This is a genomic window from Streptomyces sp. NBC_01775, from assembly GCF_035917675.1.
Classification (GTDB): Bacteria; Actinomycetota; Actinomycetes; order Streptomycetales; family Streptomycetaceae; genus Streptomyces.
On the sequence record NZ_CP109104.1, the window covers coordinates 2,153,993 to 2,210,224 of the forward strand.

The following is a 56,232-nucleotide window of genomic DNA, read 5'->3' on the forward strand; positions in this document are numbered from 1 at the left end:
GCCTCCTTGCCGTCCAGGTGAGCCGGGCGAGGGCTGCCGAATCCGGGCAGCCGCAGGGTCGTGGCGGGGCGGTCGATCCGCCCCCGGAGATCGTTCCAGAGGGAGGGCGTCTCGGGTATTCCATGGATGAACACAACGGTCATGACCGCTCCTGACGAGGCGAAGTGGATTAGTTATCCATTTCACCGTAGCACCCACCTGATAGGTTATCCACATAGGTATGCGAAGGGAGGGATCATGAGGTCGGATGCCGCACGCAACAGGCAGAGGATCTTCGATGAGGCTCGCGGCGCCGTCATCGGCGGGGAGACTGCGCTCACCCTCAACGAGCTCGCGCGCAGGGCGGGCGTGGGGGTCGGGACGGTTTATCGGGTCTTTCCCACGCAGCGGGCCATGCGGGAGTCCGTCCTGGAAGAAGCGGTCCGAGAGCTCATCGATGCGGCGGCCGTAGCGGGCGGATATCCCGAGCCCGCCAACGCACTCGTCGACTTCCTCCGCACGGCGCTGCTGACCGCTCTGGCGCGACCGGGCCTCACCGACGTTCTGATCACCGGGTCCGACGAGACTGAGTCCCTGCACCGGGCCAAGGGAGAGCTGGTCGAGGTCACCTCCGACCTGCTCGCACGCATCCGCCCTGTCCCTGCCCTCACCGGCGAAAACCTGCTCAAGCTCCTGTGCGGCCTGATCCACGCCGTCAGCGAGCACCCGGCGGAGCGGCAGGGGACTGCGATCGACAACTACCTCGACATCCTCCGGGCCGGCCTCGCACCCGCCCCCTGACGACCGGGCTCTGGGTGCGGGCGAGACCCGGACTCGGATGCTGTGCCGGAGGCTGCATCGTGCCGCTCGTCATGCAGCCCTCCTTGACCGGCCCGCTGCGGTGTCGCGTACGTCCGGGGCCGTGTCGCGGTCAGGCGTCTTCGTCGATCATTTCGATCAGCTCGATGGCCGACCCACGTGGGCGCAGGCCGAGGGCGCGCACCAGCTGGCACATAGCGTCACTTAATGTCAATATGGCACTGAGTGAATGTGATGGTGAAAGGGGGGCGAAAAGATGACTGACGACGTGGCATCGACCGAACGCAGCCGTGGAGGGATGAGTGAGCAGCGGCGCCGTCGCGTACGTCTGGAGATCTCGCGGGAGGCGGCACGCCTGTTCTGGGCGCAGGGCGTCGACGGCACGAGCGGTGACCAGATCGCGGAGGCGGTGGGTCTGTCGACCCGCACCATCTGGCGTCATTTCCGTAGCAAGGAGAGCTGCGCGGAGCCGATCGTCGCGCATAGCGTGGAGTGGGAACTGGCCACTCTGCGCAGTTGGCCGCCGCACCGCTCTCTGGAGGAGCATTTCGCCACGGAGGCGAAGCGGTTGGTCGGCGAGATCAGCCCGTCGGAGCAGGCCGATGCCGGGCTGGGCGTCAAGATGATTCGCTTGGCCGAGACCGAACCGGCCCTGCGCACGGCCTGGCTGATGGCCTGCGACCAGGTGGAACACGAACTGGCCGGGGTCATCGCGACTCGCCTCGGAGTCACGCCCGACGCCCTTGAGGTACGTCTGCACGCCGCAGCCACCTCGGCCGCCCTGCGAGTCATCAACGAGTACGTCGGAGCCGGCCTTCTGGACGGCACCGATCCGCGGAAGCTCGGTGACGAGAGTTTCACCTTCATCGCGGACGCTGTCCGCTCGGCCACCGGGGGCGCCGTGGGCGACCCGGTCCACACCGACACGGAGCCCGCCGGGCCGGACGAGTGCGCCGCCGATCGACAAGAGTAAGCGGTGCCCCCTGAGCGGCACACTCCGATGGACTCAGCCACAGAGGCAGGAGGGGACCCGGCCGCTGCTGCACGCACCGTGTACGCCGCGCAACCGCCGATCTCCCAGGGCACGACAACGCCGTAGCGCCCATATGAACTCTGTGGCCCCAGGGCGCCATTTCGGCCAGTCCGACGAAGACCCCTGCTCTCCATCCCGGATACAGCGGCCGGTGGCGCCTGACCCTGCCCGGCGCCCTGGACCCGGGGAGCGCTTCTCCCCCGGCGACGAACAGGACCTTCGACAAGCCCTACCTTCCCAGTTCAGAGGCGCTCCCCGGCTATCTGATCACCCGTCGGACGGCCCCCTTGGTGAAAGCCCGAGGTCAACGTGGCCAATGTCCGACGACCCGATGCCGTTCCCCCGGCGGGACCGTCGGCACCCCGGGATGCTCCGGTTCCACGCCTCACACGGGCCTGGAACCGGCGTCGGCACTCCCGCTGGGGAGCGGCGTGGCGGCGAAGACGCAGTCCGGGTCGACCGCAGACTTCACGGCGAGCAAACGCTCGGTGTTCGGCCCGTAGGACTCCGCAACCTGGTCGGGAGTCTCCGGCCCCAGGAAGTTCACGTAGCCGCCCGGCAACGAAAACGGCTCAAGCGCCGCGTGCAGCTCTTCCAGCCAGCGCAGGTGCGGGGACCTACCATCGCCGGCTCCGGCGTTGCCCTTGCTTCCGCCCTGCCACAATGAGATCAGCTCGACCATCAGGTGCGGTTCGCGTCGGCTGAAAGCCGTCGAGCCGAGGGGTAGGCGGGCGGCGGCACCATGGAACTGATGCCACACGATCGCGGAAAACGGTGAGGTGAACTCCCGTGCAGCCCGGGCTAGGACGGTCGTCATGGAGCCGGAGATGCTCCGGACGGTGCGCGTGCGAATTGCGCCCATCCGCCCGGGTGGGAACATGGCGTCCGTCGCGGCCAACGCTGCGGAACGGGCGACCGGTCCAACCTCGGCCAGCACGGGTGTACCGAGTCTGGCCAGGGCACGCACCGGCCCGTTCTCGGCGTCCCCCACCTCGATGTCCCCCGACCAGGTCGGCGCGACGTACACCGTCGGCTTCCCGTCCGGGCCGGGAAGGAACCCCACGTCCACCGTCAGCTCATCCGGGCAGTCCTGAAGGATCCCACCGAGGTTGGCGAGAATGTCGGCGCTCTGGACGGTCGGGTACAGGATGGTTCCCGACACTACTGTCGGCACGGGGTGTAGACGGATCCGCGCCGAGGTCACGACACCGAAGTTGCCGCCGCCGCCGCGCAGCGCCCAGAAGAGGTCCGGATGATGTTCGGCATCGGTGACCACTCGTGAACCGTCGGCCAGGACGACTTCGGCGCCGAGCAGGTTGTCGGCTGCGAGCCCGAACTGCCCGATCAGGGGGCCGTATCCGCCGCCGAGCGTGAGGCCGACCATGCCGACGGCGCCTGCCGTTCCGGTGACGGCCGTCAGGCCCGCCCGCTCGGCGGCGGATACGACGTCGGACGAGAGCGCCCCGCCACCCACCGTCGCGAAACGGCGGCCGACGTCGACCTGAACTCCCCGCATGTCGGTCAAATCGAGAACCAGCCCGCCGGGACGGAACGCCCGCCCCCAGAAGTCGTGACCTCCGCCGCGCACCGAGAGCGGCACCCCGTGGCTGCGCGATGCGCGTACCCCGGCCTGCACGTCAGTGGTGGTCGCGCACCGCACGACGACAGAAGGACGGACATCGACCGCTGCGTTGAACAACGCCACTGCTTTCGCGTACTCCGGTCCGTTGGTGAGCACACGGCCCGCAGGGATTCTGGACCGCAACTCAGCCAGCAAGGCAGTGCTGACTGCGTAGCGGGCATCTGCATGGGCATGGGTCTGCATTGTCACTCCTGGGTGTCGCTCACGAGTGCGGCCGTCGACGGCGACGGCATGGAGCCGGAGACCGGCGCGGTCAACGAAGTTCGGTAGCGTTCCGCCCCGGTCGGGGCTGGGTGGACTCGTCCACGATCACGTGGGTCCGGTGCAAAACGTCGAGCTGCGCCGGGTTGTACAGCTCACGCAGGACCGTCTCCATGGTCTCTCGAACGAATTCCTTCCCCTTCGGGCCGTCCGTGTACAGGTCGGGCAGGTCCGGGTGGTCCTGCCGCAGCCGACGCAGGTAGGGCACCATCCGCTCCACGAGGTCTTTGCGGATGTGCTCGCCGGCGTCAGCGGACAGTTCGTCGAACTCCCGATTGATCGGGTGAGCAGGCAGATTGCGCACCAGCGCACCGTATGCCTGCAGCTGCTCCCCGTTCATCAACCGGGTCATGACCAGCAGGAGCGAGCGGTCGGTCTCGGACAGGGCCGTTGCTGCGCCGGGCGTGAGTTCCGCAGGCAGGTCGGCCGGGGCGCGTTGCTCGATCATTGTCGCGAGTTCGAGCCGGGCCCGCTGCAGCCGCTCGATGGTCGCGGCCAGCTCCGCGTCGAGCGTGCGCAGTGCCCGCCCGGGGTGCTCACCCTCATCCACCGTCTCCGCGATCTGGTTCAGCGAGAACCCGAGATCGACCAGACGCTTGACCCGCAGCAGGCGGACCAGGTGCGGCACGCCGTACTGCTTGTAGCCATTGGCGCGGCGCTCGGGCTCCGCCAGCAGCCCGACCTCGTGGTAGTGCCGCACCGCCCGCAGGCTGGTGCCGGCAAGCTCGGCGATCTCCCGGGTACTCCAGCTCATGGTTCTCAGCCAACACTGTGCCGCTACGGCACAGTCAAGTCCTGTCCCTGGCTCTCACGATCGGCATCGCGACCTGGCCCGGTGCTGTTCGGCTTCCGGCTCGCGGCAGCTGGGCCAGTGCGCGGTCGCGCGAGTTCCGGTTCACACTCCGGGACCGAAGTCCCGTGCCTGTTCATAACCGAGTTCCAGCAGGGCGGCACGGAGCTTTGCTGCTGCTTCAGCCAAAGCTGACTGATCCTCCTCCTGCTTGGCCTTGCTGAAATCAAAGTCGGACATGTCCCAGACCGGCGCGACATGTATATGCAAATGCGGCACCTCAAAGCCTGCGATGACGAGGCCGGCGCGCGGAGCGTTCCAAGCCCGCTGCACCCCTTGCCCCACGGCCCGGGCTACCTCGAAGCAACGCGCCAGAAGGGTCCCGTCGGCGTCCGTCCACCGGTCGACCTCACGCCGCGGCACCACCAGGGTGTGGCCAGGCCGCAACGGAGCGATGGACAGAAAAGCGACGATTTCCGGATCCTGCCAGACGAAGCGTCCGGGTAGCTCGCCGGAGATAATGCGTGAGAATACAGTAGTCATACGTGAAATTGTCCTCAGAGACGTCTGGCCGCGGACGGCGAATCGGGCAACGACGGCCAGAGATGCGCCCACGGCCGCGCTCGCTCCAGCTGGGCGGCCAGTGCCAGCAGCTCGGGCTCCGAACCCGGCCGCCCGACGAACTGGATGCCGAGCGGCAGCCCGCTCAACGTCCGGTAGAGCGGCACCGACGACGCCGGGCGCCCGGTCACGTTCGCCAGCTGGGTGAAGGGCGCGGGCTCGAGGTTCGCGGCGGCCAGTTTCCCGACGAGGTTCATCCGGCCCAGCACACCGCCGATCCGGGCAGCCAGCAGCCCCCGTGCGGCGAGCCGGACCGGTAGGGCGAGATCGAACTCGCCGATCGGCCACGCCGGCCGGGCCGTGGTCGGGGTGAGCAGCATGTCGTAGCGCTCGTGGAACGCGGCCAGCGCCCGGGTGTGCTGGTGCCAGCGGGACTGCGTGGCCAGATACTCCGGCGCCGAAAGGCTCCGGCCGATCGCAGCCATGATCCGGGTCTCGATCTCGAAGTCGTCCTCGGCACAGCCGGTGAACTCCCGTGCGGCGGTGACCTCGGCGGCGACCATCGCGTACCAGGTCGTGAGGAAGTCGGTGGCCAGGCGCTGCCCGTCGATGGCCGGGGCGGATTCCTCCACGACGTGTCCGAGTCCGGTGAGCAGCTCCCCCGCGTCCCGAACCGCGGCAGCGGCCTGCGGATCAACCGGTCCGCCGAGCGAGGACACCGTGGTCAGCCCGATCCGCAGCGGGCGCGGGTCGTCGACGACGGCGTCGGCGTACGGACGCTCCGCCGGAGCCACCCGGTACGGGCCCTCCGGTGCGGAGCCGGCCAGCACGTCGAGCATCGCGGCGGAGTCACGGACCGTGCGCGACAGCACGCCCTGCACCGCGGCGCCGTGGAAGACCTCGTCGACGTCCGGCCCGGACGGGACGACGCCACGCCCCGGCTTGAGCCCGAACAGCCCACAGGCCGCAGCCGGGATCCGGATGGAGCCCCCGCCGTCGTTCCCGCCCGCGACCGGGACGACTCCGGCCGCGACGGCCGCCGCGGACCCGCCGGAGCTGCCACCGGGAGTCCGCGACGGGTCCCAGGGGTTGCGGGTCGGGCCCCCCGCGACCGGCTCGGTTATCGCGCGGGCGCCGAATTCGGGGGTCGCGGTCCGGCCGAACACGACCAGACCGGCGTCGAGCCAACGCTGTACCACCGTGGACGTCTCCGGGCGCGCGAAGCGTGCCAGCGATCGATTCCCACTGCCGGTCGGAACCCCGGCGAGATGCTGGCCCAAGTCTTTGATCAGGAACGGGACGCCGGCGAACGGCCCGGACAGCGGGCCGCGAGCGCGGACACGGGCGTCGTCGTCGAGTCGGTGGCGGATCGCGTTGATCGTCGGTTCGACGGCATCGGCACGGGCAATCGCCGCCTGGAGCAGTTCAACCGGGCTCACCGCTCCGGACTTCACCAGCTCGGCCAGCCCGACGGCGTCGTGCTCCCGGTACTCATCCCAAGTGATACCCATACGAGTGCTCCCATCAGAGCGATAAGGGGCCCGGTCCGAGGCACGTCCAACGTCACGACGCCTCGGCCATCGGCGTCCCGGCCACGACCTCGCGCAGGTCTCGGTCGGCCGGTCACGACCGCGTCGGACACCGCGTAGCGATGTTGATCAGCCATGGTCTGAGTCAACACTGTGCCGCGACGGCACACTCAAGCTCATGGATAGCGGGATCACACCACGCCGAGTTCTGGGCGCAGCACCGGACGCGGGCACGCGGTGAAGGTCGGGCTGACCGGAGGCAGAAGGGGTGTCCGGCCGCCGGGCCGGCCGGCGTAGGCCCGTCCGCCTTCTTGCTATGCCGAGTTGACGTCGTCAGTGCGCTGCGGCTGACGCGCGCCATTTCGCGCGGTCTGGCCTTCCCGACCCCGACCTGGCGCCTGACCCTCACCGTCGTCCGCGACGTACTCGCGCAGGTCCTCGGACATCGGCGTCCGACGACCCGCACCCGCGCCACCTCGACGGCCGCGACCTCTACGGAAAGTCGGCGGCGAACTGAGCGAGGCGGCTGGCGCGGGACGGGTCGACAGCGAGCGCCGAACCGCCGTACGGACCGTGACCTGATGACGAGCGACTCGCTGGGCGGGGGTTTCACCGCGATGTAACTCAGGTCACGTCGCGCGAGGCGGCTTCGTTCATCACTTGATGCCTAAGTGTCAGTTAGTGACGAATTTTTGGTCCCCAGGCCAACCCGGAGGAGCTGATCACCATGCAGACCACAAGTCCCCAGCCTCACCATGACGACATCACGCATCGATGGTCGGTATTCCGGGGGGCAACCAGTCTCCCGGCACGCCGGGGCGGTTCACAACGACGGGTGCCTCCGCGACGGCGTCGCCGAGGCACCCGTTTACCGTTGGTGCTCCGGGCCCACAGATCTGCGTCGCCAGCGGAAGCTGTCCACCTCGTCACTTCCATACAGCCGCCACTCGCTGTGCGCGCAGATCCGCCCGACGACTGCTCACGGAGCAGGGATCGCCGGGAGCAGCAGGTACGACTTCACATCGGGAACCGAAGTGCAGGGTGTGTCGGTGCACTTCGAAAGCTGACCCGGTGCTCGACTCCGAAGACGGACCCCCGGTCCGTGTGGATGAAGGGGCCAACGCCCGGCGTCGGGTACATCGCGTTCTCGATTTCCGTGCCTTGGTTGCTGTAGTCGCGACCACCGATGCCCAACTCGAGGACGTAGCCGGCCGGGACCACGATGCTCGTCGGCCAGATCTCGATGTCGACGTCGACGGGCTCGCCGGGGACGAGCACTTCAAGCGTGCCATGACTCTCTGGGAGAAGTGACCGTGAACGAACCGGAGGCGCTCGTTGCCTTCATCATTAGCCAGAGAGCCGAGCACAACATCCCCTACCGCGTCTCCTGCCGAGTGCTCCAGGTAAGCGAGGCGTGGTTCTACAAGTGGCGCCGACGCCCCGCTGAGCCGACGAAGCGCGAGGTCAGACGCACAGAGCTGGAAGAGCGGGTCACATACTTCTTCCGCCTCTCGGGCGAGACCTACGGTTCGCCGAGGATCACTCTGGACCTGTGGGCAGAGGGCTGGAAGATATCGGTGAACACGGTCGCGGAGATCATGGCCGACCTTGGCCTGCAAGGCCGCAAGCCCCCGCGCCGGGGGAAGTCGCTGACCCGGCAGGGCAAGCGGAAAGCGGCTCCTGACCTGATGCATCGACGTTTCGACGCCGTCGCGCCCGACCTGCTCCGGTACGGCGACATGACCGAGATCGAGACCGGCGAGGGCAAGATCTATCTGGCCACGGTCATCGTCGCGTTCTCGCGCCGCTGCCTCGGCTACGCCATGGGCGCCCACCACGACGCGGCCCTGGTCGGGGCATCGTTGCAGATGACGGCCGCGACCCAGGGCGGCGGGACGGACGGCACGATCTTTCACAGCGACAGGGGCAGTGAGTACACGTCCGAGGCGTACAACACTCTCTGTGACCACCTGGGCGTGGTGCAGTCCATGGGACGGGTGGGATCGGCGCTGGACAACGCCGCCGCGGAGTCGTTCAACTCGCTGATCAAGGTCGAGTACATCCACCGCCGCCGGTTCGCGACCCGCACCGAGGCCCGGCTGAAGGCCGCCACCTGGATCACCGGGTTCTACAACCCGCGCCGAAGGCACAGCGCGGCCGGCGGGCTGCCGCCGGAGGAGTTCGAACAGAACATCAGCGAAGCACGCAAACGGCACGGCCAGAAATATCAGGCCGCATAACCAACGTCTCTACGCAACCAGGGGGATTGACAAAAGCGGACTGCCCTATCGGCGCAGCGTCAACTCGCCACGCTCGTAGATCCATCCCCACTGAGGAGGGTGCGCAGCCGGCGAGCTACGTCGGTGGTGCTGTGCCCGTCCCACACGGGCGCCGTCTCTACCTCGGGCACGTCACCGAACAACGACCAGCTATTGGCTCGGTAATGATTGCTGACCTGCCCCGTGGGGAGCTGGGCCATGACTATGAACCAGCCGCCCCCGAAGCATGGTTCACCGTCGTGGTGCTTCCATGAGCGGACGACGGGATACCTGGCGGCCAGCCACGCCCGGACTGCGTGTGCGTGGTAGAGCAGCCTGAATTCGTACAGCTCGTCGAAGGTGTGGAACCCGTCGGAGATGCTGCCGGTGTCGGTCATTATTGGCTCCAGATTGTGTAGAGCCCGCGGCGCGGGCTTCGCCGCTAACACGCGGCGGGTATTGCCCACCTTGCCGGGCACCTCGACAGCCTGGCCAGGCTGAAATGATCAGCCCCGGAAGGTAACTCAGGCCAGACTTGATTGCAAGCGTTGTCTGCCGAGAGCCGCTCGAGTGAGGCCCCGGGACAGCGGCGGCAGACTCAGGGACCGCTCGCAGATCGGGTTCTTGTGTACTGCGCTGACAGCAGGGACGCCGACATCGTTAGCTGCGGCGCCGACAAAGTGTCCGCATCGCTGATGGAGGGGCAACCGCTCGTCCGAGGGGCCAACAGCCCTCTGGCCCGTCTCAGGAGCCTGTTGGTCCGCGCGCCGCAATCCATGCCGCTGAGCAGGGACAACTGTGCCTGGGCCGAGCATGTCGCGCTGCACGGTAGAATCGACCCTTTCCGGGTCGAGCGGGAACGCGTCGCCGCTCTCGGCGCGACGCAGGTCCCTATCCGCCGAGCCCGCGTGACGACGGCGAGGCTCGACGAAGCCGCCAACCGCAGCCCCGTCGATCGAGGTGGTGAGCTGGTGCAAGACGTAGAGGATGTGTTGGTGATGAGCAGCGGCAAGCCTCGTCGGCCGGACGTCACGACGGTCGAGATCATCGGTGGTCCGGAAGCGCTCGAGGTCGGCCTTGGCAGCTATGACGCCCGGTGGGCGGAGGTCTACCTGCATCACCGGCGTCGGATCCTTGACGCGTTGGCGGCAGTGGACGTCGATGTCGAGCACATTGGATCGACTTCGGTTCCAGGGCTTGCCGCCAAACCGATTGTTGACATCGTCGTCGCGGTGGCCGACATCACAGCAGAGGAGGACTACCTCGACTGGCTGTTGGCCGCAGGTTACGAACTGCGGGTTCGCGAGCCAGGACATCGGCTCGTGCGTACGCCGACACGCGACGTTCACGTGCACGTATATGAACGAGGGGACGCAGCGGTGCATGAGTACCTTCTCTTCCGTGACCACTTGCGCACCAATGCAGACGATCGCGCCCTGTACGAGAGTGTCAAACGAGCTCTGCTCAGCCAGCAGTGGAACGACATGAACGACTACGCCGACGCCAAGAACGACGTCATCTTCGCGATCAAGACTCGAGCCGGGGCAGCTCGCCAATGACGCGGATGGTGTCACGGGTTTGTGATCTGTGAATCTGTTCGACTGGCGACGCCTACGTCACCGGCGCAGAACAGTCACATCCGCAAAGACCTCGTGGAGCGGATGATGCCCTACCTGCGTCGGCTGCGGCAGGACCACCCGGACCTGCCCGACCTGTACACGGACGGCCCGAAGGGGAGCTGCTGCCCGCCAAGCGCACCTGACCGACGCCCTCTCCGCTCCCCGTCCGTGCCGGACGGGCCACGCGGCCCGTCCGGCACACGCGTCCGCACCGCGGAGGACCACGGCCAATTCGGGCGTCGATTCTTATGGGCCACCGACGCCCGCACCGTCGCCGCGAGCGCAAGGCCCAGCACTTCCTGGCCTTCGTCGGCATGGCCGCAGCCCTCGTCGGTTACCGCCGCCCCACCAACTGAACGACGTCTGAGTGGCGTTGTCCCATGGATGAATGACGCGGTGAACCCATGCAGGTGAGCAATCGCGTCGGACCTGGGACGAGCGAGCAACGGCGCTGCCGGATCCGGTTGGAGATCTCTCGAGAGGCGTCGCGTCTCTTCTGGGAGCAGGGCGTTGCCGCGACCAGCGGCGGCCAGATCGGCGAAGCAGCGGGCCTGTCGACGCGCACCGTCTGGCGCCACTTCCGGAGCAAGGAGAGCTGCGCCGAACCGATCATCTTGCATGGCGTCGAATGGGAGGTGGCTGCCCTGCGACGCTGGAAACCCGAACTCTCCCTCGATGGCCATCTCGCCGACGAGATGAGCAGGCATGCCCGCGACGCCGACAGGGCGGAGCGCGCCGACGACGCGCTCGCGATGAAGATGATCGCGCTCAGCAACAAAGAGCCCGCGCTCCGCATGGCCTGGCTAATGGCCTGTGACCAGGTGGAACGCGAACTGGCCGGGAGCATCGCCGGTCGACTTGACCTGCCGGCCGACGACATCAGGGTGCAGGTGTACGCGGCGGCCGCCTCGGGCGCCCTACGGATCGTCAACGAGACGATCGGCGATGCCCTGCTCGGCGGTGCCGATGTGCGGCAATTCGCACACGCGCACCGGCTCCTGGCCCAGGCGGTTCGCAGCGCCACAGGAGGCGCCGTGGGGGACACGACTACGACCTGAGGTCCGTACGCGACGACACCGTCAGGTCGCAATAATCACTGTCAATTAGGTGTCACGCTCGGCGTTCTGTCTGATCCGGCCGCCCCGCGCTGTTCGCGCGGTGTGACGCAGGCCCGGCCCGGTGGCAGGTGGATCCACCCGCACCGGATCGGATGCCGCCCTCGTTTGTGGCCCTTCGGTGCATCGCCGTCAGGTGGCGATCTGTGCCCATGAGTACGCCGCCTGTTCTCCTTGATTGGAAGAGTCAGTGGCTAGCGAAGTTTCCCCTGAGAAGAGGCAGGAAGCGGTGACGATGCCGCCCCGGCAGGTGCTTCAGGCGGTTTCCGGGCTGGTGGCCGGTTTGTTCGTCGCCCATCCTCGCCGGAACCGTGGTGGCCAACGCGCTGCCCCGGATCACCGCCGAGCTGGGGGCGAGCCAATCTCGTACACCTGGGTGATCATCGCGGAGCTGCTGTCCATGACGGCCACCGTTCCGTTGTGGGGCAAGCTGTCCGACCTCTACAGCAAGAAGCTGCTCCTCCAGACATCGCCGGCCTGTTCGTGGTCGGCTCACTCGTGGCCGGATTCTCCCAAGGTGCCGGCATGCTGATCTTCAGCCGGGTGGCGCAGGGCGTGGGGGCAGGCGGACTCACGGCACTGACGCAGGTCGTGATGGCGGCCGTCATCCCCCCGCGGAAGCTGGGCAGGTACTCCGGCGTCTTCGGCGCCGTCATCGGATCCCACACGCCCTTCATTCTGTTGAGCGTCTACATGGCCGTCCTGGGGACCGGCGTCGGCATGCTGACGCAGAACCTGGTCCTCGCCGCGCAGAACGACGTGCCCGCCAACACCTTGGGCAGCGCGACTTCCGTCCTGTCCTTCTCGCGCAACATGGGCGGGACCGTGGGCACCAGCGTCCTCGGGGCGGTCCTCGCCCACCGCGTCGCCACCGAACTGTCCGCCGGCCGCGCGACGGCAGGCGACACGCCGGGAGGCGGAGCCGGGCACGGTGTCCCCGACGCGACGACCCTGCCCGCCCCCTTGCGAGCGCTCGTGGAGAACGCCTACGGCACCGCCACCGCCGAACTCTTCCTCTGGGCCACCCCGTTCGCCCTGCTGGCACTGATCGTCGTCCTGTTCATCGAAGAGAAGCCGCTCAAGACGACCACCAGCACGGAGCGACTCGCCGAGGAGAGCGCCATCGCCGCCGACGGCCGCGCCCTCCCGACCCCCGCCGACACCCCCCGTGCCGACGCCGCCGAGGGGTCAACCAGGGGCGGTGGAGGAGCCCCCCGGCCAGGGGTCGGTTCCGTCCGGTCCGGGCGGCGGCCGTGACGAACGAGGCCGGAACAGCAGGGTGGCCGGGACGGTGGATCGTCCCGGGCACCCTTCGTGATCGGCTGGCTGGGCGGGCGATCACCGGTATTGGGCCTAGACGGACAAGTCCGATGTATTCAGTGGTCGAATGCGACGAGCGACCGCGTGCTCGGGGCGCCGGTCTTGTGGTTGCGCCAGATAGCGGCGGCCATGGCGAGGATGCGCCGGGCGACACGGACGGCGACCCCCTCGAAGGTCCGTCCGCCGTGCTGCCCCAGGTCCAATTGCCCCTTGAGGGTGTCGTTCATGGACTCGATCAGCTGCCGCACCGACTTGAGCAGGCCCTCGCCCTTGCGCTTCTTCTCCGGTCGGCGACCAGGTCTTCATCGACGTCGAGCATGGCCTGGAGCACTTCGCGTTCGTCGAGTTTCGGGTTCGCCAGCGCCCACAGGATCGGCATCCCGGTCGGCGTGCGTCCGGCGCGTAAGACCGGAGGAGCCGCGAGGAGACGGCGGTTCAAGGAGTGGACAGGGGCTCGGCGACGATGGCCGTCGAGCCCCTGTCGGCCTCAGTGGAATACCCGCTCCACGAACGCGTCGAGGTTGCCGCGCAGGCGCTCGATCTGCTGCTCGACAGTGAGGTACTCCTCCATGCGCCCGCCCGGTGCCGCCTTCTTCCTGCCCCGTACGTACAACGAGCAGTCCAGGTCGGCGCAGATGTAGAGGCCCACCGAGTTGCCTCTGCGGCCGGCCGGGCCTGCCTTGGGGGCGGTCATGAGGGAGACGCCGCTGCCGGGATGCGTGGTCAGGCACAGCGAGCACAGGCTGCGGTGCAGGAAGCCGCGGTTGCCGGAAGCGGAGCGCAGGGACAGGCCGACGAGTTCATCGGCGCGTTCGACGACGAGATACCTGCGATCGGGCGCGGACAGATCGAACCAGCCCAGGAAGTCCAGGTCGTCCCAGTGGTCGAGGTCCGCCAGGTTCTTGGGCAGGGGGAGGCGTTTGGCCTCGCCCTTCGAGCAGTTGACGAACGAGGTACGGATGTCGTGCTCGGTCAGGGGTTTCATGGAGGATCCTTCGAGGGGGCAGGTGGACGGTGGCGGGACACGACCCCGGCTCGCTAGGCCGGTGCGTCATTTCCGGCGGGCTTCGGCGTCTTGTGCCGTACGGTGAGGCCCGCTACCAGGGCGGCGAGCAGCAGGACGCCCGCCGAGCACCAGTAGGCGACGGAGAAGCCGTGCACCATGCCTTCGTTGAGGGTCGCGCCGCTGTGGCCCGGATCGTGCACGTGCGAGTGGACGTAACGGCTGGTGGCGCCGGTGGCGATGGTGTTGAGCAGTACGGTGCCCAGCGAAGCGCCCATCTGCTGAACGGTGTTGAGGACAGCCGAGGCCACACCGGCGTCCTGCGCGGGCACGCCGGCGGTGGCCGTCGCGTAGACCGGCATGAAGGTCAGGCCCATGCCCAGACCGAGCAGCAGCAGGGCGGGCAGCACGTGCGGGACGTACTGCGCATGCACGGTCAGCCTGCTGAGCAGCACCATGCCGACGGCGGCCAGCACCATGCCGGACGACATCAAGGTGCGCGGCGCCGTCCGTGGCAGCAGGCGGGCCGCGATCTGGGTCGCGCCGATGACGATACCGGCCGAAATCGGCACGAAGGCCAGGCCCGTCCGCACCGGCGGGTAGCCGAGGACGACCTGCAGGTAGTACGTCAGGAACAGGAAGACGCCGAACATGCCGATGGTGGCCAAGCCCATCGTCGCGAGCGATCCGGCCCGGACACGGTCCTTGACAATGCGCAGCGGCAGCATCGGGCTCGCCGCGCGGCTCTGCCACCACACGAAGGCGGCGAGCAAGATCACGCCGGCCACGAGCAGCGTGAGCACCGACGGGCTGGTCCAGCCGCGAGGTTCGGCCTCGCTGAAGCCGTACACGAGGGCGACGAGCCCGCCGCAGCCCAGCAGCGCGCCCGGCACGTCCAGGTGCCCGCCCCGGCGGCGGGAGCGGTCGCGCAGGAAGGCCGGTGCGCCGAGCAGGGCGGCCAGCGCGATGGGCACGTTGACGTACAGGGACCAGCGCCAGTTCAGGTACTCGGTCAGCAGACCGCCCACGATCAGCCCGACCGCGCTGCCGCCGCCGGCCAGCGCACCGTAGACCCCGAACGCCCTGGCCCGCTCCTTGGGGTCGGTGAACGTCGTCGTCAGCAGCGACAGGGCCGAGGGCGCCAGGACCGCCGCGAACGCACCTTGCAGGGCCCGCGCCGCGAACAGCATCCCGGAACCGGCCGCCGCGCCGCCCAGCGCGGAGGCCGCGGCGAACCCGGCCAGGCCGATGACGAAGGTGCGCTTGCGGCCCACCAGATCGGCGATCCGGCCGCCGAGCAGCAGCAGCCCGCCGAAGGCCAGCGTGTAGGCGGTGATCACCCACTGCCGGTCGGCGTCCGACATGCCGAGAGCGCGCTGGGCGGAGGGCAGCGCGATGTTCACGATGGTGCCGTCAAGGATCACCATCAGCTGGGCGAGGGCGATGACGGCCAGCGCCCACCAGCGCTTCGGATCCGGTGCCGGTGCCGGAGTCGCGGCGGGAACCTCGCGGTCCGGGGAACGGTCGGTGGCCGTGGAAGGGGCGGACGGGAGGGATTCCCCTCCGGGACGTTTGTTGCTCATGGCGATCACGCACGTTTCGTGTCGAAGTGCTGTCGAGACAGCCGGCCAGGGACGGTCGCAGTGGTGACGACGGGCCGGTGTACGCAGCACGGGGACACGGCATGGCGATGGGGCAGCGGGAACCGCGGACAGCACCCGGGGCCTGCCTCACCAGCTGCGTGTCACTCACGCCGGCGCTCTTGCTGGTCGTGAGGCGGAGAGTGCCGAGATCACGGTGACCAGCAAAAGAAGGGCCCGTCTTCGGGCACGCGCCCCCGCAGCCCGCGCGGCGACGAACCGCGCAGGCCAGAACATCTCGTGCCGCGGCATCTCAGGAAGATGCCGAAGACAAGAAACAAGAAGGGGGAAGAGTTACCGCGCGCCGCAGAGGAGGGAGGGCACACGGCCGGAGGCAACTATGGCCGCAACGCATTCAGCACGGTCCATGTCTCTCGCCTCCTTCCGGGCAGGGCACGCGGTGCGTGTCGACGCCGAGCGCGCCGAGCGGGGCGGCAGAGAACCTGCCGCGCGAAATCCCGGACAGGATATCCCATCGACGCCACCGCGCGACCGGAATTGCCGACCGCCCGCGCACACGGAAGGGGTTTGCTTGGGGGTGGAAGTCCCTGGGGGAGGAGGTGGTGCCAACCCCGAGCCGGGAGTACGCGCGGGAAGCCGTTGACGATGTCTGACAGCTGTTGGTGCAGCCCCGACACGTATGCGGCCTGACAGCCGCGGGGCTTGATGTCCAGCACGACCCAGGTGCCGAGTAGTCCTGCTGCTCTCGCTCGACCAGAGCGCGGCGTTTCCTCTGGGTCGACGTCGTCAGACAGGACGTCGACGACCTCGACGTCAGCTTCCGTGGGCTCGGGAGCGATCCTGTGGGCGCTGGCGAACCGAAACTCGACGAACGCGAAGTGCTCCAGGCCATGCTCGACGTCGATGAAGGCCTGGTCGCCGACCGGAGAAGAAGCGCAAGGGCGAGGGCCTGCTCAAGTCGGTGCGGCAGCTGATCGAGTCCATGAACGACACCCTCAAGGGGCAATTGGACCTGGAGCAGCACGGCGGACGGACCTTCGAGGGTGTCGCCGTCCGTGTCGCCCGGCGCATCCTCGCCATGGCCGCCGCTATCTGGCGCAACCACAAGACCGGCGCCCCGAGCACGCGGTCGCTCGTCGCATTCGGCCACTGAATACATCGGACTTGTCCGTCTAGGCCCACGAGTTGAGCGCCGGGCACTCCGTGTGCCGCTTCTCCTGGTCGGCCTGGCCCGGCAGCGCTTGTCGCCATCCGGCGACTGCCGGAGGTACGAAGATGTTTGTACGCGTCGAACGACTTGCCGTTCATGTCCACTGCTCCTGTGGGACCACGACTGCTTCGCGCTCCAGTTGATCGCGCCCTTCGCATCGGTCTGCTCGCCGGGTTCGCCGAAGTCGGGACAGCCGGTGGAACGGCCGAACCCGTGCGTATAAACCATCACGAAGGCGTAGCCCTGCCCTTGTCGAACAGGTCGGTGCCCCTCATGAAGTTCTGGAAGCGCTTGGACGGACCGGTGCGCTCCCAGCCTTCGGGCCCGAGCTCCCCGGAGTACCCCAGTACGAGAGTGCGAGCTCGTCGACAGGCTGACCGACGCTTTCTTGCCGTTGGGCAGCTCTACCGGAAGCAGGGTGTCGGGGACTCCGCGCCCGACGCGGTTGCGACCGTGCTGGCCAGCGGGCGAACGGGCCCCACCCAGAGCCTGCGGCCCGAACGGCAGGAGACGGACCGGGCTGTTGGTGAGACAACGGGGAGCGGCCACCCTGCGCAGCGCGCCAGGGTGGCCGCCTCTTCTGCGCCTTGCGAAGCGGTCAGCGCACCCAGACGGTGTACTCGGCGCGACCACCCGGACCGTCGCACCACACCTCGTCATACCCGTTGTGCTGGGCGTTCGGCAGCTCCTCAGCCTCGCACTGCCTCTTCGAGTCATACGTCATACCGCCAGCCACGTGCCAGCCGCTGCCGGGTGGGGGGACGGCGACTGCGCTGGTGGCGGTCAGCGGGACTGCTATCGCTGCGGCGCCGACGGCGAGGCCGACGGTGATGCGGGAACGCCACGACTTCATGAGCTCTCCTTCTGTTGGCTGCACTGTCCCTAGGTAAAGCACCCGGGATCCGTGCGTGGTGCCTCTGCGGCTTGCGGCGTGTCTTGATCGACACGCCGCTCACGGAATGACACTGAGCGCCAGTTTGGCATTTAGTGACTTCAATGGCCATCCTCGGTGGAGTGGCCTGAGTCACAGCAGAGTGTCTGCGCTGACGCCGTGGCAGCAGACCTTGACCGCACTCGAGAGAGTCCACGGGCCACAAGAAGGCGGTAAGGGTTGGTAGGTGATCTGCCGTCACCTGAACGGATGGGGCTGGGGCACCCCAGCCGGTCGCTCGCTCGACTGAACACCGTGAGCAAGGACTGCTCGATGTGCGGGTCTGTCCAACGTGAAGTCCATGGTGCAGGGCCTCGCCGCCGCCTGCGAACTGCAGGCCGGTCTCCAGTGGGAAGCGACCTACGACGGGCTGCGGGTCGCCGAGGTCAAGGGCAACGGCGGTGGTCACGATCGGCTATCCGGGCAGGACCATCGCCGACGTGCGCCGCGTACCTCGAAGGCCGGGCACGGCTACCCAGGCCCGCGAGCACGGCATCAGCCGTGGCGCCGTGCGCACCGCTGTGGTCGACCTCATGCCCGACCACAGCGCGGCCGACCACCAGGCCACATCTGCCACGGGCAGTCGTCACCCTCGATACGCCGGGCAAGTTCACCGAATTCCTCCGCGTGACCGAACTGGACGACGCCGAGTGGACCACTCCACCGCCGCTCCCGCCGTGCACTGCCAAGCCGTTTGACGGCCCCCAGGGCGCCCCGACCGTCCCGGGTGCAGCCAAGGCCCGCCGGGAGTACGAGATGGACGGTTGCGGTTCCGGTGACGTCGGCCAGACGGCCAGGAAAGCTCGCTGCGGCGTGATGGGTTCCCGCTCACCGGTGGCGAATTCACCGGTCGCGGACGGTATTTGTGGGGTGTACGGGACGCGGTCCGGGTACGGCGGTGTTCCCTTGCGGTGTTTGTCTTGCCGTGGCGCGATTTTTTCTCCGTCGCCACTCTTCAGGACGACTGTGGCGCCGACGATGATCAACCGGAGCCCAAGGGATGGACGTGAGCTCGACACTTGGCTCCATCAGCCACCATGCGGCGAACGCGGCAACCAAAGTCTCCAGCACCGGCCTTGATGTCACTAGATTTTACTTCGGCTCGCATTCTGCGGACGTGCGCATTTTTAGGTTTGTCCTGCTCAGCTCCATCCGCCGCCGACAGCCCGACTGGAAAGCACCGAGTTTGACAGGGCTTTGCGCAGGCCCGGTATTTCTCGATCGAATTTCTTGGCGAGTTCCTCAAGCGTATCCTTGTGTTTGCGGCGCTCGGAACGATTCAGTACGACCCCCATGGTCGCGTCGCTCTCCAGGGCGATCACCGGCAGTGCCACTTGCGCCAGGGGCAGAGTGGACGGGTCGGGAGTGGTGGTGACCCGCGTGCGCAATGCTTGCTGCACAGCTCGGGCCTCCTCTTCCCGCCGCAAGACAACTTTGCTCCCTCCGAGCAGACTCAAGGTGAGGCCGGTCTTCTTTTCGATAATCCCAGCAGCCGTCAGCTGGTTTTCGACGGGTTTCTCCGCCTTGTGCGCGGTGTTGTGCACCAGTGCCATCCACTTTTTCGGCCTCGCGTGCAGCTCTTCCCACACAGAGGCAAGAAACGGATCCGTCGGTGATTGGTCTCCAAGTGCGCGAACCCGGCGCCCGTCGGTCTCAGCCTGTCCCGCAAGGACTAGCTCGGTCAGGGCAGCAGCGCGCAGCCGCTGCCCGCGGAACTGCAGAAGAGTAGCCGGAAACTTGTTCTTCTTGAAGGCGTAGGCACACAGGTAGATCTGCTGCGGAAGCGTGAGATGCATGTGAACTCCTTGAATACGTGGCAACAGGACCAGTTCCTACTACATGGCGCGATCTACAAGGGCCGTTGACGGCATATTGGGTTCGCCGACCTCGGCCGTCGACCTGTCGGCGTAGCGCTTTCCCTGACTCGACGGGACTGCAGCCGCTCGAAGGCGCCATGAATCCGCACCACGGTCACCCGACTCACAGCAGGAAGCTCGTGATCTTCATGGCCGTCAACTCTCCCGAAGTTCATCCTGTGCGACCTCACCGTCGTGTCACTAACTGCAATATTGACACTTAGTGACAGTATTGCCCACCCCTTGCGCATGTGACCTGCGCCACGAGTTCACTGCCAGTCGAGCGGTCGCCCAGGGGAGGTGGGGCTGCAATCGACGGCCCACGGCGGCTGGACATGCGGCGCACTTGCCATTGCTGTCACTTAGTGACACAGTCATTAAGTGACAGCCTTCGATCGCTGAACGGTGACCGGCTCCAGGCTGCGGACCCACTCAGAGCCCTTGCCGACCATCACCAGGGCCTCATCACTCGCTGTCCGGGGACAGTCGCAGGAAGGACCCACATGGCACTGCCGAAGCCGATCAGCGTCGAGGAGTTCTTTACCCCTCCCGTCCGTTCGAGGGCCTCCCTCTCGCCGGACGGCACCAAGATCGCGTACCTGGCTCCTTGGGGGAACCACCTGAACCTGTGGATCGAGAGTGTCGACGCGCCCGGGGACGCGCGGCGGGTCACCTCCGAGGACCGCAACCTGCTGAGCTATCACTGGACCGACGATCCGAGGTGGCTGCTCTATACCCGGGACCAGGGGGGCGACGAGAACCGGCACCTGTACCGCGTCGATCTCGAAGACCTGTACGCAGCGGCTACTGACCTGACCCCTTTCCCCAGCGCACGCATCATGGATCTGAAGCTGCCCGCCGGGCGGCCGGGGAAGGCGGTGTTCTCCTCGAACAGCCGGAATCCCGCCGCGTTCGACCTCTTCGAGCTGGACATCGCCACCGGTGACCTGCGGACCCTCGCGGAGAACACCGGAGGCGCTGCCACCACCCTTTTCTATGGCGGCAGCAAAGGCCCGTTCACCAGTGAAGTAACCGAACAGGGCGAGCTACGGCTCTCGCGCTGGAACGAGGCCACGCAGACGTTGTGCCACATCGCGCAGTTCGAGGGTGAGGACTATCCGCTGGGCGTCTATCCACTGGAGGTCACCGCCGACGCCGGCGACGTTCTCTTCGGTTCGAACCGGGGCTCGGACAGACTCCGCCTGGCCCGGTTGGATGCAGAAACCGGCGAGGAGACGGAGGTCGACTCCCACCCGCAGTACGACCTGGACACACGCGCCCGCGTCTTTCCCGCACTGCCCTCGCCGCTCATCTTCAGCCGACGTACCGGCGAGCTCATCGGAGTTCGCTACCTCGGGGAACGACTGGTGATCAACGCACTGGACCCGCACTTCGCCGAGGTCTTGGAGAACCTGAGGAATCTGTCCGATGGCGACTTGGCCCACATCTCGTCCGACGAGAGCGAGCAGCGGTGGGTCGTCAGCTTCACCCACGACCGCGATCCCGGGGCCACATACTTCTACGACCACTCCTCGGGCGAGAGTCGCCTACTGTTCCGGCCCCTTGGCCACCTGGCCCCCGAGCAGCTGGCACCGATGACACCGGTGACGATCACCGCTCGGGACGGTCTCGCGCTCCCCTCCCACCTGACACTGCCAATCGGGACAGAGCCGCACCGGCTGCCGCTGGTCCTGCTTGTGCACGGCGGTCCCTGGGACCGAGACAGCTGGGGGTTCAACCCTCTCGTCCAACTGCTGGCCAACCGGGGCTACGCGGTGCTTCAGGTGAACTTCCGCAGCTCCACGGGGTACGGCAAGTCGTTCATGAAGGCCGGCATCGGGGAGTTGGCCGGCAAAATGCACGACGACCTGATCGACGGTGTGAACTGGGCCATCCAGCAGGGATACGCGGACCCGGACCGGGTGGCGATCTTGGGCGGCTCCTACGGTGGCTATGCGGCACTGGTCGGAGTCACCTTCACGCCCGATGTCTTCGCCGCTGCGGTGGACATCTTCGGGGTCTCTGACCTCGCCAACTTCCTGCGCAACCAGCCGGAATTCGTCCGGCCGGCCCTTGCCGCCAACTGGTTCCGCTGGGTCGGCGACCCCGCGGATCCGCAGCAGGAGGCCGACATGCTGGCCCGCTCCCCGATCAGCCGGGTGGACCAGGTCCGTACACCACTGCTCGTCGCCCAGGGCGCCAACGACGCCCGGGTAGCGCAGGCAGAATCCGACAACATGGTCCAGGCTCTCCGGGCACGTGGGGTCCCCGTCGAGTACATACTCATGGCGAACGAAGGGCACTCCATCGAGACCCCGGAGAACTTGATCGCCGTGTACCACGCAGTGGAGCACTTCTTGGACGAGCATCTCGGACATGGCCGGGACGCTACGTAGCCGTCGTCCGGGCCGTGGCGGTCGGCGGTCGGCGGTCGGCGGTCGGCGGTCGGCGGTCGGCGGTCGGCGGTCGGCGGTCGGCGGTCGGCGAAGGAAATCCGTGAGGACCCGCAGCGCGGAGGCCGCGGTCTCCGCGGCCGCCATCAGCGGATGCTCTGGCCGGCGGATGCGGAGATGCTGCGGGAATCGGCGCCGGGGGCGCCAGGCGGAGCTGGCGTTGGCATGTGTGCCCCAGACCATGCGGCGGATGCTGGAGATCACCAGAGCTGATCAAGTCTTCCAGATCTACGACACCGTCGCCGAGGCCGAAGCGGATCTCAGCGAACCGGGAGATGTGGCCGGAAGCCCGGCTTGAGCGTTTGCGAAGCACCATGCGCGGTACTCAGAATCCGGGCTCGCGGTTGGAAGCTGCCGCTGCGGGTTCACTTCCTTCAGGACTGATGCGGTCGCGCCGAAGAGGCCCGGCCGCATCGGTCTGGTCGTGGGCAGTCTGGGGCCTTGATCGTCAGGTGGCGGTCAAGGCTGGTCTGTCCGTTTCCAGGTCGCGGAGGCGTACGGGTTCGTTGGCTCGCGGGAGGACGGAGATCAACGAGATCGCCGAACGCGTCGCGGCTCGTCGGGCTGAACTCGACGAGGAGGAGAAGCTCCTGGCCGAGCGACACGATGCGGTCCGTGCCGAACGCGAGGAACTCACGGTGGCCATGCGCGTGTGGGAGCGGATCCACGCCCAACTGGGCGTGGAGAAGCCCTCGGCGCAGGCGAAGACGGCACAGGTGGGCGGGCACGGAGTGCTGCTGGTGCCGTACCGGGCGACGAGCGCCGGCGAGGACGTCCTGCCGCCGGATTATCAGCGGCTGATGAAGATCGCGCGGAGTGCCGGTGGTCCGGTCCGGGTCAAGGACGCCGGTGTCGAGCCGGGCCTTGAGGTCGAGGTGAAGGGCCGGCTGGAGCCCCTGCGCGGCAAGTTGAGCAAGCTCGCCGGGCGGGGCGGGCTGCGCACACTGCCCGACGGACGCTCCCGGATCACACCGTAAGCACGGAAGCGCACCCGTAACTGACGTGGCCCCGGAGGCCGTTGGCTCGACGTGTGCATGAAGAGGATCAACGGACCCGCCGGGGACACCGGCTTCCCTGTCCACCAGTACCGCCTGCCGGTGCCCCGAAGAACCAACATGGCCGGCGGCAACGCCGTCGGCGACACCACCGTGCGCCGACGGCGGGATGAGCTGATATCCCTGCTCGCCGCCCAAGCGCCCCACCTGGACCGCGCATGCAAGAAGATCGCCAGACGGGGTGGTGAGGTCGTCCTGCTCGACGGCACCCTCATCCCCACCGTCCGCCGCACCGGGAGAGCCAACCGGCCCAACTACTCCGGCAAGCAACGACGTCACAGCCTGCACTTCCTCGCCCTCACCGACGAAAACGGCCGCCTGATCTGGACCTCCGCCGCCAGTCCCGGCCCCACCCACGACATCGCCGCCGCCCGCCGCGACCACATCCTCACTCACTTACTGATTTTTTCGTAAGTTCGGTGGGTGTGTGGGTGTGTGGGTGTGTGGGTGGGAGGCTGTCGGGGTGGCTCATCAACCTTCCCCTTCGGTTGCCGGCTCCTCCCTTCCTCCTTTGTCGCGGCCTCAGTTGGCGGCGGCGCGTCGTGTTCGGGCAGTCGAGTTGTTCGAGGGCGGCGTCTCGAGTGCGGAGATCGCGAGGGCGGTGGGGGTGTGTGCCGAGAGTGTGCGGCGTTGGCGGCGGGTGTGGGAGCAAGGCGGCGCTTCGGCCCTGCGGAGACGGGCAGCCACCGGACGCCCGCCCAAGCTGGACGACGCCCAGGTCGAGATGGTCCGGGCCGCGTTGGAGCAAGGTGCCCAGGCTCATGGTTTCGAGGCCGACCTGTGGACCCTGGAACGAGTCGGCGCGGTCGTCACCCGGGCAACGGGGGTGGTGTTGTCGAGGGCGTCGGTGTGGCGGCTGCTGACCGGCCGGCTCGGATGGAGCCTGCAACGGCCCGAGCGGCGGGCGGTCGAGCGGGACGAGTCAAAGATCGCCCGCTGGATCGCGCACGAGTGGCTGCGCATCAAAAAGGGGCCGTGAACACACGTGGAGGAGGCCCGGAGGGCGCTCGCCGACATCGGGCTCAGCGCGGGGACGGTGTCACGCAGCCCTGACCGGCTCTCCGGCGGCGAACCACAGCGTGCCGCTCTCGCCCGGGCGCTGCTGCGCGCCCCCGGGTGCTGGTGTGCGACGAGATCACCTCGGGGCTGGACATGGTCACCCGGCGGTCCGTGATGGAGGTGCTCACGGGGCTGTTGGCGGAACCGGAGCACCTCTTCACCGCCTCTCTCGTGGCCGCCTCGAGCGGTGAACCGGATCGCGCAGGACTTCCGCGCGCGCTGAAAGCCGGCCCCGTACCTTGCCCGTGGGCGGGTACGGGGCCGTCCGTGCGAGTTCAGCGGGTGGCCGACTGCCGCAACACGTGGCAGCTACGCCCGCCGACGCCGGGCCCGTTCCGTCACCCGCTCAATGAGGTCCGCGGCTCAGGTCACTGATCAGGCGTAGGTTGAGGCCGGGTTGGGAAGTGCGCGGATCCGCACTGAAGGTGCCGTCGCCCGGAAGCCGGGCACACAGCCATGCACCGGGGCCCGCTGACAGTCGACCAGGTCGATCTGGTGAGTAAGTCCACTCGGTAAACTCGGCCTGGGCGATGAGCAGATCGCTGACGGCCCGCCGATTCTCCCGGTAGCAGGTCGGTCGGCGTGGTCGGGCGGCGTGCCCCTGTCCGCTCGCGGGCACCCGGAGCACACGTACCCGGCCGTCGGACGTGCGGCCTCCGGCTCAGCTCTCCGGGTGCAGGAGTCCGCGCTCGTACGCCTTCTTCAGGCGCTGCGGTACCAGACAGGAGCTGCCGTCGATCGTGACGGGCACAAGCTGCGGCGTCGTCGCCTTCCACTGCGCGCGGCGGTGACGGGTGTTGCTGCGGGACATCTTGCGCTTCGGGACTGCCATGGAAAGGGCCTTTCGCAGGAGGGCTGTTCGGGGAGGAGAGTCAGCGGCCGGCGTAGGGAAGCAGCGCCATCTCCCGGGCGTTCTTGATGGCCCTGGCGACCTTCCGCTGCTGCTGGTCGGTGACGCAGGTGACCCGTCGGCTGCGAATCTTGCCGCGGTCGGACATGAACTTCCGCAGTAGGTCGGTGTCCTTGTAGTCGATGTACGTGATGCCGGCGGCGTCCAGCGGGTTGGGACGGTTCTTGCGGGCGAGCCGGGAATCGGAACGGCGGGGCATGGGGAGTTCCTCGGTAGACGGTGAAACGGTCTCAGGCGGCAGTGTCGAGCAGTTGGTCGAAGCCGGTGGTCCCCCGCCACGCCACGGGTCCCGCCACGAGCTCCTCATCGGTGAGCAGGCAGGAGTCGAGCACGGACACCAAACCGTCGCGGTCGAGGTCGGGCGAGGTGAAGACGAGGTGCTGGCAGCGGTCGCCGTGGTCAGGGTGCCAGTCCAGCGCGGCGGCAGCGCTGCGCTCGGCGGGCACCATCTCCCAGGCGGCGTCCGGCAGCGAGGCCATCCATGGGCCGACGCTCTCCACGCACAGCGCGCCACCGGCGGCGTCCCACGCGAGCAGCAGGTCGGGCCGGTCGGCCAGCCAGAACCTCCCCCGGCTGCGAGCAGCCGCGCAGCACAGATCCTCCAGTGCGGCATAGAGACGGCCAGGGTGGAACGGGCGCCGCTGCTGCCACACGAGAGTGCTCACTCCCTCCTCGTCGCAGTCGTGCGGGAGCCGGGCACACGCGGGATGCTGCGCCGAGGCGGCGGCTGCCACGTCGAAGCCCGCGAGGGCGATCTCGGCGAGCCGGCCCGAATGCACCGGTATCCGGACCGCCGTGGGATGGAGCTGCCGCAGCAGGGCGAGATCCGAGGTATCAGTCGACTCGCTGTCCACCACGACGAGGACCGGGGCGTACTCCAACTGACGTGCCCAGGTGTCACCCACGGCCCGCTGGTCGGTCGCGGCGGCGGCCAGACCGGCGTCAGTGAGGTCGTCACCGTTGGACAGGCAGGGCAGTACGAGTGAGGGGTCCACGGCGGTCAGCACATTGGTCAGGCGGAATGCGCCGTCCCCGTGGGAGGCGATGACCTCGGCCATGCCTCTGGGCTCCACCGAGTCCCACAGCTCGACGATGGCCAGTCGGGTCAGCCGGCCGTCCGCCAGACGCTCCAGCTCGGGAATCAGGTCCTCACGCAGGGCGCAGCAGGCGCAGTCGTTGACCAGGGGCACGTCCCCGCTGGAGGTCTCGCCGGTGGCGTCGCGCACGCTCCGCCGGACCGTGCCGAGCGGGGCGGTCGACAGGTCGTGGTGCAGCACGACGCTGCCGGGGATCGCGCGCATCAGATGGTCGACCGTGGTGCGCCGGGCCTCGGCGTGCAGGCCGCCGACGAGCACCACGGCCATGGGCTGTACCTCGAAGGTCATGAGCGGGCTCCGTAACGGCCGTAGCGGCGCTCGAAACGCTCGACCCGGCCGGCCGTGTCGAGCACCCGCGCGGTGCCGGTGTAGAAGGGGTGACTCGCCGAGGAGATCTCGACGTCGATCACGGGGTAGTTGTTTCCGTCCTTCCACTCGACGGTCTTGTCGCTCGTCATCGTGGAGCGGGTGAGGAAGGCGAACTCACCGGCTCTGTCACGGAAGACGACGGGGCGGTAGTCGGGGTGGATTCCAGGCTTCATATCGGTCCTCGTCTTCTTCTGTCAGCCTGCGTGCGCGCTGCGGGGGTCAGCGCTCTTCGCGGAACTCGACGTGCCGACGGGCGACGGGGTCGAATTTCCGCAGCCGCAGGCGGTCCGGGTCGCTGCGCCGGTTCTTGCGCGTGACGTAGGTGTGTCCGGTTCCCGCCGTGGAGCGGAGCTTGATGATCGGGCGTACTTCGTTGCGAGCCATGCGAGTAGCATACGACAATGATTTCCATTATCGAATGGGCCCCTCGGCTCAAGAAAGGCTGAACCTGCATGTCCGCCCACTGCCAGCTGACCGGCACCAAGCCGGGCTTCGGCAACACCGTCTCCCACTCGCACCGCCGAACCTCGCGGCGCTTCGACCCCAACATTCAGCGCAAGCGGTACTGGCTGCCCAGCGAGGGGCGCCACGTGCGGCTCACACTCAGCGCACGGGGGATCAAGACCGTCGACGTCATCGGCATCGAGGCCGCCGTCGCCCGTATCCGATCCCGAGGGGAACGCCTCTGATGGCCAAGAAGAGCAAGATCGCGAAGAACGAGCAGCGCAAACAGATCGTTGCCCGCCATGCGCAGCGGCGTGCCGAACTGAAGGAGATCCTGCGCTCCCCGCGCTCCTCGGAAGCGGAGCGCCGCAGCGCTCTGGCGGAGCTGCGGCGTCAGCCCAGGAACGCGAGCCCGACCCGCGTGCGCAACCGCGACAGCGTGGACGGACGCCCCCGTGGCCATCTGCGGAAGTTCGGCCTCTCCCGCGTCCGGATGCGCGAGCAGGCACACGCAGGCTCCCTGCCGGGTGTGACGAAGTCGTCCTGGTAGTCCGCGTGGCAGGCAGCTGGGGGCGACGCCGACCCAGGCGTCGCCCCCAGCTGCGCGTTCATTCCTCGACACCGTCGCGGGGTACGACCGGGTCCAGCAGAGGGTCCGTCAGCTCAAGCCATCTCTCAGGACCGCCGGACGGCTCGGCATCGGCGAGAAGTGTGCTGTCGAGGACGTCTCGCACCCGCCGCTCGTCGAGCTCCACCCCCGTGAGGACGATCTCGTCACGCCGCTCGCCGCAGTAGTGGTCGGCAAAACCACGAGGCGAGGGTGCGCCGCACCGGGGAGGCGGACCGCCATGCCGAGGCGGCCCCCGCGGTCAGCCAGGTTTCCGCCTCCCGGAGTTCGAGGTGCGCGCCGGCGGAGCGCCAGCTCACCACGGAGTCGGGGCGCGTGGCCGGCCAGAGATGGCCGCGACCGCGCACGACACCGAGCATGATCTGCGGCAGGGCCTCGGCCAGGCGCTCGGGATGGACCGGCCGACGCGCCCGCCAGAACACAGCGGCGACTCCGTGGTCAACGCTCGCACGAGGCGTCGGAACGACGGCCGGGCAACTGCCCTTCCGCAGGGCTACCGAGGGGATACCGCTCGGTGAGTCTGTGGGCGGCGGCCCACACGGGTTCCGACCGGCACGAGTCCGCGGTGATCAGTCCGTCGTGGCCGACTCGGCGCTCTCCTCCCGGTCGCCGGGTGTGACCGTGCATTCCAGCTGCTCGTCCTGCACGTCGCAGGTAACGGTGTCGCCGGGGCCCACCTGGCCGTCCAGCAGCAGGTTGGACAGCCGGTTGTCGAGCTCCGTCTGGATGGCGCGGCGCAACGGCCTGGCCCCGAACTCCGGCTGATAACCCTGCTTCGCGAGCCACTCCTCGGCCCCCTCGGTCACCTGGAGACCGACCTGCTGCGCGTGCAGCCTCCGGCGACTGCGCTCCAGCAGCAGGTCGACGATCCGCACGAGGTTCTCCCGGGTGAGCGCGTGGAAGACGACCACCTCGTCGATGCGGTTGAGGAATTCGGGACGGAAGTGGCTGCGCAGCTCGGCCATCAGATCGTCGCGGATCTCGTCGACAGCGCCCTGGTGGTTCAGGATGAGTTGCGAGGCGAGGTTGCTGGTCATGATGACGACCGTTTGGCGGAAGTCGACCGTACGGCCCTGCGCGTCGGTGAGCCGCCCGTCGTCGAGGACCTGGAGCAGCAGGTTGAAGACGTCCGGGTGCGCCTTCTCCACCTCGTCCAACAGCAACACGCTGTACGGCTTGCGACGGACCGCCTCGGTGAGCTGCCCGGCTTCGTCGTAGCCCACGTACCCGGGGGGCGAGCCGACGAGGCGGGAGACGGTGTGGCGCTCCTGGAACTCGCTCATGTCGAAGCGGATCAGCCGGTCCTCCTGGCCGAAGAGGATCTCGGCGATTGCCTTGGCGAGTTCGGTCTTACCGACGCCGGTGGGCCCGAGGAAGAGGAAGCTGCCGGTGGGCCGGTCGGGGTCGCCCATCCCTGCACGGCCCCGCCGCACGGCCTGCGCCACCGCGGTGACCGCCTCGTCCTGGCCGATCACCCGCGCGTGAAGGGTCTCCTCCAGCCGGATCAGGCGTTCGCGCTCGGTGGCCGTCAGCTGTGCGACCGGGATGCCGGTGCGCCGGGAGACGACTTCGGCGATGTCCTCCTCGGTGACCTCGGCCGCGGGTGCCCGTTCGCCGTCCAGGCCCGAAAGCCTGCCCTCCGTCTCGTCGATCTGTCTCTTGAGTCCGGCGGCTCGGTCGTAGTCCTCGTTGTGGACGGCCTCGTCCTTCTCCCGGTTCAGCCGGGTCAGCTCCTCCTGGACCTCGTCCGCCTCGGAACTGTCGTCGCCGCCGCGCAGCGACACCCGGGCCCCCGCCTGGTCCAGCAGGTCGATGGCCTTGTCGGGCAGGAACCGGTCGGTGACGTAGCGGTCGGAGAGGATCGCCGCGCTCTCCAGCGCCGCGTCGGTGAAGCGCACGCCGTGGTGGGCCTCGTAGGAGTCGCGCAGGCCCTGAAGGATCTCCACGGTCTCGTCGACCGTGGGTTCCGGCACGATCACCGGCTGAAAACGGCGTTCGAGTGCGGCATCCTTCTCGATGTTCTTGCGGTACTCCTCCAGCGTCGTGGCGCCGACCAGGCTGAGATCGCCGCGCGCCAGGGCGGGTTTGAGGATGTTCCCCGCATCCATGGCCCCCTCGCCGCCGCCACCGGCGCCGACGACCGTGTGGAGCTCGTCGATGAACAAGATGATGCTCTCCTGCGCCTCGGTGACCTCGTCGATGACCTTCTTCAGGCGCTCCTCGAACTCTCCACGGTACTTCGAACCGGCCACCAGACCCGACAGGTCCAGGGCAACCACCCGCCGGTCCCGCAGGGTCTTGGGCACGTCGCCGGACACCACCCGCTGCGCGAGGCCCTCCACGATGGAGGTCTTGCCGACGCCCGGATCCCCCAGCAACACCGGATTGTTCTTCGAACGCCGGGCGAGGATCTCCACCGTCTGCTCGATCTCCTGCGCCCGCCCCACCACCGGGTCCAACCGCCCCGCGCGGGCCTCTTCCGTAAGGTCGCGGCCGTACTCGTCCAGCGTGGGCGTGGCACTGGACCCGCCCCCCGCCGAACCGCCGCCGGCCCCGCCGAGGTCCCCGCGTCCGCGGGCTCCCGCACCCTCCGAGCCCAGCGCCCCGGCCGCGCCGGACGAGGGGTCCTCCACGACCGCGGACAGGATGTGCTCAGGCCCGATGTAGGACGCACCGGCCTCCTGGGACTTGGCGTGGGCCCTGAGCAGGGCCCGCTTCGCCGCCGGAGTCAGCCGCGGTTCCTCCGCCCCGCCACCGATAGGCAGCGACTGCTCCACCTGGGCCGCCAGCGCGTCGGGGTCGGCGCCTGCCTGCGCCAGCAGATGGCGACCGGGATCGCCCTGGGCGGCGGCCCACAGAAGGTGCACGGTATCGAGATCGGCCCCATCCTCGGCGGCACGCCCGCCGGCCGTCGCCAGAAGCTCCTGTGAGGCGTCGCTGAGCAGGCGCCCGATGGGCACCCGCTGGACCGCCGGCGGGGAGGCCGCCGGGCTTGTGCCGAAGAAGCGGTTGAACAGGTCCGAGAACGGATCACCGGGCCCGAAGGGCGAAGTCGTCACAGCGGTCATCCGATCCGGCGGGCACCCGGCCCGCCCTGGCAGGCCGGCCCCGCGTTCGTCGTCGGTTGGGAAATGACCCGCGGACAGGGAACTCACGCTGCTCGGCGGTGTCAGGGGCCGCCGGTGTGCGGGCCTTCCCCCACCTTGGAAGCCGACCGGTGTACCCGCACGTCAGCCACCCTCCCGTTCGTACACTCGGGTGACCCCGCCCCCATGGCGCCGCCGTCACCGGGAGGCCGGCTTCGGAGCGTCCCCCCGCGCGCGTCCCTCCCCGCCCCTCGCCCGGATCGAGCGCTCCCACTGCGCCGCCCCCATGCGGCCTCTTCCGCCCAGGCACCTTGCGCGCATCGTGCGTGCGTCAAGAGTGCCGCACGCATGACACAAAGGTGCCGTGCGGCATTCCACCGCAGCGCGGTTCCCTTGTTGCGGGGCTGACGACACGACCAGCAGCCCCTGCTCGGCACACGGCGCGAACACGGCATCCCAGTCCGCATCCCAGCCGTACGAAGTCAGCGAATCCGAGGGGGATGGGGAGGATGAGGAGGGCGAAGGGTGGGACGGGCTGTGGGGCGCCATGCAGAGGACAGCCTGGCCGGTGTGTCGTCTGCCCGGTCCGCGCGGTGGGCGTATCGATGTGACGCCCCACGTAGCCTCTTCCTGTGCCAGCCTCCCGCCCGCATCGCGTCGCCGTCCTTGTGCTCGAGGGTGCGAAGCCGCTCGATGTCGGAATTCCCGCGCAGGTTTTCACGACCCGCGCGAGCATGCCGTACGAGGTGCGGGTGTGCGGGGCGACACCCGGTCTCGTGACGGGCGGCGACGGCCTCGCGTACTCCGTCGCCCACGGCCTCGACGCGCTCGCGTGGGCCGACATCGTCTTCGTCCCCGGCTACCGGTTCCCGGACCGCGACGACCCGCCGCGGGCCGTCGTCGAGGCACTGATCGCCGCCCACGACCGGGGCGCGCGGCTCGCCGCCATCTCGACGGGCGCCTTCGCGCTCGCCGCCACGGGCCTGCTCGACGGCAGGCGCGCCACGACGCACTGGCACTACACGCGGACACTCATGGCCAGGCATCCGCTCGTCCAGGTCGACGAGAACGTGCTGTTCGTCGACGAGGGCAGCGTGCTCACCTCGGCCGGCGCCGCCTCCGGCATCGACCTGTGCCTGCACATCCTGCGCGGCGACCTCGGAGTGGCCGCGTCCAACCACGCGGCCCGGCGTCTGGTCGCGGCCCCCTACCGCAGCGGCGGCCAGGCCCAGTACGTGCCGCGCAGCGTCCCCGAGCCGCTCGGCGAGCGGTTCGCCGCCACCCGCGAGTGGGCGCTGCACCGGCTCGGCGAGCCCCTCACCCTCGACATACTGGCGCGGCAGGCGGGGGTCTCGCCGCGCACGTTCTCCCGGCGCTTCGTCGAGGAGACCGGCTACACGCCGATGCAGTGGGTGATGCGCGCCCGCATCGACCTGGCCCGCGAACTGCTCGAGCGCTCGCAGCGCGGCGTCGAACAGATCGCCGCCGACATCGGGCTCGGCACCGGCGCGAACCTGCGCCTGCACTTCCAGCACATCCTCGGCACCACACCGAGCGAGTACCGGCGCACCTTCACCCGGGGTGAGTAACCCGCCGGGCACTGTGCAGAGGGCGTGGGCGGGTGTGGCGGGATCCTTTTGAACCGTGGCGATCCCGCCACTGTCAGCGGCGCCGGCCGCGGGCGAGCCTGGTGGGGAAGGGAAGGGACATCACTCATGACTCGCATCGCCATCAACGGATTCGGCCGCATCGGACGCAATGTGCTGCGCGCACTGCTGGAGCGCGACAGCGCCCTGGAGATCGTCGCCGTCAACGACCTGACGGAGCCCGCCGCTCTCGCCCGGCTGCTCGCCTACGACAGCACGGCCGGCCGGCTCGGGCGCCCGGTGACCGTCGACGGGGACGCCCTCGTCGTCGACGGCCGTCGGATCAAGGTGCTGGCCGAGCGCGAACCGGCGCAGCTGCCGTGGGCAGAACTCGGCGTCGACATCGTCCTGGAAGCCACCGGCCGCTTCACCTCGGCCAAGGCCGCCCGCGCCCACCTCGACGCGGGCGCGCGCAAGGTGCTCGTCAGCGCGCCGTCGGACGGCGCCGACGTCACGCTCGCGTTCGGGGTCAACACCGACGCCTACGACCCGGCCGCGCACACGATCGTCTCGAACGCCTCCTGCACCACCAACGCACTCGCGCCGCTGGCCGCGGTCCTCGACGAACTCGCCGGTATCGAGCACGGGTTCATGACGACGGTGCACGCCTACACGCAGGAGCAGAACCTCCAGGACGGTCCGCACCGCGACGCCCGTCGCGCCCGGGCCGCCGGCGTCAACATCGTGCCGACCACGACAGGCGCCGCCAAGGCGATCGGCCTGGTGCTGCCGAATCTCGACGGCAAGCTGTCGGGCGACTCGATCCGCGTACCGGTGCCGGTGGGCTCGATCGTCGAACTCAACACGACCGTCGCCCGCGACGTGACGCGCGACGACGTGCTGGCGGCGTACCGCGCCGCGGCGGAGGGGCCGCTCGCCGGCGTCCTCGAGTACTCGGAGGACCCGCTGGTGTCGTCCGACATCACGGGCAATCTCGCCTCGTCGATCTTCGACTCGGCCCTCACCCGCGTCGATGGCCGCCACGTCAAGGTGGCCGCGTGGTACGACAACGAGTGGGGCTTCTCGAACCGCGTGCTCGACACGCTCGAGTTCCTCGCCACCCACTGACCGGACGCCGGGGTGGTACCCCGCCTCCGGCGACCGCGCCGGCCGCACCCCAACCGTCACCAAAGGTCGAGGCTAACGATGGAGTCGGATCCTGGGACTGTCCGAATGCCTCGTCCCCGATGAGAGCCGGCCCAGGAGGGGGGCGAGCTCGGTCAGCGTGCTGATGCGTGGGACCGGTGTTGTGGGGGTGGTGTCGTGCCGGTCGAGCCAGATGCCGTGCAACCCGGCCGAGGTCCTGGTGGTGGTGGAAGGGGTTGCCGCCGGCCCAGTGGACGAGGCGGATGTCGGGGTAGGTGCGGTCCCGCTTGGAGGAGAACCGTCCGCCGCCGGGTGGCACGTACGTGCCCGAGGAATACGCCCCTGCCCTGCCGTCAGGCGGCCGGTGTGTACCGGGGAGGTCAGACGCGCCTGGCGGGCAGCAGGCCGATGGCCGTCAGCCGCTTGTTCGAGTGCCGGGCGGCCCAGGCGACTACCAGGAGGGCCAGGGCGAGCAGCGGGAAGCCCATGGCGACCTTGGCGAAGCCCAGCGAACTGACCTGGTCGGTCTCGTAGAAGTACTGCTGGACGACGAACCGGGCGCCGAAAACGGCGGCCAGCACCAGGGTGGCGACGTCGTAGTAGAGCCGCGAACGCTTGTCCGCGCGCCAGACGGTGCCCTTGCCGGTGGCCGCGTTCCAGACCACGCCGGCCAGCGGCCACCGCACCAGGACGGAGAGGAGGAAGAGGATGGCGCCGGCCAGGCTCGCCCAGATACCGATGAGGAAGTAGTCCTTGGCGGAGCCGGTGAACCAGACGACGCCGGCGGCGATCGCGACGCCGAACACGCCGCCGACCGCAGGCTGCACTGACTCCCTGCGCACCAGCCGCTCCACGCCGATGGCGACCGCGACGGCGAAGGCGGCGATGATCGACGCCTTGAGCCCGCGGAAGTTGTGAGCGATGACGAATGCCAACACGGGCAGCGCCGAGTAGATGACTCCCCTGACGCCTCCCGCCTGGTCGAGGGCCGAAGGCCGCTTCCGAGGCGCCGCCTGCTCCGCCTGCGTGTCGGACTCTGTCTCCAGGAAGCTCTTGGTCTTCATGGTGGTCGGTTCTCCCGAGTTCGTCTGGGGGCGAGGGGCAACCTCGTGTCACTTACTGCTATCTTGGCATTAAGTGACAGTCATGACCACCCCTCCTCGTGTGGCGTGAGCCACAAAGCGACCCCCGCTTGACCGGCCACCCCGGGCGAGACGCCCGCACCCCCTCCACCCGGGGACGCGGACCCCCGTCACGGCACCGACCGACGGCCGGAAGCCTCACGAGTGCGCGCTTGCAGCGTTTGTCATTAAGTGACACTGTCATTAAGTGACAGGCGGCTGCTGACCTCGCCTCCTCGCGACACCGGACGCTGACAACAGGAAGGATCGACATGGCACTGCGGGAGACCATCTCCGTCGAGGAGTTCTTCAGGCCGCCGACCCGCGCGCAGGCCACCCTCTCGCCGGACGGTAGGCAAATGGCGTACCTGGCGCTGTGGAAGAACCGCATGAACGTCTGGATCGAGAGCGTCGACGCGCCGGGGGACGCGCGGTGCGTGACCACCGAGGACCGCGGAGTGGTGAGCTACCACTGGACCCGTGACCCGCGGTGGCTGCTCTACTCCCGGGACCAGGGCGGCGACGAGAACCTGCACCTCTACCGCGTCGACCTGGCGGCCCCGGACGCCGCTGCGGTGGACCTCACGCCCTATCCGGGAGTGCGGACCGTGGGCCTGGACCTGCCCGCCGGGCGGCCCGGCAAGGTGATCACCCAGCTGAACCTGCGCGACCGGGCCCAATTCGACCTGGTCGAACTGGACATCGCCACCGGCGACCTCACCACCCTCGCCCGGAGCCCCGGGGGCAATGTCGAAGGGTGGCTGTACAGCGAACGCGAGCTGTTCGCGGTGGCGACGACGGCCGAGGGCGATGTCGAGCTGTCCCGGTGGGACGGGTCAACGGGTGCGCTGGACCCCGTGGTGCGGTTCGAGGGCGGTGACACTCCGCTGGGGATCTATCCCATGGAGGTCACGCCGGACGGCGCCGGGGTGTGGCTGGGCTCGAACCATGGAAGCGACCGTCTCCGCCTGGCCCGGCTCGACCTGGCCACCGGCAAGGAGGAAGAGGTCGACTCCCACCCGCGATACGACCTGGACACCCGTGCGCGGGTCTTCCCCGCCCTGCCCTCCCCTCTGATCCGCAGCCGGCGCACCGGCGAGCTGCTCGGAGTCCGTTATCTCGGGGAGCGGCAGGTGATCCACGCGCTGGACCCGCACTTCGCCGCGGTACTGGAGAATCTGGAGAAGCTGTCCGACGGTGATCTCGCCCAGCTGTCCTCCGACGAGAGCGGACAGCGGTGGGTGGCCGGCTTCACCCACGACCGTGACCCCGGGGTCACCTTCCTCTACGACCACGCCACGGGCGAAAGCCGCCTGCTCCACCGGGCGAAGCCGCACCTCGACCCCGAGTCGCTGGCACCGATGCGACCGGTGTCGATCACCTCCCGTGACGGTCTGACGCTGCCTTCGCACCTGACGCTGCCGGTCGGTATCGAGCCGTCCCGGCTGCCGCTGGTGCTGTTCGTCCACGGCGGTCCCTGGGACCGGGACCGCTGGGGGTACAACCCCGCCGCGCAGCTGTTCGCCAACCGCGGCTGTGCGGTGCTACAGGTCAACTTCCGGGGCTCCACCGGCTATGGCAAGGCGTTCACCAGGGCCGGCATCGGGGAGTTCGCCGGCAAGATGCACGACGACCTCATCGACGGGGTCCGGTGGGCGGTCGACCAGGGATACGCCGACCCGGGCCGCGTGGCGATCATGGGAGGCTCCTACGGCGGTTACGCGTCACTGGTCGGTGTCACCTTCACCCCCGACGTCTTCGCCGCCGCCGTCGACGTCGTCGGCATCTCGGACCTGGCCAACTTCATGCGCAGCCAGCCCGACTTCGTCAAACCGATGCTCGCCTACAACTGGTTCACGTACGTCGGTGACCCGGCCGACCCGGAGCAGGAGGCCGACATGCTGGCCCGCTCCCCGATCAGCCGCGTCGACCGGATCCGCACACCGCTGATGGTGGTGCACGGCGCCAACGACGCCCGCGTCGTCCTCGCCGAGTCCGACCAACTCGTCGAAGCCCTCCGCGCACGTGGAGTCCCCGTCGAGTACATCGTCATGGAGGACGAAGGCCACGCCATCGAGAACCCGGAGAACGTGATCGCCCTCTACACAGCGGCGGAACGCTTCCTGGCCGAGCACCTGGGCTTCGAGGCCCACAAGGCATGAGGACACCCGGCTTCGCGCCGTATGCCACCTGAAACCGGGCCGTCAATCGGTGGTGCTTCAGGGCGGACCGCGCCCGCCGCACGACCATCCCCCGCCGACCCCCATCCTCTTTCATGGAAGACAACATGACCCAGACGCTGCCGCAGCGGCTTTACCTGCTCTGCTACACCGTGGACAAGGGCAAGTTCCAGCTCGACAACCTGCAAGGCCGCGGCCAACTGCTGCGTGCCGGTGCCCTGACCGAGCTGGCCCGCGACGGGCTGCTCGGCGCCACGGGAGGGAAGGTGGTCCGAAAGTCCGGGAAGGCGCCGGACGACTCCTTCACCGCCGCGGTGTGGGGCGACCTGCCCGACAGCAAGCCGAAGGGCTGGCTCCAGTTCGTGCACAACAAGGCCCACACCGCGGAGACACCGGTCCGCGACCAGCTCTCCGACGCGGGAGAGGTCGCCGTCTCCCGCGGCAAGGTGATGGGACTCATCCCGGCCGACCGTGTCACCGTCGCCCACCCGGAGGAGGTGCGCGCCCTCCAGGAACGGGTACGCGACACCGTGCTCAGAGGAGCCGACCCGGCGTCGATCCCGTTGGAGGTGCTGGCCATGGCCGTGTTCGCGGCCGAGGTCGAGGTGACCTGCGTGTGGAGCCGCGGAGAGCTCCGCACCCACAAGCAGGCGCTCAAGGCACTCGCCGCGCGGTTCGACGAGACCGTCCCCGGCTTGCGCAAGGCGCTGCGCGACTCGTACCTGTCGAGCCGGGCGGTCGGTGGCGGCTGGAGCGCCTGAGCGCGCGGCCGACACCGGCAAGCAGACACCCCGATCCGGTGGATCGGCAGGTCTTGCTCCGGCAAAGGACGTTCCTGAGAACCGGTTGACGGGGCCCCAACACGACACGGTCCGGATCACCGGGTCCACTCGCGCCGGACCCCGGACGTCGTGACCGATGAACGCTGTGTGCGGCCCGGTTCGCCACCCGGCCGGGCGGTCCTCGTGGGAGCCGGGGTGTGGTGTGACGGCCCGGGGGCCACACCGAGTACACCGTCCGGGTGCGCTGACCGCTCCCCGGGACACAGCACAGGTCGGCCGTCCCGGCGTGCCGCGCTGGGATGGCCGACTTCCCGTTGTTCCGGAACTCGTCTCGTGCCCCGTCGTCACACAAGCGGCTCACTTCCGGGCCGACCTCGACCAGCGGGGCTGGTGGGCGGCGGACTCCGTCCGCGTCCGACCCCTCATGGGGCGGCTGACGGAACCGAATCCGATTCCCATGCGTGGCCCAACCGCCGGTCGAGCGCGGCACCGACGTCGGGGCAGTTCCGGCGGACGGTGTCGAGGAAGGCGCCCAGCACCGGGGAGCGGTCCTGGCCGTTGAAGGACAGGATCAGTTCGGGCAGTGCCGTGCGTGGGGTCACCTCGCAGAACCGGGTGTCCGGGCGCGGGGTCGACAGCATGCGGGAGGGCCCGAGGCCCACACCGACCCCGCAGGCGGCCAGGCCGATGATGGTGTGCACGTCCCTGGCGACGGACGCGCCGTCCACCACGTCGTCGCCCAGCAGGGTGCGCAGCCCGGCGGTGACCGCGGGCTCGTCCTCCCCGGCGTGGGCTTCGGGGACACGCCCTAGACTGGCCTGTGCCGATTCCCGCCCGCAAGGAGCCGTATGACCGCCGCGCCGCCGCCGACGCACTCCTCCGGACGGCAGCGCGACGCGGCCCGGACGCGGGCGGAGATCCTGGACGTGGCGACACAGGAGTTCGCCCGGCTCGGGTACACCGGCGCCCGCGTCGACGTGATCGCCGCCCGTATCCACACCACGAAGCGGATGATCTACTACTACTTCGGCGGCAAGGAACAGCTCTTCACGGCGGTGCTGGAACGGGCCTACGCGGTCATCAGGCAGCAGGAGAAGGAGCTCGACGCCGGGGACCTCGACCCGGTCGCCGCCATCCGGCGCCTGGCCGAGCTGACCTTCGACCACCACGAGGAACACCCGGACTTCATCCGGCTGGTGAGCATCGAGAACATCCACGAGGCCGAGCACATCATTGCCTCAGCGACGCTGAGCGAACTCAGTTCGCCCGCCATCGAGGTCATCGGCCGCATCCTTGAAGAGGGCCGCGAGCAGGGCGTGTTCACGGCGGACGTGGACGCGGTGGACCTGCACGCGATGATCAGCTCGTTCTGCTTCTTCCGGGTCGCGAACCGGCACACCTTCGGCGCCCTCTTCGGCCGTGACCTGACCGCGGCCGACAGGCGGCAGCACTACCGCACGATGCTCGGCGACATGGTCCTCGCCTATCTGACCGGTGACACCGCGCGCGAACGCTGAGCCGGGCACGGGATTGTTTCGGCGCCCCGCCCGGGACCGTTTCGGCGAGATGTCTTGACAGCCGGCAGGGAGCGATTCACGATCCATGCCAGCGTAATTAACTATCTAGTACGTTACTTCGCCGCGCCCACCCCGCCCGGAGGCCTCCGACGGTTCCGGCCCACTCATGGAAATCCCTGGGCGGGCAGGCCGCCGCACCGTTCACCCGACCCGACCCACCCGACCGCTCCCGCCAGGAGCGCGGGTGGCCGTCCCCAGAGGAGCCCACGTGTCCGCTCACTCGCACGACCCGTCGGCACCGCCCCCCGGCCCCTCCCCCGAACCGCCCCCGCCAGTCCGCGGCAGGCCTCGCAAGGCGGCCATCGCAGCGTGGATCGGAAGCGCTCTGGAGTACTACGACTTCTTCATCTACGGAAGCGCCGCCGCCCTCGTCTTCCCGAAGGTCTTCTTCGACCCCGACGACCCGGCGACCGCCACGCTCATCTCGATGGCGACCTTCGGCGTGGCCTACGCAGCCCGCCCCGTCGGGGCGCTGATCCTCGGACACATCGGGGACCGGCTCGGACGGCGCAAGATCATGGTCTTCACGCTGATCCTCATGGGCCTGTCGACCTTCGCCATAGGCTGTCTTCCCACCTACGCGCAGATCGGCACCGCCGCCCCCGTGCTGCTCGTCCTGATGCGCGTCCTTCAGGGGCTCTCGGCAGCCGGCGAGCAGGCGAGCGCCAACTCGATGACACTGGAACACGCCCCGGAGCACCGCCGGGGCTACTACACCAGCTTCACCCTCAACGGGACCCAGGCCGGTCAGATCCTGGCGACCCTCGTCTTCATCCCGGTCGCGGCCCTGCCCGACGAACAGCTCTACACCTGGGGCTGGCGCATACCCTTCCTGCTGAGTATCGCCGTCTCCGTCGTCGGCTACCTCATCCGGCGCAACCTGGAGGAGACCCCGGTCTTCCAGGAGGTGTCCGCGAGCGACGAGGTCTCCCGGCTCCCCCTCGCCGACCTGCTGCGCCACCACTGGGGCGACGTCCTGCGCGTCATCGGCGGGGCACTCATCGCCACCGTCAGCACCATCTTCACCGTCTGGGCCCTCGCGTTCGCGACCAGTGACGCCGGCGGGCTGGAGCAGTCCACGATGCTGTGGGTCGGGGTGATCTCCAACGCCGTGGCGCTGATCGCCCTCCCCCTGTGGGCGAAGCTCTCGGACCGGATCGGGCGCAAGCCGGTCTTCCTCATCGGCTCCCTCGGCTCCGGGATACTGGTCTTCGCCTATCTGTGGGCGATCTCGAAGGGCAGCTACCCGCTGGTCTTCCTCACCGGCATCCTCTTCTTCGGCGTCGTCTACAGCGCGGCCAACGGCATCTGGCCCTCGCTCTACGGAGAGATGTTCCCGGCCCGCGTGCGGCTTTCGGGCGTGGCCATCGGGACGCAGATCGGCTTCGCCGTCGCCGGGTTCGCCGTCACCTTCGCCGAGCAGATCGCGGGGCCGGACGGCGACGGCTGGATCGGCGTCGCGATCTTCACGGCCGCCATCTGCGCCGTGTGCTCCCTCGCCGTCGCGAGCTCCCGTGAGACGCACCGGGTGCCGACCGGGCGGCTCGGCGAGAAGCCGGACAGGGCCGCACGGAGAAGCTCCGCGAGCGCGGCGGAGTCGGTATCGGCCTGAGCGCACAGCGCCCCCGCAGCCTTCCCCGCGACCGGGACGGCCACGGAGCGTGCCGGACACGGAGAGCACCCGGGCACCCGTACCGTCGCCCACGCGTCACCAGGAAAGAGAAGCGATGACCACGCCCCCGCCCGCCCCCTCCTACCTCACCGGCCTGATCGGAACCGGCATCGGCACCTCGCTGAGCCCGGCGCTGCACGAGCGCGAGGGGGACCGGCACGGGCTGCGCCTCCTCTACCGCACCCTCGACCTCGCCGTGCTCGGGGTCGGCCCCGAAGCCCTCGGCGAACTGCTGCGCTCCGCGCGCACCCTCGGCTTCGACGGCCTCAACATCACGCACCCCTGCAAGCAGGCCGTGACCGCACACCTCGACGAACTGGCCCCCGAGGCGGCCCGCCTCGGCGCCGTCAACACCGTGGTCTTCCGCGACGGGCTCGCCGTCGGCCACAACACCGACGTCACGGGCTTCGCCCAGTCCTTCGCGCGCGGTCTGCCAGGTGCGCCGACCGGCAGCGTGGTGCAGCTCGGCGCGGGCGGGGCCGGAGCCGCCGTCGCGCACGCGCTGCTCACCCTGGGCACCGACCGGCTCACGGTGGCCGACACCGACGAGGTGCGGGCCGCCGCCCTCGCCCGCGCGCTCGGCTCCCACTTCGGCAAGGGGCGCGCCGGCCACATCTCCCCGGCCGGGCTGGAGAGACAACTCGCGCACGCGGACGGCCTGGTGCACGCCACACCCACCGGCATGGCCGCGCACCCCGGCCTTCCCCTGCCCGTGGAGCTGCTGCGGCCCGAGCTGTGGGTGGCCGAGGTGGTCTACCGGCCGCTGGAGACCGCCTTGCTGCGCACGGCCGAAGGCCTGGGCTGCCGCACGCTCGACGGCGGCGGCATGGCCGTCTTCCAGGCGGCCGACGCCTTCCGCCTCTTCACCGGCAGGGAACCCCACCCGGAGCGGATGCTCGCCGACTTCGCCGACCTCACCGGCGGGATGAGGAGCCCACGCGGCACGGCGTGAGCCCCGAGGTGAACGCGGATCGAGTCTCGACGTGAACGGCGACGTGAGCCACGACGTGAGCCACGACGTGAGCGGCGCGCCCCCCGCGCGCCGAGAAGAGACCAGGAGGAGGACCCCCATGCGCAAGTCCATCGCCACGGTGTCGTTGAGCGGCTCGCTCTCCGAGAAGCTCGGGGCCGTCGCCGCCGCCGGGTTCGACGGGGTCGAGATCTTCGAGAACGACCTGCTCGCCAGTCCGCTCAGCCCCGAGGAGGTCAGGAAGCGGGCCGCCGACCTGGGGCTGAGCATCGACCTCTACCAGCCCTTCCGCGACTTCGAGGCCGTGCCCGAGGAAGTGCTTCGGAGCAACCTGCGGCGCGCGGAGCAGAAGTTCTCGGTGATGGAGCGGCTCGGCGCCGACATGATGCTGGTCTGCTCCAGCGTCTCGCCCGCCTCGGCCGACGACGACGGACTCGCGGCCGGGCAGCTGCGCCGGCTCGCGCAGCGCGCCGAGGCGCACGGCATCCGGCTCGCGTACGAGGCGCTGGCCTGGGGACGCCATGTCAGCACCTACGACCACGCCTGGCGCATCGTCGAACTGGCCGACCATCCCGCGCTGGGCACCTGCCTCGACAGCTTCCACATCCTCTCCCGCGGCTCCGACCCCCAGGGCATCGAGCGGATACCCGGCGAGAAGATCTTTTTCCTCCAGCTGGCGGACGCGCCCCGGATGGCGATGGACGTCCTGCAGTGGAGCCGCCACTACCGCTGCTTCCCGGGCCAGGGCGGCTTCGACGTCGCGGGCCTCGTGGAAGCCGCCTTGCGCGCCGGGTACACCGGACCACTGTCGCTGGAGGTCTTCAACGACGTGTTCCGGCAGGCCGACGCGTCACGCACCGCGGTCGACGCGATGCGCTCGCTGCTCACCCTGGAGGAGTCGGCCGGGCTCGCCTCTCTCCCCGCGCCCGTCATCCCCTCCTCCTTCGCCTTCGCCGAGCTGGCCGCGGCCGACACCGAGCCGTTGCGCGCGCTGCTCGGCTCGCTGGGCTTCACGCGGACGGGGCGGCACGGCGGCAAGCCGGTCGAGCTGTGGGAGCAGGGCGAGGCACGACTCGTCGTCAACACCGCGGGCGCGAGCCGCCGCGAGGGCCCGGCGCTGACCGCCCTCGGCCTGGAGACGCCCGACCCGGGCGCGGCCACCCGGCGCGCCGAGTCCCTCCTCGCACCCGTCATCCCGCGCCGCCGCGCGGCCGGGGACGTACCGCTGGAGGCGGTCGAGGCTCCCGACGGCACCGAGCTGTTCTTCTGCCGCACCGGGCACGAGGACCACCCCAGCTGGACGGACGACTTCACGCCCGTACCCCTTGCGGACGCGGCCGACGGGGCCGACGCGGGCCCAGGGACCGGGAACGGGCCCGGCCCCGGGAGCGGCAGCGGGGCCCGGGCCGGTGTCACACGGATCGACCATGCCGCGCTGACCCAGTCTTGGCACCGCTTCGACGAGGCGTCCCTGTTCTACCCGAGCGTGCTGGGCCTCCAGCCGAACGAGAGCCTCGACCTGGCCGACCCGTACGGGCTCTTCCGAAGCCGTGCCCTCGCCAACGCCGAGGGCACACTGCGGATCGCACTCAATGTGGCGCCGGTGCCCAGCGAGCGGGAGAAACACCCGCAGCACATCGCGCTCGCCACCGACGACATCCTCGCCACGGCGCGCCGGGTCCGCGAGCACGGCGGCGGGCTCCTGCCGATTCCCGACAACTACTACGACGACCTCCGAGCCCGCCACGGCCTCGGCGACGACACCCTGGCCACGCTGCGCGAGCTGGGCATCCTCTACGACCGCGACGAGTACGGGGAGTTCTACCACTGCTACACCGCCACGTTGGGCCGGGTCTTCTTCGAACTGGTCCAGCGCGTCGACGGCTATCGCGGTTACGGGGCTCCCAACGCCACCATCCGCCTCGCGGCCCAGCACACCGCCGAGCTGGGCCACCGGCCCGCGTACTGAAGGCTCATCAGGAGTCACGCTCCCCGCTCCCCGTCGGGCCGTTCGGGCGCTGCTGGATCTTTCGCGGTGAACCGCTCACCACGTCACCTGGGAACGCGTCCGCCCCGGCCGCGTACGCCGCGGTGAACCGTTCGACGGCGGCCCACAGTTCATTTTCGCGCCGCTCGTCGTAGGACTCCTGCGACGAGCGGTCCGCGCGGCTGCGGTCGACGTAGGACCCGGTCGGCGCCTGGGTCGTGCCGAGGACGACGTCGGCGAGGCAGCGGCCCGCGACGCTGCGGCTGGTGGCGAACGGGGTGAGGGTCAGCACCGGCAGGATGCGCCGCACCGCGAACCGGGAGACGGGGTCCGCGTTGCGGACGAGGCCGGTGCCGGGGACGAAGCCCGGGTTGTAGGCGACGGCGTCGACCCCGGCCGGCAGGCGGCGCGCGTACTCGTGCACGAGGTGGATGGCGGCCAGCTTGCTCGTCGAGTACGCGGTGCGCCCGGCGCCCGCGGTGTCCGGCTTGGGGAAGGCACGCGTGCGGGCCAGGACGTCCGGGGACTTCCAGGCCGGGCCGGGCACCATGCCCATGTTGTGCTTGAAGTCGCCGAAGTGGGTGTCGCTGGCGGTGATCACGATCCGGGCGGGAGTGACGAAGCGGTCGTGGAGCAGGCGGACGAACAGGTGGTTGGCGAGCACGTTGACGGCGAAGGTGGACTCGAAGCCGTCGGGCCCCTCGGTGAGCGCGTTCGTGTACTGAGTGCCCGCGTTGCCCACGAAACCGCGCAACGGCGGCAGGTCACCGCCATCGAGCCGGTCGCGGATCCCGGTGGCGGCCGAGCGGACACTGTTCAGCGAGTCGAGGTCCGCCGGGACGTGGGAGACCGTGTGCCCGCCCGCGCCGAGTTCCGCAGCGAGCCGTGCCCCGGAGGATCCACGGGCGACGACGAGGAGGTGCACGTCCGGCGACCGTCGCAGGATCTGCTCGGCGGCGACGCGGCCGATCCCGCGGCTCGCTCCTGTCATCACGAGGGTGTGCTTCACGGGAGGCTCCTTCGCTGGTAAGCCGGTGGGCGCCCTGCTGGGTGCGGCTCCACGTTCACCTCTCACGCCACCGCCGGCCAGTGCCGTCCCCGTCACCAGGACTGGCAGTACCCAGGCTGATGCGGCGCCGCGCGGCGAGAATGGAGCCATGGCTTCCTCCCGTTCCGTCTTCGCCGCACTCCTGCGGGCCTGGCGCGACCGCTTGCCCCCGGCCGACGCCGGCTTCACCGTGACGACCGGCCGTCGTGCCCCGGGTCTGCGCCGCGAGGAGCTGGCACAGCTGGCCGGGCTCTCCGTCGACTACGTTCTGCGCCTGGAACAGGGACGTGCGAAGAACCCCTCGGCCCAGGTCGTCGGCGCCCTCGCCCGGGCCCTCCAGCTCTCCCGCGCCGAGCGCGACCAGCTGTACCGAAGCGCCGGGCTTCTGCCGCCCCAGGACGGGACGGTCGGCACCCATGTGCCCCCGGGGATCCAACGGCTCGCCGCACGCCTCGACGACGTCCCGATCGGCGTGTTCAGCGCCGATTGGACCCTGGTGTGGTGGAACACGATGTGGCGCGCTCTGTACGGAGACCCCACCGTCCTCCCGGCCGCCGAACGGAACCTCGCCCGCGCCCTGTTCGGTAACGGCGCCGCACACGCCTTGATGCTTCCCGTCCGCTCCGAGCGCGGACAGGACACCTTCGAGGCGTCCATCGTCGCCGATCTCAAGGACGCCGTGTCCCGCTATCCCGCGGACGCCCAGCTCGACCGTCTCGTGCGGGAGCTGCGAGAAGTATCCGAGGCCTTCGCGCGGCAGTGGGCCACGGAGACGGCCGCCGCCCAGCACACGACCGACCGGAAGACGATCCGGCATCCAGAGACCGGCGACATCCTGCTCGACTGCGACGTCCTCGTCGTCCCGGGCGCGGACTTGCGCATGGTCACCTACACGGCAGCGACCGGAAGCAGCGACGCCGGGAAACTGGACCTCCTTCGCGTCACACGCGGCCATGCCGCCGACGCTCTCCCCTGACGGGCCGCTGCTGGGCGGTTCCGCCAAGCCGGCCGTACGACCGTGGCCACGCTGGAGACCGGCGGTCGCCGCCCGAGCACGGCGCCGGCACCAGGAGGAACACCGCCTCACGCGTTCACCTGTTCGGCACGCGCCGGGAGGCGGGGGGCCACCGGCTCGTGTGCGCTGGAGTCACTCCGCCCCCTCGGAAGGAGCGCTCCTCCCGGGCCTCCACAGCCATCGGACTGCGGACCTGAACGGGAACCCGCCGGCCACACTCGACAGATTGCCACGACCATGGACGGTCTGAAGATCCTTCCACTGGCCATCACGATGATGGCCGGTCCCCAGATCATGTCGGCGATCATCTTCGTCACCGCACGCGATGCCGTTCGCGTGTCGCTGGGATTCCTGGCGGGCGTCACGGTGGGCGTCCTCGCGGGCGTGGCAGCCATGATGGGCATCGCGACGGCTCTGGGCAGCGGCGTCGATCTCGGAAACTCCAAGGACCGTGGCTCGGTCGGCCACATCATCCAGTACGCGCTGGTGGGTCTCCTGGCCCTGGCCGCACTGCGTAATTGGCGGCATCGGAAGACCGTCACACCGCCGAAGTGGCTGCACTCCCTGATGTCCGCCGACCCCCGCCAGGCGCTCCGGACCGGCCTGATGGTCATTCTGCTGATGCCCTCGGACCTGATGGTGATGCTCACCGTTGGCGTCCACCTGGACCAAGCGCGCGGTTCCTACCTGGATGCCCTGCCGTTCATCGCGCTGACCGTCGTGATCGCCGCCCTGCCGCTGCTCGTGCGGCTGGCGGCGGGCCACCGGGCCGCGGACGCCATGCCGAAGATCCGCGACTGGACGAACACCCACAGCTGGCTGGTGAACATCCTGGTGTGCGCTCTCTTCATCGCTCTGATCATGACGTGACGCCACCAGGTTGCGATGTTCGTTCGCCGGCAGCACCGCGACGTCCGCGACCGGTGGGAACAACAGGCCCTTTCCCGGAGGCAGTTGGATGACCTCTCTGTCCATCCGTCGAGCACCGGTCGCGGCGTCGTCCCCATCGGGGACCGGCTCGGCCTTCTCCACCCCGCGGACAGTCCCAAGCAGGTCCTTGTCGTTTCGCTGCCTGGCGCGCCCTTTGCACGAGCATATGGTGGTCGGCCGAAGCAGATCGTGACCACGAAACCGCAGCTGGATCAGGGGCAGCGATGCGTCAAACCAATCTCACCGGAGAGTCGGCCGACTACGTCAGCGCCCGGGAGGAGCTGCGGCAAGCCGAGATCGAGCTGATGCGCCATCGTGAACGCGTCGCCGACCTGCGTCGCCGGTTGCCGCTGGGCCCTGTCGTCGAGGACTACGTGTTCGAGGAGGGCCCCGCCGATCTACAGGCTGGTGACTCGCCGACGCGGACCGTGCGCCTGAGCGAACTGTTCACCCGCCCCGGGCGTGACCTCGTCGTCTATCACCTCATGTACGGCAAGACACATACCGAGCCGTGCCCCATGTGCACGATGTGGCTCGACGGGATCAACGGGGTGGCCCACCATGCCGAGCAGAACGTCGACCTCGCGGTCGTCGCCGCGGCCGGTCTGCCCGCGCTGCGCGCGCACGCCCGAGACCGGAAGTGGACGAATCTGCGTCTGCTGAGCGCCGGGTCCAGCACCTTCAAATACGACCTGGGCAGTGAGGACGCCGAGGGCAACCAGGACTCTACGGTGTCGGTTTTCACCCGCGACGACAACGGATCGGTACGCCATTTCTACTCGGCGCACCCCCGGATGTCCGACGACATCGACCAGCGGGGCATCGACCTGTTCAGCCCGGTATGGCACCTCCTCGACCTCACCCGCCAAGGCCGGGACGACTGGTCCGCCGCGCTCAGCTACTAGAACCGTATCGGGCAGTGTTCGCCTTGTTGACTGCCTCGCGAGCCGTCCGGAACCGCCCTCACGGCGATCGGCGCCGGTCCGGTGCCGTGGCGGTGCACGATCGGTCAGCCGCTCTCCCGGCGGCCTGGTGGGCCTCGGGGGCCCAGGAGGCGAAGGTGCGCAGCCCGTCGTGGGAGGAGGTGCCGACTTCGGCCGTCCAGACGATGAGTTGCTGGTCGGGGTCCGTGCCGGCGGTGAGGGTGTCCCAGTCCAGGGTCAGTTTCCCGGCCACGGGGTGGTGCAGCGTCTTGGTGCCGACCGTGCGGGCCGCGACGTGGTGGGCGGCCCACCACTGGCGGAAGTGCGGGTCCCGCACGGACAGCTCGCCGACGAGCGCGGTCAGCCGGGAGTCGTCCGGATACGTGGCCGCTTCCATGCGCAGTTGAGCCACAGCGGTACGGGCGACGCTCTCCCAATCCGCGTACAGGGACCGCATGGCCGGATCGGTGAACAGAATGCGCGTGTAATTCCGCTTCTTCTCCGGAATGGTGCCGAAATCGGTGACCAGAGCGGCACCGAGGGAATTCCAGCCGAGAATATCCATACGGCGCCCCGGAACCATGGCCGGGGTGGCGGTCAGATCGTCCAGTACACGTCGCAGCTGCGGCTGCACCTTCTGTACGGCGCGGCGACGGGGCCGCGCCCCCTCCTTGCCCGCCAGCTCGAACAGGTAGGTCCGCTGGTCGTCATCGAGGTGCAGCACCTGCGCCAGCGTGGCCAGTACGGGCCCGGAGGCTTGGATGCGGCCCTGCTCAAGGCGCGTGTAGTAGTCGGTGCTGATCGCGGCGAGCTGCGCGACTTCCTCCCGGCGCAGCCCCTCGACCCGCCGGGTACCGCCGTCGGGCAGGCCCACGGTACGGGGGCTCAGCTCGGCCCGCCGGGTCTTGAGGAGCTCACCCAGCCCGTTCCGTTTGGCTTCGCGGGTCATGTCGGCCAGTGTCGCACCGTTCACATCTCGCGTGAGGGGGGAGAAGTTTTTCCCCGGATGGTTTCCTCCCAGGGGGAAACCATCCCCTTTTGCGGCCTCAAGCGGAGTGTGACGGTTGATGAGGCGGCCCAAGAGGCCCCGCCGATCGGCCGGCTCGGCCACGCGGAGGAGATCGCCCGTGCGGCGTTGTGGCTGTGCGGCCCCGCAGCGGGCTTCGTGCTCGGCGTCGTCCTGCCCGTGCACGGCAGTTGCGTCGCCCGCTGATCCTCCTCCACTTGTTGTTCGCCTGAACGGGTTGATCGCTTCGTGTCGGCGCGGTCACAGCTCGTTGGTCCAGCAGGATGCTTCGTGTTCCCGACGGTCCGCCCGGCTTCCCGACGGTCCGTCCAGCCGTGGCGGCGGGGGTGCCGACGTGCGTCCTCGCGCCAGGAACCGTCGCCCGTAACAGGATTTGAGGAGATCGACTCATGGCTCACATGCTGAGGACCGCTGCCGCCGCTGCCGGCGCCTGCGCCATCATTCTGGGCGGTGCCGGACTGGCCTCCGCCGACGCCGGGGCGTCGGGTGCCGCTGCGAATTCACCTGGCGTGCTCTCGGGCAACGTGGTTCAGGTCCCGGTCAACATCCCGGTCAACGTCTGCGGCAACAGCATCGGCATCGTCTCGCTGCTCAACCCCGCCTTCGGCAACGCCTGCATCAACCGCTGACACCCGCGCAAGGCGGCTCCGCCGAGGCGGGCCCGCCGTCGCACCCGTGGCCCTCCGGTACCTGTCCCGGAGGGCCACGCCCATGTCTTCAGCTGTCTTCAGCGGTGACGAGCGTGAGTTCGGCCGAAGCCACGGTGGTGCCCGCGCAGTTGCGCGGCCGGGTGGCTGGGGGCGGGCCCGGTGGCTCGCTCAGCCGGTGGTTCTGCCTGTGGCCCGGCCGGACCTGATCTTGTCGGGCGGCTGCGGCGAGTCCCAGACGTCGACGGGGACGAAGCCGGTCGCCTTGCCGTCGGCGTCCAGCAGCCGCCCCATCAACTTCACGGCGCGCAGCGCGATGGCCCGGTCGGCGAAGCGGAGGTGGGGCAGCTTGGTGGTCAGCTGCGCCTCCAGGGTCTGGACGTCGGCCAGCGCGCCGAGCCAGGCGGTCGCGATGAGGTTCTGCGGGCCCGCGACGCCGATGCACAGCCGCACCTCGGGCAGTTTGGACATCTCCCGTGCTGTCGCGTCCAGGTGTTCGGCGGGCACGGTGCCGAAGAAGGTCACCGAGACCGGTGCTCCGGACAGGGAGCGGGCCAGGTCGCAGCGGAGTACGAGGTGGCCCGCATCCAGCAGCTTGTTCAGGCGGCGGCCGGCGGTGTTGACGCTGACCCCCAGCTCGGCGGCCAGCTCGCTCAGCGAGGCGCGGCCGTTCTCGCCCATGGCACACACCAGTTCACGCAGCTCGGCGGCGCGGGCGACAGCGGCGCCCGAGGGGCGCCGGGGGGCGGCCAGCGCGTCCCGCTGCGGGCGGCTGAGGCTGCGCAGCCGCCAGCGGCTGCCCTCGGTGTAGACGCGGGTGGCCGGGTGGGCGCGGGTGGAGGTCACGCCGGGGACGTCGCCGAGCCGGTCGACGACATAGCGCGAGAGCGCGGCGAAGTCGGTGGCCAGCACGGTGACCAGCAAATCGCGCCCGCCCGAGGTGTGTTCGACGGTGACGGCCTGCGGGTCGGCCGAGAGCGCGGCGGCCACGGCGGTGTCCTGGCCGGGCGCGCAGTCCACCTCGATGATCGAGGCCATGCCCGCCTCGTCACGCGGATACGCGGTCACCCACGCGTGGCCCGCGGCGCGCAGCCGCTCCCAACGGCGGGCGACGGTGGCCGCGTCGACGCCGAGGGGCTTGGCCAGCTCGCTCCAGGGGGCGCGGGGGTTGATCTGGAGGGCGTTGACCAGCGCCAGATCCAGCTCGCTCAACGGGGGATTCTCGGTCACAGGAACCTCCAGCGAGGGCACGCGATTGACAAGAACGCGCACTTGATCTCACTGAATCTCAAATAACAGCAATTCTCGGCGCTCTATTAGCAGGACACTAGCATCGCCGCAGTCGATCAGTTCAAGCCACCAACCGTCCCGACAGCCACCCGACACAGCCCGACAGCCGCTCAACAGCCAGGCCACGACGGGAGAGGAGGTACCGTGCGGCAGCCCTTCGCCACCCTCACCGAAGCAGCGGAAGCGCTGCGCACCGGCAAGATCAGCAGCCGTGAGCTGGTGGAGGCCGCACTCGCCGACGCCGAGGTGCTCGACCCGCTGCTCGGGGTCTACGTCAACCGCTTCCCCGAAGAGGCGCTGACCGCGGCCAAGGCCGCCGACGCCCGGCCGGCCCGCGAGCGCGGTCCCCTGCACGGGCTGCCCCTCGCGCTCAAGGACAACTTCGCCGCAGCCGAAGGCCCGGTCACCGCGCAGAGCCCGGCCCACGACCCGTCCTGGTGGCGCGGCCGGGACGCCCCCGCTGTCGCCCGGCTGCGCGCCGCGGGCGCCGTCGTCCTGGGCAAGACGACGCTGACCGAGTACGCGATGGGCAGGCCCGACCCGCGCCACGCCTTCCCGCTGCCGCGCAACCCCTGGGACCCGCGGTGCTGGACGGGCGGGTCGAGCACCGGCAACGGCGCGGGGATCGCCACCGGGCTGTTCCTGGGCGCGCTGGGTACCGACACCTCCGGCAGCGTGCGCCTCCCCGCGGCGCTGTGCGGCACGACCGGCCTGAAGACCACGTTCGGGCTCGTCGACAAGGACGGCGTCCTGCCGCTGAGCCCCACCCAGGACGTCGTCGGGCCGATGGGGGTGGCCGCCGCCGACTGTGCGCTGCTGCTCGACGTCCTCGTACCGCCCGAGCACCCCGGAGCGCCGCGCCCGGCCCGCCCACCGCTGGGTGACGGGTCCGGGGAGGGGCTGCGGGGGCTGCGGGTCGGCGTGCCGTTCGCGCTGCTGGAGGACGAGGCCGTCAGCGTCGAGTGCCGGGCCGCATTCGAGGCGGCGCTGGAGACGCTGCGGAACGCGGGCGCCGTGGTCGTGGACTTCGCGCTGCCCGAGTTCGAGACGCTGCTGGCCGAGAGCACGGTGACGATGCTGGCCGAGGCGTTCGCCGAGCACGGTGAGCGGCTGGGCGCGCGCTGGGCCGACCACGGCCGGGTCTTCCGGCGCCTCGCCGCGGCCGGCGCGTTGGTGCCCGCGCATCTGTACCTGCGCGCCCAGCACTCCCGGCGCCGTACCCGCGCCGCGCTGCTGGAGCGCCTGCGCGGACCCGGCGGAGCCGACCTGATCGCCACCCCGACCTGGCCCGCCGCCGCCCGCCCCTACACGCGGGAGAGCGCGCCCGGCGACGAGCTGAACCTGACCGCCGTTTGGAACCCGGCCGGCTTCCCCGCGCTGGCGCTGCCCATGGGTGCGGACCCGGCGGGGCTCCCGCTCTCGCTCCAGCTCGTGGGCGAACCCCACGCGGAGCGGCTGCTGCTGGCCGCCGGTGACGCCTATCAGCGGCGCACCTCCTGGCACCTGCGGCGGGCCGCGCCCGATCCGGCCCAGCGGCCCGACGCGGTACCGGATCCGGACGCGCGCCGGGGCCTGCTCGCGGACCGGGACCCGGGCGCGGACCTGGGCGCGGATCCGGGCGCGGACCCGGCGGGTGAAGTCCCCGGTGAGACCGGCGCCGCCGTCGAGGCGGCACTCGCCGACGCGGGGCTCGCGCTCGATCCCGGGGAACCGGCCGCCGTGGCCGCCCTGGCCCGGGTGCTCGCCCGCTCGGGACGGCTCCTCACGGCGCCCGCCCGCTGACCGGCACCGGCGCTCCCCCGCCTTCCCGCTCGCCCTCCCCCCGTCCCGTCCCACTGGAGAACCCATGTCGCGTGTTCAGCCCCTCGCCGGCGCGGGAGCGCCCGCGCCGGGTGGCGTCCGCGTCGCCACGGTCGTCGGATTCCTGGTCTTCATCGAACTCGTCAGCGGTGTCATCCAGGGGATGATGCCCGCGCTCCTGCCCGAGCTGGGCACCTCGCTGGGGGTGGGCGCGGGCAAGCTGAACTGGGTCAGCAGCGCCCAGTTGCTGGCCGCCGCCGTGTGCGTGCCGTTGTTCGGCAGGCTCGGCGACATGTACGGGCACCGGCGGCTGCTGCGGGTCGGCATGGTGTGCCTGGCCGTCGGCTCGATCCTCGTCGCCTGGTCCCCGTCCTTCGCGGTGCTGCTGCTCGGCCGGGTCCTCCAGGGCCCGTTGGCCGCGCTGCTGCCGCTGGAGATGGGCCTGGTGCGCGACCGGCTCGACCCCGAGGGGGCGCGCAGCGCCATCGGCATGCTGGTGGGCGCGCTGACCGTCGGCGCCAGCGTGGGTCTGGTCGTGGCCGGGCTGCTGGGCGAGGTGACGGCCACGGTGCACGGGGTGCTGTGGGTGCCCGCCGCCGTCACGGTGGTGTGCGTCGGCGTCGTCTTCTTCCTGGTGCCCGAGTCCGTGACCCGCGCCAGGGCCACGGTCGACTGGGCGGGCGCCGGGCTGCTGACCGTCGGGCTGTGCGCGCTGCTGCTGGGCATCGCGCAGGGTCCCGCGTGGGGCTGGGCCGGGGGCGGCACGCTGGGCCTGTTCGCGCTCGCGGTCGTCACGCTGGTGGTCTGGGTGCTGGTCGAACTGCGGGTGTCGCAGCCCATCGTGGACATCCGGCTGAGCGCCAAGCGCAACCTGCTGCCGGTGTACGGGGGCAGCTTCCTGCTCGGTGCGGCGCTGTTCGGCTCGCAGACCGCCGCCTCGCTCTTCTTGTCGAGCCCGCCGGAGAAGGTGGGCTACGGCTTCGGCTACGACTCCCTGGCGATCGGCTGGACGATGCTGCCGTGGGGCGTCGCCGCCTTCCTGGCCTCCACCGTGGCGCCCCGGCTCTACCGGGTGCTGGCGCCGCGCACCGTGCTGGGGCTGAGCGGGGTGTTCATGGCGGTCGGCTACGCGGCGCTGGTGCTCGCGCACGGGGCCGTGTGGCAGTTCGTCGCCGCCAACTCCCTGACCGGCTTCGGCACCGGGCTGGCGCTCAGCGCGATGCCCGCCCTCGTGCTGGACGCCAGCCCCGCCGAGCGCACCGGGGTGGCGACCGGCATCTACAACACCGCCAAGACGCTGGGCGGCAGCGTCTCGGGAGCCGTGTTCGCCGCGATCCTCAGCGCCGTCACCTTCGCGGGCACCGACGTGCCCACCGAGTCCGCCTACACCACCGTGTGGTGGTGCTGCGCGGCCGTCTCGGCGCTGGTGGCGCTGGCCGCCGCCGTGCTGGCCCGCGCTCCGGGCGTCTCCTCCCCCGCCACTCCCGTCCCGGCGCTCGCCGGAAAGGACCTCGCGTGATGATCGCCCGCACCGCCCCCGGACCCGTGCCGCCGGCTCCCGGACCCGTGCTGCTGGAAGGCGGCGTGCTGATCGACGGCCGGGGAGGCGAGCCCCTCGTCGACGGCGCCGTGCTGATCGAGGAGGGCACCGTGCGCTGGGCAGGTCCCGCCGGGGCGCATCCGCGGCTGTCGCCGGGCACCCGCCGGGTCGATGTGGGCGGCGGCACGATCCTGCCGGGCTTCATCGACTGCCACGTCCACATGACCGTCCCCGGCGGCGCCCTCAACCACGCGGAACTGCGCGCCATGCCGCCCTCGCTGCGCACCTTCCTCTCGGCGCCCCGTATGCGGCAGACCCTGGAGGCGGGCGTCACCACGGCCCGGGACCTGGGCGGCGCCGACACCGGGCACAAGCGCGCCGTCGAGGAGGGCCTGGTGACCGGGCCCAGGCTGCTGGTGGCGGTGGCCATGCTCAGCCCGACCGGCGGCCACGGCGACTTCCGCATGGGCACCGACAACGGGGAGAACGACCCCGGCATGAGCCGCCTGGCCGACGGACCCGACGCCTGCCGCGCCGCCGTGCGCGGGGTGCTGCGGCAGGGCGCCGACTGCGTCAAGGTCGCGGCGACGGGCGGCGTGTGGAGCCCTACCGACCAGCCCGACGACGACGGGTTCCTGGAGGACGAGATCCGCGCCATCACCCAGATCGCGGCGGGGCACCGGGGCAAGAAGGTCGCCGCCCACGCGCAGGGCAGGGGCGGCATCCTCAACGCCGTACGCGGCGGAGTGGCCAGCGTCGAACACGGCTACGAGATCGACGACGAGGCCATCGACCTGATGCTGGAGCGCGGCACCTTCCTCGTCCCGACGCTGACGACGGCCAACACCGACCCGGACCCGGCCAAGGCCGCGAGCTGGGCCTACGCCAAGAAGAAGCACTGGCAGAACGTGGCGCGTACCCACATTCCGCACGCCATCCGGCGCGGCGTGCGCGTCGCCCTGGGCACCGACTGCGGCATCGCCGAGCACGGCACCAACCTGCGCGAGCTGGCCCATCTCGTCGAGGCCGGTATGACGCCGATGGGCGCGCTGCTGGCCGGCACCAGCGAGGCGGCCGAACTCCTCGGCATGGCCGACACCCTCGGCACGCTGGAGCCGGGCAAGCGCGCCGATGTCGTCGTGGCCCGCACCAACCCGCTGGAGGACATCGCCTCCCTCAGCGAGCCGGAGAACATCGCGCTGGTCCTCAAGGACGGTGTCGCGTACAAGGACCTGGGGCTCGGCCAGGGCTGATCCGGACCACGGGGGAACGAGACCGCGGCGGCGGTCGCTGGCGGCGAGGGAGCGCCAGCGCCCGCCGCCGCACCATGTCTGCCGACGGCCGGCACCCACGGGCCCTCCGCGAGATCGGCCACCGGGCGGCCGGGCGCGAGCCGTCACTCGCCGTCGCTGTCGCCGTTCCGGTCGCGGGGGCGGTGGAGGCGGCCTCGTATGTCAGAGGGGGGCAGGAACTTCGTCCAGCGTTCGGGGAACTCGGCGGGGGCGTCCTCGGCGCCGTCGTCCGTGCCGTCGCCGTTCCCGTCGCTGCGGGCGCGCCGGGCCGCGACGGCGGCGACGACCTCGGCCGCCGCCTCCTCGCGGCGGCGCTCGTTCGCGCGGCGGGCCGCGGCCGTGGCGACCGAGGGCCACACGTGGTCGATGGCGGCGTTGACGGCGGCGCCCACCAGCACGGCGAAGGCCGACACGCCGATCCACAGCAGGACGGCGACGGGCGCGGCGAGCGAGCCGTAGATGGTGGGTCCCTCGACCGTGTTGGTGAGGTACAGCCGCAGCAGGAAGCTGCCCAGCACCCACATCACCAGGGCCACCAGCGCCCCGGGAATGTCCTCGCGCCAGGGTGAGCGCACCGGCACGGACACGTGGTAGAGCGTGGTGAGGAAGGCGATGGACAGCAGCAGCACCACCGGCCAGTAGAAGACCGTGACGACCCACTCGGCCTGCGGCACCAGCCGCAGCACCGCGTCGGGCCCCGCCACCATCAGCGGAAGCGCGACCGCGCCGATGACCAGCGCCACCAGGTACAGCCCGAAGGACAGCACCCGCGTCTTGACGATGCCGCGCCGCCCGTCGAGCCCGTACATCACGGTGATGGTGTCGATGAAGACGTTCACCGCGCGCGAGCCCGACCACAGGGCCAGCGCGAAGCCGAGCGAGATGACGTCGGGACCGCCGCCCTTGATCACGTCGTCGATCAGCGGGCGGGCGAGCTCGTTGACCCCCTTGTCGGACAGGACGGTGGTAGAGGCGTCCAGGAAGTTTGTGCGAAGGGATTCGATCGCCTCGGCGCCGATCCAGTCGAGATAGCCGAGGAGACCGATCATGCCCAGCAGCAGCGGCGGGATC

At 69.8% G+C, this 56,232-nt stretch carries 51 protein-coding genes and 6 pseudogenes (2 of these 57 only partly in view); 30 read left to right on the plus strand and 27 right to left on the minus strand.

What is annotated here, in order from left to right:
• Positions 1-143 carry the beginning of an alpha/beta fold hydrolase gene (locus OHB04_RS09680; protein ID WP_326687258.1) on the minus strand. 604 nt of this gene lie to the left of the window's left edge, so only the first 143 of its 747 coding nucleotides appear in the window; its start codon is at positions 141-143; its stop codon lies off the left edge, out of view.
• A 94-nt stretch (positions 144-237) separates the two neighbouring features.
• On the opposite strand from OHB04_RS09680, the gene OHB04_RS09685 reads away from it, so the two are divergent.
• Together OHB04_RS09685 and OHB04_RS09690 are read left to right on the plus strand one after the other, a co-directional pair.
• Positions 238-780, plus strand: a complete 543-nt coding sequence (locus OHB04_RS09685; protein ID WP_326687259.1) for a TetR/AcrR family transcriptional regulator — start codon at positions 238-240, stop codon at positions 778-780.
• A 274-nt stretch (positions 781-1,054) separates the two neighbouring features.
• Positions 1,055-1,771, plus strand: a complete 717-nt coding sequence (locus OHB04_RS09690; protein ID WP_326687260.1) for a TetR/AcrR family transcriptional regulator — start codon at positions 1,055-1,057, stop codon at positions 1,769-1,771.
• A 445-nt stretch (positions 1,772-2,216) separates the two neighbouring features.
• On the opposite strand, the gene OHB04_RS09695 is transcribed toward OHB04_RS09690, so the two are convergent.
• From OHB04_RS09695 to OHB04_RS41770, 5 genes are all read right to left on the minus strand, one after another.
• A complete protein-coding gene (locus OHB04_RS09695) occupies positions 2,217-3,656 on the minus strand; it encodes an FAD-binding oxidoreductase (RefSeq protein WP_326687261.1) in 1,440 nt (479 codons plus the stop codon).
• 70 nt (positions 3,657-3,726) lie between these two features.
• A complete protein-coding gene (locus OHB04_RS09700; protein ID WP_326687262.1) occupies positions 3,727-4,488 on the minus strand; it encodes a MerR family transcriptional regulator in 762 nt (253 codons plus the stop codon).
• Positions 4,489-4,629: 141 nt separating this feature from the next.
• Positions 4,630-5,067: an HIT family protein gene (locus OHB04_RS09705; RefSeq protein WP_326687263.1), complete on the minus strand. Its 438-nt coding sequence runs from the start codon at positions 5,065-5,067 to the stop codon at positions 4,630-4,632.
• 14 nt (positions 5,068-5,081) lie between these two features.
• A complete protein-coding gene (locus tag OHB04_RS09710; protein ID WP_326687264.1) occupies positions 5,082-6,596 on the minus strand; it encodes an amidase in 1,515 nt (504 codons plus the stop codon).
• Between the two features lie 1,035 nt (positions 6,597-7,631).
• Positions 7,632-7,892 carry a CocE/NonD family hydrolase C-terminal non-catalytic domain-containing protein gene (locus OHB04_RS41770; RefSeq protein ID WP_442814800.1) on the minus strand — a complete coding sequence of 87 codons (261 nt, stop codon included), beginning with the start codon at positions 7,890-7,892 and terminating at the stop codon, positions 7,632-7,634.
• Positions 7,893-7,927: 35 nt separating this feature from the next.
• On the opposite strand from OHB04_RS41770, the gene OHB04_RS09720 reads away from it, so the two are divergent.
• Positions 7,928-8,854: an IS3 family transposase gene (locus tag OHB04_RS09720; RefSeq protein ID WP_326687265.1), complete on the plus strand. Its 927-nt coding sequence runs from the start codon at positions 7,928-7,930 to the stop codon at positions 8,852-8,854.
• Positions 8,855-8,913: 59 nt separating this feature from the next.
• Here OHB04_RS09720 and OHB04_RS09725 read toward each other — a convergent pair whose 3' ends face one another.
• Positions 8,914-9,270, minus strand: coding sequence for a WDGH domain-containing protein (locus OHB04_RS09725; RefSeq protein ID WP_100599322.1), 357 nt, complete (start codon positions 9,268-9,270; stop codon positions 8,914-8,916).
• A 594-nt stretch (positions 9,271-9,864) separates the two neighbouring features.
• On the opposite strand from OHB04_RS09725, the gene OHB04_RS09730 reads away from it, so the two are divergent.
• From OHB04_RS09730 to OHB04_RS09745, 3 genes and pseudogenes are all read left to right on the plus strand, one after another.
• Positions 9,865-10,431 (plus strand): GrpB family protein, encoded by a 567-nt coding sequence (locus OHB04_RS09730; RefSeq protein WP_326692654.1) that lies wholly within the window; start codon positions 9,865-9,867, stop codon positions 10,429-10,431.
• Between the two features lie 524 nt (positions 10,432-10,955).
• On the plus strand, positions 10,956-11,549 hold the full coding sequence (locus OHB04_RS09740; protein WP_326687266.1) for a TetR/AcrR family transcriptional regulator: 594 nt from the start codon (positions 10,956-10,958) through the stop codon (positions 11,547-11,549).
• Between the two features lie 292 nt (positions 11,550-11,841).
• Positions 11,842-12,863 (plus strand): annotated as a pseudogene (locus OHB04_RS09745) (MFS transporter).
• Positions 12,864-12,982: 119 nt separating this feature from the next.
• On the opposite strand, the pseudogene OHB04_RS41775 reads toward OHB04_RS09745, so the two are convergent.
• From OHB04_RS41775 to OHB04_RS09760, 3 genes and pseudogenes are all read right to left on the minus strand, one after another.
• A pseudogene (locus OHB04_RS41775) lies at positions 12,983-13,317 on the minus strand (IS982 family transposase); the annotation flags it as partial.
• 96 nt (positions 13,318-13,413) lie between these two features.
• Positions 13,414-13,911, minus strand: coding sequence for an FBP domain-containing protein (locus OHB04_RS09755; protein ID WP_326687268.1), 498 nt, complete (start codon positions 13,909-13,911; stop codon positions 13,414-13,416).
• 53 nt (positions 13,912-13,964) lie between these two features.
• Positions 13,965-15,512 (minus strand): MFS transporter, encoded by a 1,548-nt coding sequence (locus tag OHB04_RS09760; protein WP_326687269.1) that lies wholly within the window; start codon positions 15,510-15,512, stop codon positions 13,965-13,967.
• 855 nt (positions 15,513-16,367) lie between these two features.
• On the opposite strand from OHB04_RS09760, the pseudogene OHB04_RS41780 reads away from it, so the two are divergent.
• Positions 16,368-16,683, plus strand: a pseudogene (locus tag OHB04_RS41780) (IS982 family transposase); the annotation flags it as partial.
• Positions 16,684-16,908: 225 nt separating this feature from the next.
• On the opposite strand, the pseudogene OHB04_RS41785 reads toward OHB04_RS41780, so the two are convergent.
• From OHB04_RS41785 to OHB04_RS09780, 3 genes and pseudogenes are all read right to left on the minus strand, one after another.
• A pseudogene (locus OHB04_RS41785) lies at positions 16,909-17,457 on the minus strand (hypothetical protein); the annotation flags it as partial.
• Positions 17,339-17,593, minus strand: a complete 255-nt coding sequence (locus tag OHB04_RS09775) for a hypothetical protein (protein WP_143638266.1) — start codon at positions 17,591-17,593, stop codon at positions 17,339-17,341. The gene OHB04_RS09775 and the pseudogene OHB04_RS41785, both read right to left, overlap by 119 nt.
• Before the next feature lie 1,220 nt (positions 17,594-18,813).
• Entirely contained in the window at positions 18,814-19,467 is a 654-nt protein-coding gene (locus OHB04_RS09780; RefSeq protein WP_326687270.1) for a GOLPH3/VPS74 family protein, read from the minus strand.
• Between the two features lie 563 nt (positions 19,468-20,030).
• Here OHB04_RS09780 and OHB04_RS09785 point away from each other — a divergent pair.
• The 5 genes and pseudogenes from OHB04_RS09785 to OHB04_RS09805 all read left to right on the plus strand — a co-directional run.
• Positions 20,031-21,923 carry a S9 family peptidase gene (locus OHB04_RS09785; protein WP_326807289.1) on the plus strand — a complete coding sequence of 631 codons (1,893 nt, stop codon included), beginning with the start codon at positions 20,031-20,033 and terminating at the stop codon, positions 21,921-21,923.
• Positions 21,924-22,486: 563 nt separating this feature from the next.
• Complete coding sequence (locus tag OHB04_RS09790) at positions 22,487-22,957, plus strand: hypothetical protein (protein WP_326807290.1); 471 nt, start codon at positions 22,487-22,489, stop codon at positions 22,955-22,957.
• Positions 22,958-23,014: 57 nt separating this feature from the next.
• Complete coding sequence (locus OHB04_RS09795; RefSeq protein ID WP_326807291.1) at positions 23,015-23,449, plus strand: transposase family protein; 435 nt, start codon at positions 23,015-23,017, stop codon at positions 23,447-23,449.
• A gap of 49 nt (positions 23,450-23,498) precedes the next feature.
• Positions 23,499-24,014, plus strand: a complete 516-nt coding sequence (locus tag OHB04_RS09800; protein ID WP_326807292.1) for a winged helix-turn-helix domain-containing protein — start codon at positions 23,499-23,501, stop codon at positions 24,012-24,014.
• A gap of 12 nt (positions 24,015-24,026) precedes the next feature.
• Positions 24,027-24,469: pseudogene (locus OHB04_RS09805) on the plus strand (ATP-binding cassette domain-containing protein); the annotation flags it as partial.
• A gap of 286 nt (positions 24,470-24,755) precedes the next feature.
• Here the strand turns inward: OHB04_RS09805 and rpmF are convergent.
• The 5 genes from rpmF to rpmG are packed head-to-tail and all read right to left on the minus strand — an operon-like array spanning position 24,756 to position 26,854.
• A complete protein-coding gene (gene rpmF, locus OHB04_RS09810; RefSeq protein ID WP_326687275.1) occupies positions 24,756-24,926 on the minus strand; it encodes a 50S ribosomal protein L32 in 171 nt (56 codons plus the stop codon).
• A gap of 40 nt (positions 24,927-24,966) precedes the next feature.
• On the minus strand, positions 24,967-25,203 hold the full coding sequence (gene rpsR / locus OHB04_RS09815) for a 30S ribosomal protein S18 (RefSeq protein WP_326687276.1): 237 nt from the start codon (positions 25,201-25,203) through the stop codon (positions 24,967-24,969).
• A gap of 31 nt (positions 25,204-25,234) precedes the next feature.
• On the minus strand, positions 25,235-26,389 hold the full coding sequence (locus tag OHB04_RS09820; protein ID WP_326807293.1) for a CobW family GTP-binding protein: 1,155 nt from the start codon (positions 26,387-26,389) through the stop codon (positions 25,235-25,237).
• The gene (locus tag OHB04_RS09825) at positions 26,386-26,643 is read right to left on the minus strand and encodes a type B 50S ribosomal protein L31 (RefSeq protein ID WP_326807294.1); all 258 of its coding nucleotides are present in this window, start codon (positions 26,641-26,643) and stop codon (positions 26,386-26,388) included. Before OHB04_RS09825 ends, OHB04_RS09820 begins: the two co-directional genes overlap by 4 nt.
• 46 nt (positions 26,644-26,689) lie before the next feature.
• Positions 26,690-26,854, minus strand: coding sequence for a 50S ribosomal protein L33 (rpmG, locus tag OHB04_RS09830; RefSeq protein ID WP_326687279.1), 165 nt, complete (start codon positions 26,852-26,854; stop codon positions 26,690-26,692).
• Positions 26,855-26,922: 68 nt separating this feature from the next.
• Here rpmG and rpmB point away from each other — a divergent pair, with 68 nt between their 5' ends.
• Both rpmB and rpsN read left to right on the plus strand, forming a co-directional pair.
• Entirely contained in the window at positions 26,923-27,159 is a 237-nt protein-coding gene (gene rpmB / locus OHB04_RS09835) for a 50S ribosomal protein L28 (RefSeq protein WP_326687280.1), read from the plus strand.
• Positions 27,159-27,464: a 30S ribosomal protein S14 gene (gene rpsN, locus OHB04_RS09840; protein WP_326687281.1), complete on the plus strand. Its 306-nt coding sequence runs from the start codon at positions 27,159-27,161 to the stop codon at positions 27,462-27,464. Before rpmB ends, rpsN begins: the two co-directional genes overlap by 1 nt.
• 58 nt (positions 27,465-27,522) lie before the next feature.
• Here the strand turns inward: rpsN and OHB04_RS09845 are convergent, their stop codons facing one another.
• The 3 genes from OHB04_RS09845 to OHB04_RS09855 form a co-directional block, all read right to left on the minus strand.
• On the minus strand, positions 27,523-27,669 hold the full coding sequence (locus OHB04_RS09845; RefSeq protein WP_326687282.1) for a hypothetical protein: 147 nt from the start codon (positions 27,667-27,669) through the stop codon (positions 27,523-27,525).
• Positions 27,670-27,688: 19 nt separating this feature from the next.
• Positions 27,689-27,964, minus strand: a complete 276-nt coding sequence (locus OHB04_RS09850; RefSeq protein WP_326687283.1) for a GTP-binding protein — start codon at positions 27,962-27,964, stop codon at positions 27,689-27,691.
• Between the two features lie 147 nt (positions 27,965-28,111).
• On the minus strand, positions 28,112-30,610 hold the full coding sequence (locus tag OHB04_RS09855) for an ATP-dependent Clp protease ATP-binding subunit (RefSeq protein WP_326807295.1): 2,499 nt from the start codon (positions 30,608-30,610) through the stop codon (positions 28,112-28,114).
• Positions 30,611-31,260: 650 nt separating this feature from the next.
• Here OHB04_RS09855 and OHB04_RS09860 point away from each other — a divergent pair.
• Together OHB04_RS09860 and gap are read left to right on the plus strand one after the other, a co-directional pair.
• Positions 31,261-32,217 (plus strand): GlxA family transcriptional regulator, encoded by a 957-nt coding sequence (locus OHB04_RS09860; protein ID WP_326687284.1) that lies wholly within the window; start codon positions 31,261-31,263, stop codon positions 32,215-32,217.
• A gap of 126 nt (positions 32,218-32,343) precedes the next feature.
• Positions 32,344-33,342 (plus strand): type I glyceraldehyde-3-phosphate dehydrogenase, encoded by a 999-nt coding sequence (gap, locus tag OHB04_RS09865; RefSeq protein ID WP_326807296.1) that lies wholly within the window; start codon positions 32,344-32,346, stop codon positions 33,340-33,342.
• Between the two features lie 398 nt (positions 33,343-33,740).
• Here gap and OHB04_RS09870 read toward each other — a convergent pair whose 3' ends face one another.
• On the minus strand, positions 33,741-34,424 hold the full coding sequence (locus OHB04_RS09870; RefSeq protein WP_326687286.1) for a DUF3159 domain-containing protein: 684 nt from the start codon (positions 34,422-34,424) through the stop codon (positions 33,741-33,743).
• A 329-nt stretch (positions 34,425-34,753) separates the two neighbouring features.
• On the opposite strand from OHB04_RS09870, the gene OHB04_RS09875 reads away from it, so the two are divergent.
• Complete coding sequence (locus OHB04_RS09875) at positions 34,754-36,643, plus strand: S9 family peptidase (protein WP_326807297.1); 1,890 nt, start codon at positions 34,754-34,756, stop codon at positions 36,641-36,643.
• 125 nt (positions 36,644-36,768) lie between these two features.
• A complete protein-coding gene (locus tag OHB04_RS09880) occupies positions 36,769-37,422 on the plus strand; it encodes a GOLPH3/VPS74 family protein (RefSeq protein ID WP_326687288.1) in 654 nt (217 codons plus the stop codon).
• A gap of 443 nt (positions 37,423-37,865) precedes the next feature.
• Here the strand turns inward: OHB04_RS09880 and OHB04_RS09885 are convergent.
• Positions 37,866-38,297 (minus strand): annotated as a pseudogene (locus OHB04_RS09885) (LysR family transcriptional regulator); the annotation flags it as partial.
• Between OHB04_RS09885 and OHB04_RS09890 the strand changes: the two are divergent.
• The 4 genes from OHB04_RS09890 (at position 38,292) to OHB04_RS09905 (ending at position 43,631) form a co-directional block, all read left to right on the plus strand.
• On the plus strand, positions 38,292-38,960 hold the full coding sequence (locus tag OHB04_RS09890) for a TetR family transcriptional regulator (RefSeq protein WP_326687289.1): 669 nt from the start codon (positions 38,292-38,294) through the stop codon (positions 38,958-38,960). The pseudogene OHB04_RS09885 and the gene OHB04_RS09890 overlap by 6 nt on opposite strands.
• Positions 38,961-39,321: 361 nt before the next feature.
• Complete coding sequence (locus OHB04_RS09895; protein ID WP_326692655.1) at positions 39,322-40,632, plus strand: MFS transporter; 1,311 nt, start codon at positions 39,322-39,324, stop codon at positions 40,630-40,632.
• 115 nt (positions 40,633-40,747) lie between these two features.
• Positions 40,748-41,644: a shikimate dehydrogenase gene (locus tag OHB04_RS09900; RefSeq protein WP_326687290.1), complete on the plus strand. Its 897-nt coding sequence runs from the start codon at positions 40,748-40,750 to the stop codon at positions 41,642-41,644.
• Positions 41,645-41,762: 118 nt separating this feature from the next.
• A complete protein-coding gene (locus OHB04_RS09905; RefSeq protein WP_326807298.1) occupies positions 41,763-43,631 on the plus strand; it encodes a bifunctional sugar phosphate isomerase/epimerase/4-hydroxyphenylpyruvate dioxygenase family protein in 1,869 nt (622 codons plus the stop codon).
• A gap of 7 nt (positions 43,632-43,638) precedes the next feature.
• Here the strand turns inward: OHB04_RS09905 and OHB04_RS09910 are convergent, their stop codons facing one another.
• Entirely contained in the window at positions 43,639-44,658 is a 1,020-nt protein-coding gene (locus OHB04_RS09910) for an SDR family NAD(P)-dependent oxidoreductase (RefSeq protein ID WP_326687292.1), read from the minus strand.
• A gap of 148 nt (positions 44,659-44,806) precedes the next feature.
• On the opposite strand from OHB04_RS09910, the gene OHB04_RS09915 reads away from it, so the two are divergent.
• The 3 genes from OHB04_RS09915 to OHB04_RS09925 all read left to right on the plus strand — a co-directional run bounded on the left by OHB04_RS09915 (position 44,807) and on the right by OHB04_RS09925 (position 47,547).
• Entirely contained in the window at positions 44,807-45,673 is an 867-nt protein-coding gene (locus OHB04_RS09915) for a helix-turn-helix transcriptional regulator (protein WP_326687293.1), read from the plus strand.
• A 276-nt stretch (positions 45,674-45,949) separates the two neighbouring features.
• Positions 45,950-46,582, plus strand: a complete 633-nt coding sequence (locus OHB04_RS09920) for a GAP family protein (RefSeq protein WP_326687294.1) — start codon at positions 45,950-45,952, stop codon at positions 46,580-46,582.
• Positions 46,583-46,866: 284 nt separating this feature from the next.
• On the plus strand, positions 46,867-47,547 hold the full coding sequence (locus OHB04_RS09925) for a DUF899 family protein (protein WP_326687295.1): 681 nt from the start codon (positions 46,867-46,869) through the stop codon (positions 47,545-47,547).
• A 58-nt stretch (positions 47,548-47,605) separates the two neighbouring features.
• Here the strand turns inward: OHB04_RS09925 and OHB04_RS09930 are convergent, their stop codons facing one another.
• Positions 47,606-48,514, minus strand: a complete 909-nt coding sequence (locus OHB04_RS09930; RefSeq protein WP_326687296.1) for a helix-turn-helix domain-containing protein — start codon at positions 48,512-48,514, stop codon at positions 47,606-47,608.
• Between the two features lie 108 nt (positions 48,515-48,622).
• Between OHB04_RS09930 and OHB04_RS09935 the strand changes: the two genes are divergently transcribed.
• Complete coding sequence (locus OHB04_RS09935) at positions 48,623-48,778, plus strand: SDR family oxidoreductase (protein ID WP_326807299.1); 156 nt, start codon at positions 48,623-48,625, stop codon at positions 48,776-48,778.
• A gap of 203 nt (positions 48,779-48,981) precedes the next feature.
• On the plus strand, positions 48,982-49,221 hold the full coding sequence (locus OHB04_RS09940) for a chaplin (protein ID WP_326687298.1): 240 nt from the start codon (positions 48,982-48,984) through the stop codon (positions 49,219-49,221).
• A gap of 189 nt (positions 49,222-49,410) precedes the next feature.
• Here OHB04_RS09940 and OHB04_RS09945 read toward each other — a convergent pair whose 3' ends face one another.
• Complete coding sequence (locus OHB04_RS09945) at positions 49,411-50,469, minus strand: Lrp/AsnC family transcriptional regulator (RefSeq protein ID WP_326687299.1); 1,059 nt, start codon at positions 50,467-50,469, stop codon at positions 49,411-49,413.
• A gap of 204 nt (positions 50,470-50,673) precedes the next feature.
• On the opposite strand from OHB04_RS09945, the gene OHB04_RS09950 reads away from it, so the two are divergent.
• The 3 genes from OHB04_RS09950 (at position 50,674) to OHB04_RS09960 (ending at position 55,122) form a co-directional block, all read left to right on the plus strand.
• Complete coding sequence (locus OHB04_RS09950; RefSeq protein WP_326807300.1) at positions 50,674-52,311, plus strand: amidase; 1,638 nt, start codon at positions 50,674-50,676, stop codon at positions 52,309-52,311.
• Between the two features lie 64 nt (positions 52,312-52,375).
• Complete coding sequence (locus tag OHB04_RS09955) at positions 52,376-53,848, plus strand: MFS transporter (RefSeq protein ID WP_326687301.1); 1,473 nt, start codon at positions 52,376-52,378, stop codon at positions 53,846-53,848.
• Positions 53,848-55,122: a metal-dependent hydrolase family protein gene (locus OHB04_RS09960; RefSeq protein WP_326807301.1), complete on the plus strand. Its 1,275-nt coding sequence runs from the start codon at positions 53,848-53,850 to the stop codon at positions 55,120-55,122. The genes OHB04_RS09955 and OHB04_RS09960 overlap by 1 nt, the downstream gene beginning before the upstream one ends.
• A 143-nt stretch (positions 55,123-55,265) precedes the next feature.
• Here the strand turns inward: OHB04_RS09960 and OHB04_RS09965 are convergent, their stop codons facing one another.
• On the minus strand, positions 55,266-56,232 hold the 3' portion of the coding sequence (locus OHB04_RS09965; protein ID WP_405806014.1) for a YihY/virulence factor BrkB family protein. The gene runs 218 nt beyond the window's last position; 967 of the gene's 1,185 nt are visible here — the last part of the coding sequence; the start codon falls outside the window, past its right edge; the stop codon is at positions 55,266-55,268.

What these genes read in the sequence shown, in the direction of transcription:
- OHB04_RS09685 (WP_326687259.1), top strand. Translation starts at nt 238, where the DNA reads ATGAGGTCGGATGCCGCACGCAACAGGCAGAGGATCTTCGATGAGGCT.
- OHB04_RS09690 (WP_326687260.1), top strand. Translation starts at nt 1,055, where the DNA reads ATGACTGACGACGTGGCATCGACCGAACGCAGCCGTGGAGGGATGAGT.
- OHB04_RS09695 (WP_326687261.1), bottom strand. Translation starts at nt 3,656, where the DNA reads ATGCAGACCCATGCCCATGCAGATGCCCGCTACGCAGTCAGCACTGCC.
- OHB04_RS09700 (WP_326687262.1), bottom strand. Translation starts at nt 4,488, where the DNA reads ATGAGCTGGAGTACCCGGGAGATCGCCGAGCTTGCCGGCACCAGCCTG.
- OHB04_RS09705 (WP_326687263.1), bottom strand. Translation starts at nt 5,067, where the DNA reads ATGACTACTGTATTCTCACGCATTATCTCCGGCGAGCTACCCGGACGC.
- OHB04_RS09710 (WP_326687264.1), bottom strand. Translation starts at nt 6,596, where the DNA reads ATGGGTATCACTTGGGATGAGTACCGGGAGCACGACGCCGTCGGGCTG.
- OHB04_RS09725 (WP_100599322.1), bottom strand. Translation starts at nt 9,270, where the DNA reads ATGACCGACACCGGCAGCATCTCCGACGGGTTCCACACCTTCGACGAG.
- OHB04_RS09755 (WP_326687268.1), bottom strand. Translation starts at nt 13,911, where the DNA reads ATGAAACCCCTGACCGAGCACGACATCCGTACCTCGTTCGTCAACTGC.
- OHB04_RS09760 (WP_326687269.1), bottom strand. Translation starts at nt 15,512, where the DNA reads ATGAGCAACAAACGTCCCGGAGGGGAATCCCTCCCGTCCGCCCCTTCC.
- OHB04_RS09775 (WP_143638266.1), bottom strand. Translation starts at nt 17,593, where the DNA reads ATGAAGTCGTGGCGTTCCCGCATCACCGTCGGCCTCGCCGTCGGCGCC.
- OHB04_RS09780 (WP_326687270.1), bottom strand. Translation starts at nt 19,467, where the DNA reads ATGCATCTCACGCTTCCGCAGCAGATCTACCTGTGTGCCTACGCCTTC.
- OHB04_RS09785 (WP_326807289.1), top strand. Translation starts at nt 20,031, where the DNA reads ATGGCACTGCCGAAGCCGATCAGCGTCGAGGAGTTCTTTACCCCTCCC.
- OHB04_RS09795 (WP_326807291.1), top strand. Translation starts at nt 23,015, where the DNA reads ATGAAGAGGATCAACGGACCCGCCGGGGACACCGGCTTCCCTGTCCAC.
- rpmF (WP_326687275.1), bottom strand. Translation starts at nt 24,926, where the DNA reads ATGGCAGTCCCGAAGCGCAAGATGTCCCGCAGCAACACCCGTCACCGC.
- rpsR (WP_326687276.1), bottom strand. Translation starts at nt 25,203, where the DNA reads ATGCCCCGCCGTTCCGATTCCCGGCTCGCCCGCAAGAACCGTCCCAAC.
- OHB04_RS09820 (WP_326807293.1), bottom strand. Translation starts at nt 26,389, where the DNA reads ATGACCTTCGAGGTACAGCCCATGGCCGTGGTGCTCGTCGGCGGCCTG.
- OHB04_RS09825 (WP_326807294.1), bottom strand. Translation starts at nt 26,643, where the DNA reads ATGAAGCCTGGAATCCACCCCGACTACCGCCCCGTCGTCTTCCGTGAC.
- rpmG (WP_326687279.1), bottom strand. Translation starts at nt 26,854, where the DNA reads ATGGCTCGCAACGAAGTACGCCCGATCATCAAGCTCCGCTCCACGGCG.
- rpmB (WP_326687280.1), top strand. Translation starts at nt 26,923, where the DNA reads ATGTCCGCCCACTGCCAGCTGACCGGCACCAAGCCGGGCTTCGGCAAC.
- rpsN (WP_326687281.1), top strand. Translation starts at nt 27,159, where the DNA reads ATGGCCAAGAAGAGCAAGATCGCGAAGAACGAGCAGCGCAAACAGATC.
- OHB04_RS09855 (WP_326807295.1), bottom strand. Translation starts at nt 30,610, where the DNA reads ATGACCGCTGTGACGACTTCGCCCTTCGGGCCCGGTGATCCGTTCTCG.
- gap (WP_326807296.1), top strand. Translation starts at nt 32,344, where the DNA reads ATGACTCGCATCGCCATCAACGGATTCGGCCGCATCGGACGCAATGTG.
- OHB04_RS09870 (WP_326687286.1), bottom strand. Translation starts at nt 34,424, where the DNA reads ATGAAGACCAAGAGCTTCCTGGAGACAGAGTCCGACACGCAGGCGGAG.
- OHB04_RS09875 (WP_326807297.1), top strand. Translation starts at nt 34,754, where the DNA reads ATGGCACTGCGGGAGACCATCTCCGTCGAGGAGTTCTTCAGGCCGCCG.
- OHB04_RS09880 (WP_326687288.1), top strand. Translation starts at nt 36,769, where the DNA reads ATGACCCAGACGCTGCCGCAGCGGCTTTACCTGCTCTGCTACACCGTG.
- OHB04_RS09890 (WP_326687289.1), top strand. Translation starts at nt 38,292, where the DNA reads ATGACCGCCGCGCCGCCGCCGACGCACTCCTCCGGACGGCAGCGCGAC.
- OHB04_RS09900 (WP_326687290.1), top strand. Translation starts at nt 40,748, where the DNA reads ATGACCACGCCCCCGCCCGCCCCCTCCTACCTCACCGGCCTGATCGGA.
- OHB04_RS09905 (WP_326807298.1), top strand. Translation starts at nt 41,763, where the DNA reads ATGCGCAAGTCCATCGCCACGGTGTCGTTGAGCGGCTCGCTCTCCGAG.
- OHB04_RS09915 (WP_326687293.1), top strand. Translation starts at nt 44,807, where the DNA reads ATGGCTTCCTCCCGTTCCGTCTTCGCCGCACTCCTGCGGGCCTGGCGC.
- OHB04_RS09920 (WP_326687294.1), top strand. Translation starts at nt 45,950, where the DNA reads ATGGACGGTCTGAAGATCCTTCCACTGGCCATCACGATGATGGCCGGT.
- OHB04_RS09925 (WP_326687295.1), top strand. Translation starts at nt 46,867, where the DNA reads ATGCGTCAAACCAATCTCACCGGAGAGTCGGCCGACTACGTCAGCGCC.
- OHB04_RS09930 (WP_326687296.1), bottom strand. Translation starts at nt 48,514, where the DNA reads ATGACCCGCGAAGCCAAACGGAACGGGCTGGGTGAGCTCCTCAAGACC.
- OHB04_RS09940 (WP_326687298.1), top strand. Translation starts at nt 48,982, where the DNA reads ATGGCTCACATGCTGAGGACCGCTGCCGCCGCTGCCGGCGCCTGCGCC.
- OHB04_RS09955 (WP_326687301.1), top strand. Translation starts at nt 52,376, where the DNA reads ATGTCGCGTGTTCAGCCCCTCGCCGGCGCGGGAGCGCCCGCGCCGGGT.
- OHB04_RS09960 (WP_326807301.1), top strand. Translation starts at nt 53,848, where the DNA reads ATGATCGCCCGCACCGCCCCCGGACCCGTGCCGCCGGCTCCCGGACCC.